This window comes from Clostridium sp. 19966 (genome assembly GCF_032335695.1).
Classification (GTDB): domain Bacteria; phylum Bacillota; class Clostridia; order Clostridiales; family Clostridiaceae; genus JACTOJ01.
Genome location: NZ_JACTOJ010000018.1, coordinates 57672 through 109933 on the forward strand (window position 1 = coordinate 57672; position 52262 = coordinate 109933).

Sequence of the window (52262 nt, forward strand, 5' to 3'; positions counted from 1 at the left end):
AAGCTTACTATGTCTTTCTCATCCTTCATTACATAAATTGAATTTCTAGGCTCAAAGCCAAAGCTTTTTAAAACCATTTGGCTGTTTTCTTCTTTTATGATATCCCTTATAAGTATTCCTTTTTCAGTGTTGCTCTCTGTTTTTTCTAAAGGATTTATTTCAATTTCTCCGTAACCATACTTAATCACAGCAGTAACATTTTTGTTGTCTCTATCAAGATAAGTTCTTATTAGAAGCGGTTCCTCATAAAAACTTTTTTTAACTGCATCATCTATATTAATCTCTTTGCTTACCTTTTTTAACACTGGCAATATATATGAGGCCACCTTTTCACTGTCCTGTTTTCTAAATAACATTTTATTTTTTTCTCTGGCATATAACATATCATATAATGGTACATATACAGCAATCTGATCTTTAGGAGGCAAATATATCTTTCCCTCATACCAGAATATCTTACTAGCACCGTCAAGTGGAACAGGAAGCTCATCGTTTTGTGTAAGCTCTATTTCATCATTAACCAGTTCCATATTGAACTTTAGAGGCATCTCTCCCATAACGATTTCTACATTCTCAAATTCTTTTTCGTCCAAGATAAAATTTATTGCTCTTTCCTTAATGAGCTTAAAAAATCTATACATTAGTTTATCAGCAAAATACATGGATTTTCCACTGAATATGGAACTTCCGCTTTTATTATAATAAAAATTATATGAATTATACTTTTCCTCGTCCACTTCCATGACTTCTGTCATCATATCTATAAGCTTTTCATCTACAGCATTAAACTTGTATATTGAAGGGTCAAAGGTAAAGCTTTTTCCAAACTCTAAAACATTTTCCTCATTTACAGCTTTAATAAAGCTCTTAATACTCTTAACCACATACTTCTTATCAAGACCAACTTTCATCTCCAGATGTGACCTATTAGAGGTGGTTTCGCTGAAAAATTTCAATTCCAAATTAAGTTCTCTTTTAAAATCTTCATTAGCTTCAGAATTTGATTTGATTTTATTAATTAAATCTTCTATGTCCGAACTGTCTTCCTCAGAATATATTCTTGGCTGATATTCCTTTATATACTTTAAAAGAGTAGCTATTATATGCTTACAAGGTACAGCGTCTTCCATGTTCTCATAGGCTGGACAGCTGCAATATCCTTTAATGGAATTAGTAGTATTGTTCCACTGCAAGTTTACATCATAGCTGTTAAACCCATTTGAAGAAATTACCCTTGTGAATATAGAAAGTGCTTTTTCATTCTTATCATTAATTTCATCTATTTTAAGATCCTCTACATAACCTTCTTTGTAGTACTGTTTCCCTTTTCTGAAAGTAAAGTCATCAACTATCTCTTTTAAATTTTCCTCTTTTATTCTCAAAATTAACTTCCTCCAAAGCTCACTTATGTAAATTAAAAACATATTTACCTATGATTTTTTACATAATATCAAATTTATATACTGAAACTTAAATTAAATCTGCATTTTTAAATTATAGCTTCAAATAGATATCTTTCATTTTAATTATATCACTTTTAATTTCATCCCTTAGCTTAACAGGTTCCAATAATTCTGCATTGCATCCAAACTGCATTATCCATCGCTTTAATCCAACAGAATATTTAGCCGTAAATTTAGCTATTATATCTCCGCTCTCATCTATCATAAGTTCCACATCACGTCCTAATTCGTCCACTATAGAATCTAAGAGACCTCTATTCATTTTCAGCACTACTGTGCATTCTTCTCCAGCATACATTCTAAAGCTTTTTTTAGAATAGATGGCTCCATCAAAACCATCTTTAAATTCTTCTAAGCCTTCCAAAACTACTCTATCATCTTCTAATATTTCAATATTTCGTATTTTGTCCATCCTATAGTGAGATGCTTTAGTGTAATTATCGTGAACTGCCACAAGATAATAACACTCTTGCTTTAAAATCATAGCCACGGGACTTACAATATATAATTTATTCTTGTTGTTTTCATCTGCTCTAGGCAAAAGTTCCTTCCACATATTGTAATGGCAATAGTTAAAGCTTATTTTTTTGTTTTCTATAATGGCGTGATTTATCTTATCTACAGTATAAAATATCTGATTATTATTGGATTTCACTCTATTATCTATATAAAGCTGCTTATACAGTCTATCATACACATAATTGCTATTGAGCTGTTTCAGCTTTTCTATTATTTCGTTAGTTTTCTTGTGGGTTATAAATTTGCAGGAAACTATAAGATCCATAAGTATTCTTATCTCGTGCTCTTCCAAATTTGAGGATCTTAGATAATAGCCTTCTCCATTCTCCTCGTAATCACTTATATCAAAGTTCAACTCTTTCAAAGTGTTTATATATTCATATATAGCTCTTCTATCCGTATTGGTGCCTGTAACTTGCCTAAGTCTAGCTATAAGCTGAGTAGAAGTTAAAATATGATTTTCATCAGTTTCATTTTTTAATATTTCTAGAAATTTATAAAATTTATAATGATTATTCATATTTATACTCCTGCTCACTCATGATTTTATTGTTACTAAACTCTTCTATATTTCCATTCGCCCTTATTCATTCTAACCAGATACATTATAGACCTGGAGCTGAAATCAAAGAATATTCCTATCATAACCGCCAGCATTCCTATATGAAATAGTGAATTGAAGCCATAGGACATCAAAACTCTGCAGCTCCAAAGCCCTACTATTGAAGTTGTCATTACATACATTATATCACCTGCAGCCTTTAATGTTGCAGAACATAAATTAAGAATTGCAAGCATTGGCTCCAATATTCCGAAGGTTCTTATAAGTCCTACTGATTCTTTTATAACCATGCTATCGCTAGAATAAACTGAAGCTAAATTTTTTGCAAATATTATCATCAATATTCCTATTACAAAAGCTACTATCATAGTTATCTTAAGACTTTCATAGGCGTACTTTTCCGCCTTCTTATAATCCTTTTGACCAAGACTTTGTCCAACTAAGGTTGTATTAGCTATTGCAAAGCCGAATATAGGAAAAAACGCTAGGGAATTTACGTTAATACCTACTTGATAAGAGGCCATAGCTATAGTTCCCATGGCAGTAATTATGATTTGAAGCACTAAAAATCCACCCTGCATAACTGCCTGCTCTATAAATCCAGGTACTCCTATATTGATTATTCTTTTCATAAGGTTAAGATGAATCTTATAATCATCCTTAAGGCCAAGTCCAAGCTTCAAGTTTTTACCATTGTAAAGTACTAAAAGTCTCATGGTTACTGCCACCACACGCGTAACAGTAACAGCCAGGGCTGATCCTACAACTCCCATTGCAGGTATATGTAACGGAGAAAATCCAAATACAAGCAAAGTATTCAATATTATATTCAAAACATTGGCTATGCCTGTTATTACCATAGGTGTTTTAGTATCCCCTGCTCCTCTCATTGCACCAGAAATTATTATATCAAGCACAAAAAACGGCAAATTAAATACTATTATATTGAAGTAATTTAGTCCTACATTAAATACCTTTTCTTCAGCTCCGCCAAAAAATACCTTTAATATAGAAAAAGAAAATATTTTTCCAAAGGCAGTAAGCAGTATACCAACTACTAAAGCCATATACATAGATTGCACTAAAGCTTTTTTTGCGCCAGCCTTGTCCTTTTCTCCTGTGAGTCTAGCTATTATTACTGTTGTACCGATAGAAAGACCTGAAAAAACCGTCTGCAAAAATCCTACCAGCATGTTTACCATACCTACTGCCGCCACAGCATCGGTACCTATTCTTCCCATAAATATGGTTGATACCATACCAACCATCATTTCAAGAATTTGTTCCATTATAGAAGGCCAAGCAAGCTTTATTACCTCTCTATCAGCTTTCTTATCAAATTTTAAGTTTAATTTTTTCATATGTTCTCCTTAGGCTAAAAATTTTTCAGATTATTAGATATGCTTACGTCTTCTAGGTCAACTATTCTCTTTAGACCGATCTTATTAATGTCCTTGTTCACTACTCTATATATGTTATCATAATTTTTACTATCCTTCAAAAATATAAGCCTAATTTTATGTTAATATTTATTTCACAAAGCTATACCAAAAGAAATTAAGCCAAGAAATTTTTCAAGATTTCTTGGCTCCTTACTATAATTCACTTTTTATATAAGCTTTCATTGATACTAATATAAAATCACATATGTCCTACTGATTTCTTAAGTTTTTCTCCGCTGTCTTCTTTAAAAGCACTTACCACTTTACTTTCCTGCTCTTTTCTATAGTTGACTGTGTTATCCACTATATATAAAGGTCTGTTCTTGCTTTCGTCAAAAATTCTTCCCACATATTGACCCAGCATTCCGATGGCACAAAATATAAGTCCGAACATTATTAAATTTACATCTAGAATCAAATTTAAACTAAGGAAGTTTGTTCCTTTAACTATATCTTCTATTGCCGCTATAACAAATAAAACAAATCCTATGAAAGAAACTAGGGCTCCAACATATCCGGAAATTGTTAAAGGCTTATAGGAAAATGAGGTTATACCATCTAAAGCAAGCTTCATCATTTTTTTAAGAGGATATTTCGTCTCTCCAGCAAATCTTTCTTGTCTTACAAACTCTACGTAAGTTTGTTTAAATCCAAGCCAGCTTACTAGCCCTCTTATAAATCTATTTTTTTCTGGTAATGCAATTAATGCGTTGCATACCTTTCTATCGATTAATCTGAAATCTCCTGTATCCACTGGAATATCAACGCTAGTCATACTTCTTAACAATCTGTAAAAGGCTGAGGCGCTGAATTTCTTGAAGAAGGTTTCCCCTTCTCTCTTCTTTCTTTTACCATATACAACCTCATAGCCTTCTTTCCATTTTTCAATCATCTTTAACATAACCTCTGGCGGATCCTGAAGGTCCGCATCTATTACTATCACAGCATCTCCAGCTGCTTCATCCATTCCTGCGCTTATAGCAGCCTGATGTCCAAAGTTTCTTGAGAAATTTATTAATTTTATATTACTATCCTTTTTACAGATATCTTCTGTTTTTTCTCTAGTTTTATCTCTGCTTCCATCGTTAACAAATATGATTTCATAGCTTTCACTGGTTGAATCCATAACCTGCTTCAATCTTCTATAGCTTTCATCTATCACCATTTCTTCATTATATAAGGGTACTACAATGGAATAAATAATGTTACCCATAAACATCGCCACCTCGCTCTAAAATTTTATATCTTTACTTATGTTAATAAAGATTATATCAATGGATTGTTGTATTATTATCAAAGAAATATGTGAAGACTATGTGACATTATTTAAAATTTTATTTTTAATAAATTTGTCCATTGCAATTTTGATAAGATATATGAAACTTAACACATTTAATAATGAAAGTGTAATTACCATAAATGTATTTGTCATATAATTATTGCCTTTAAATTGTTCAAATAACACAATATGAGTATTTAAATAAACTATTATGCTGAAAATTACTGATAGAGCCAAAATCCTTTTGTCCTTTGAATATACATACGCAAACACTGCCAAAATTGGAGCCGCGAACATGTATCTTTCATGCATTCCCACGGAAAAATTAAATACACCTACAGTTTGCACGAGAGCTGCTATGAAAATTGCCGATTTATCTTTGCTTTTAATATAGATAATTCCAGATAAAAGCGTAACAAGTACAATAAACAGCATTCCCCAAGTGTGATAGCTGTATATAAATAAAGTTTGACTATCCTTAACATGGTTAGCTCCAATCAATGTATAAAAGTTAAATGCATTATTAGAGGCGTAAGGATACTCCCCTACTTCTTTTATATATAGGTTAAAAATCCAGGTAAATCCCTTGCTCACTGAAAAAGGCAATAATATAATAATCGCTGTTAATATTCCTGCTGCAGCCGATTGAATAAAGCTCTTTAAACTTCTTTTCTTTATTAAAACAAATAATAGCAGGGGAAGGAATATTATTCCTTGAGGCTTCATTAGGACCGATATGGCAAAGAAAATAGCCGCCTTTGCTAATTTATCCTCAGATACATAGTACATTGCTAAAATTATAAATAGTGCAAACAGAGAGTCTGCCTGACCCCAAATTGTAGAATTTATCAAAACTGCTGGGTTGAAGGCATAAAAAGCTGCTAACAACAAGCTGTTTTCAATAGATAGATGCTTCTTTCCTACTTTATATATAAAATATGCAGATAATACATCAGCAGCTATTGAAGGAAGCTTAAGTAAAAGAGGGTAGTAGGTGCTTAACGTTGACACAGAAGCTATTTTTCCGACTACAAACAATACATATAAATAAACTGGTGGATAATCTACTGAAGAATTTCCATCGTACACTTTTAATAGGTTGTTGGCGGCTGAAGCTGCCCAATTCTGATATATCTTTATATCAAATGGATGCCCATCAATTAAAAGTCCTGAGTAAATTCTAAGCAAAAGTCCTATTATGATTAATCCTGCTATAATTATTCCTTTGCTCTCATTGCTTATTTTTGTCTTTTTATATCTTATTAGTAAAAATACCGCTATGAATATGATAAAGAAAATTATAGAATATGCTATAAATATAGGAGAATATTTTGTACTTGAGCTTGAAGATGAACCTTGCTGCATTCCAAAGCCATTTGGTCTTTCATTATCTTTTCTCTGTCCATCTTTATTCTGCGGAGCACTAAAATTATCGCTGCCCTGATTAAAATTCGGTGCTTGCTGATTAGGGGAATTTTGTCCCTGCATATTACTAGGCTGATTAGAATCCGAATTATTAGGTCCACCTCCTGCAGGCATCTGTCCATTAAATTGTGTTCCAATCCTATTGTTTCCTGAAGTGTTTGAACCTTTATAAATAATTATTGAATAAGTACTTAGTACAGTTAAAATAAATATCATAATTGATATGCTTATTTTAACCGCATGCTTTTTTATAAATCCCATTTTTTTCACCTGCCTACGTTATTTATATTAATTAATTATAGACAGAAAATTTTGCAATATTATCAAATCAATATGTGAAGTTTGTGTGAAATATCTTTTAATATAATCACATAAATTTCACATGAATTTTTGATATTTGTTCTACAAATTTTGTCTATACTTTGTATATGATGATTAACGCAATAATTAACATAAATATTTAAAGGATGTGAGCATAAAATGAAAAAAATTAAACTTACCAAAGAGAATATAGCCCTTACATTAATTGTTATACTCTCCGAAATATTAAGCTTTGTTAATTTATCAATAGAAGGATACGGAAATTCATACTACGCCGCGGCAGTAAAAAGTATGACTATGAGCCTTAAGAATTTTTTCTTTGTAGCTTTTGACCCATCAGGCTTTGTAACCATAGACAAGCCTCCTTTGGGATTTTGGCTCCAGGCAATATCTGCAAAAATCTTTGGCTACAGCGGAGTTAGCATACTTTTACCTTCAGCTATAGCTAGTGTTATTTCAGTAATACTTATTCATAGAATCGTAAAACGTTCCTTTGGAACTGTGGCTGGACTTATTTCTGCTCTATTTCTTGCAATAACACCAGTTTTTGTAGCTGTCAGCAGAAATAATACAATAGACAATATACTTATCTTATTCTTACTTCTTGCATTATGGGCTCTTTCAATTGCCGCAGAAAAAGGCAAATTTAAATACTTAATTATAGCTATGGTTATGATTGGACTTGGCTTCAATGTAAAGATGCTTGAAGCTTACTTAGTTGTACCAGCAGTGTATGTTACTTACCTATTTGCTACTACAGTTCCTATAAAGAAGAGAATAGTTCATTTAATTGTAGGTACTATAGTTCTTGTAGCAGTTTCACTTTCCTGGGCATTAGCAGTTGACGCTGTACCTGCTTCTAGCAGACCCTATGTAGACAGCAGTACTAATAATACAGTAATGGAACTTATTTTTGGACACAATGGAATAGAAAGAATTTCTCTTGGCAGCAGTTCCTCTGATAAGGGACAAGGTGGTGGACCTGGGGGACAGAAGGGCAGTGCACCTAGTGGTCAGCAAGATGGACAAATGGGAACTCCTCCTAGCTTCAACAATAGCAGCAACGAAAACACTACCGGTAATGCCCCTTCTGGATTTGGAGGCAGTCAGCAAGGCAGAGGAGATGGAGGTTTTGGAGGACCCGGCGGACAACAGGGCGGCGGTTTTGGTGGACAGCAAGGCGGCGGACCTGGTGGAAATAATTCTTCTCAACTTCAGGGTTCTTTCGGCGGGCAAGTAAAATCAAGTATCACAAGATTATTTTCAAAGAATATACTCTCTGATCAGATAGTTTGGTTTATCCCTCTAGCTGCAATAGGTTTTATAGCTGCAGCTATAAAGGAAAAATTAACCTTTAGACTGAATACCTCAAAGAAACAAGCACTAGCACTTTGGTTTTTATGGTTCTTCCCTGAATTTATATACTTTAGCTTTAATACAGGAACCTTCCACCCATACTACCTTACAATGTTAGCTCCTCCAGTAGCAGCTTTAGCTGGAATAGGTATATCTTCAATGTGGGAGCTCTACAAAGAAGGCGGCTGGAAAGCATGGTTCTTACCTGGAGCCTTACTTGTAAATGGTGCTGTTCACATATCGATGCTTTGTTACTTTATAAGTTACTCAAATATTACTAAGGTTTTGATTGTTCTAGTAGCAATTTTAAGCATACTGTCTTCTTTAGTGCTTGCATTCTTAAATCTTAATAATAAACTAGCTGAAAATAATGTTAATATAAAAAGAACTCTTGTAGCTTTGGCTTTAGTAGGATTGATTTTAACTCCGCTTGTAGGTTCATCTACAGTATTAACCACTAAGGTTAATAACTCCTTTCCAGCAGCTGGATTAGAGCTTTTATCTAGCAACAGCTCAGATAAGGTCGGTGCTCCAAGTGGCTCCAATACTAAAAATGCCGGTGGGGAAGGTACGAATGCTAATTCAAAGCTTATACAATTTCTAGAGAAAAATAAAACTACTGAAAAATATTTATTAGTAGTTCAGAATTCCAACTCTGCTTCAGATATAATTATTAATACTGGCGAATCTGTAATGTCTCTAGGCGGATTCTTAGGCAGCGATCAAATTGTAACTTTAGACCAATTTAAAACAATGGTGAAAAATGGTGAAATCAGATATGTTATGACTGGCGGCATGGGCGGCGGCGGAAACTCCAGCAGCGAAATAATGAATTGGGTTGAACAAAACGGAACTCTTGTGGATTCAAGCGATACTTCAAGCAGCAATTCAACTACTACTTCAGCTACTGATTCAACTAAAAAAACTAGTACTTCATCAAGCTCAAATTCTAACCGAGGCTTCGGCGGCGGAGGTCAATCAGAACAATTATATGATTTGAAAGCATATACTGACAGTCAGAAATAATAAAAGGAGTGTGGCAACAGTCACACTCCTTTTATTATTTCCATTTATATTTTACCTCAAAAATAGACTATGCAATAAACATATAGTTCACTGCACAGTCTATTAAAATGTATCGTCAGGTTATTTATTGAACTTAAATATGAAACTTACACCCTTTTCTCTATTTATTGATTGTATATTTCCTTTATGAAAATCCACAATCTTCTTAGATATTGCAAGTCCTAGTCCAAAGTTTCCAGTCTTATCTTTGTAGAAGTTATCAAAAATATGAGCTAAGTTTTCCTTTTTTATATGAGGTCCGTCATTATATACATCGAGTATTATATGTTTATCATCTTCTTTTAAGGTTACCTGCATTTCTTTTTCTGCATATCTCAATCCATTTTCAATTATATTTTCTATGGCTACTTTTAATTTTTCTTCATTTGCTATTAGATTAATTCCCTCTAAATTTAACTTCCATTCAATATTGCTGTTTATCATTTCAAATCTATTTATTATATTCAATACCAAATCTCTTAAATTTATCTCTTTATTTTTATCATTGTTTTCCATTACATAATCTAAAGTGTTAAGATACAGTAATTGTTTAATCTTTTTTTCTAGGCTTATAGCTTCATTCTTTATTATTTCTGCTGTTTTTTCTACAGAATCTATATATATGCCATCTATTATTGCTTCTGCATGGCTCATTATAACCATTACCGGCGTTTTTAAATCATGGGATATGCTCTGAAGAAAGTTTTTTTCTTCTTCATCAGCTCGTTTTAATTCCTTTTGCATTCTATTCATTGCATCTGCAAGCCTTTTTATTTCATCATCACTTTTTATTGATACATCTTCTCCCCAATTCTTATGAGCTATGCGTTCTGTATATTCTTCTAATTTTTTAAGAGGTTTTGATATATATGAAGCAATAAGTTTGGAGGTAAAGAAACCTATCACTATAAAAACTAATCCTACTATTATAACAATATTTAATAATCCGTTGTCTCTAATGCTAGGCATGTAGGTTATTAAATATTCTCTGCCTCCATTAGTAGTCTGTACCGAGCTTATTATAAATAAAAATCTTCTATTCTGATAAGTTTCTTTAAATTGCTGTTCATTAATGTTATTGCCCTTAATGAAAGTAATCATCCATTCTTGTGCTGACTTATCTGGATCCGAAACAGGTTTACTCATTCCATCTGGAGGGCCAGGCATATTTTCAGGTTTATTAATCTCGTCATTTAAGACTTTGCTTCCATCTGATTTTATTGTATAGGTAAAATGCTTGCTTCCTTTTAAATTCTGCATCTCATTAAACCGCGTCGGCATGGAATTATCACTACTTTTCAGCTGTATATCGTGCAACACCTTTAAATCTTTCATTTCTGAAGTTTCTTGCACTCTTTTAAATGCAAAGAAATAAAAAAGTGATATGCTGCATATTATTAATAAAATTGTTAGAGTAAAGGTCATCCATATTCTCATGGTGAGAGATTTAAATCTAAATTTTCTCATGATTTTACCACTAGCCTATAGCCATACCCATATACAGTTTCTATATTTATTAATTCCATTTTCTTTCTAAGCCTTCTTATGGTATCATCTACCACCCTGTCTGATCCAAAATAATCTTCTCCCCAAACACTTATTAGTATCTGTTCCCTGGAGATTAAATTATCCTTATTCTCCATAAAATAATATAGAAGTTCAAATTCCTTATTTGTAAGCTGTATTTCTACTTCATTTAAATACACTCTCCTCTGCTTTTTTATGATAGCGTATCCTGATATATTAATGTTTTCTTCCTGATTATTTCTTTTCTCATCACCATAAATTCTTTCCAAAAGCTTTCCTACCCTTATAATAAGCTCTCTCGGTAAGAACGGTTTAGAAAGATAATCGTCACTCCCAAGTTCTAAACCTACCACTCTGTCAAGTTCTTCATTTCTCGCAGACATAAATATTACAGGAGTATTCTTGTTATAATTTTTTATAGCCTTTATAATTTCGTAGCCGTCTGTATCAGGAAGCATTATGTCCAATATCCACAAATCCGGTAAATCTTTTATTCGTTCCAAAGCGGATTTCCCATCAGAGAAAGTTGTTACTTCATACCCTTCCTTTTCCAAATATTTTTCTAGCAGTATATTTAAACTTCTTTCATCTTCCACTAAATATATCTTTGCTGGCAATCTAATCACCTCGTATTTTAATTTAAAATAGAAATTTATATAATTTCCCTAAATACTATGCTACCATAGAATTTTCAAAAAAATTTCTATACATTATGTGAAAATTATGTGTTTATAAATTCACCTCTCTAGTTATAATATCGGCTATCATTACTTGGTTATTTACTATATGAGCTAATGTCACACAAAATAGTAGATACAAATTGCTTATTTACCTGATTTTTAATTATGAAGTAATGTTACAAAATATAGTAGATGATTTTTTATTTATATTTGTGTTTAAAAATTGTTATAATGTCAATAATTTAAAAAGAACATTAGTTCGTACGTGCTACAAAATTATGATTGGAGATTATAACTATGGACATATTAAAACCATATCAAGAGAGAAACAATTCATTAGATTCCTTAACAAATCATGTTACAAGCGTTTCTTCAAATAAGAATGCATACCTTTCTAATGATCAGCTACTAAGTACTTTTAAATGTATTGAAAATACCTGCAATATGATATCTTTTTGTCCTCATTGCTCATCATCACATATTGTTAAAAACGGTAAAAATAGATTAAAAAAACAGAGATATAAATGTAAAAATTGTGAGAAAATATTTTGCTCTTCCACCTTTTCACCATTATATCACAGTAAAAAATCATTAAATTATTGGATAAAATACTTGGAATGTATGTCCAACAATTTGTCAGTAAGAAGTAGTGCTGAAAAGACAGGTGTTCACAGAAATACCGCTTTCTACTGGCGACATAAGATTTTGCATTCTCTTAAATCTACCCTTCCAAACAAATTGAGTGGAATAATTGAAATAGATGAGACTCATTTCAATCAAAATAATAAAGATAGAAGCATTAATTACAGTTTAATAAATGTTCTGTCTAATGAGGAAATTAAAATTAAGGTTTGTGTAATATCTTGTGCAGATAGATATGGAAACATATTTTCTAAAACAGCTTGTCTAAATTATGCAAATTATTCGGTTGTAGATGCTGTCATCGCTTCTAAAATTCCAAACAACTCCATACTATGCACAAAAAACCATTATAAATATGAAAGTTTTGCTAGAAAACACAAGCTAGAAATACATAAGATTTCTAGCAATTCTTTCAATAGTGCTTCAATTTTTAATTTATCAAGAGTGAGATATTTTCATAAATCATTACACAGTTTGATTTCTAAGTTCAGGGGAGTAGCTACAAAATATATGGATTTATATATTTGCTGGAACAAGTGGAATACCCTCAATTCAAATGTGCCATTACTTCAAATTATAGAAAACTCTTTACTTGATATTATTAGTTTCGGAAAAAATTTAAGAATAAAAGATTTTAAATTTATAAACAGCTTAACATTTAACTGAAGTAGGAATTTAATAAAAGTACCCTAGGCTTAAAATTTTATATTTATTTAACTGATTTTTTAAAATTAAAAATTATACTTACATATCTCATCAGTTATTTTATCTACTACATTTTGTGACATAAGCATATATGCCTCCATCAGTATACAATTAGGCTATGATCTACAAGCTTGCCTTCTTTATATATGAATTTGGCTGAAAAAAACTTATATTTTAGCATCCAATCCATAAATAATTTATCCCCTTCCCATAAGTTAAGACTGAATATCTCATCATTGTTTATCCATTCTAATTCACCTTCATCCGATGTATCAAAAATATTGCCTTCAAACTCAGATGTTGTAAATAAGAATACGTACCAATCTTCATCATTTTTAAAGCCTGGAAAAGTAATAATTCCTTTTAAGCTAGGATTTTTTATAGTAAGCCCGCATTCTTCTTTGACTTCCCTTATAATGCATTCTTCAGGAGTTTCACCAGCTTCCATTTTGCCGCCTAGTCCCACCCACTTGCCTTCATGGATGTCGTTTTCCTTTTTTATTCTATGTAACATTAAAGTTTTATTATTTTTCGTTATATAGCAGGATGTAGCTAATTTCATTTTATCACCTCTCAGCTTTATGATAATTCATACTTATAAAATATTCAACCATGCAAAAAGACACTCTCCAATCATATTAGAGAATGTCTTTTTGCTATTATTATATTTATCCCATTACTACCTTTACAGCATGTTCTTTACCATCATTAAATACTGGTAAAATATTGCCTTCTATCTTCTTTCCATCAACATTTATCTCAGCAATACCTTTTTGAACATGTTTTGGGTTGCTAATTTCTATATTATAGTCTGCATTTCTATACTTTCTCTTCACAGTAAATCCATCCCAAGCAGCAGGAATACATGGATCTACCATAAGTCCATCAAAATCTGGTCTTATACCTAATATCCACTGCGATATTGTGAAGAAAGTCCATGCAGCAGTACCTGTAAGCCATGAGTTTTTAGCTTCGCCGTGACGAACTGCATCCTTACCAGCAACCATCTGAGAATATACATATGGCTCTGTTCTGTGGATTTCGCTTATATCTTCTAGGTATGCAGGAGTTATCTTTCTGTAAACCTCAAATGCTCTGTCTCCTCTTCCTATAACAGTTTCAGCTATAGCTATCCAAGGATTGTTGTGACAGAATATACCTGAATTTTCCTTGTATCCTGGTGGATAAGAAGAAATTTCTCCAAGGTTTATATAGTATTTTGAATATGGAGGATTCTGAAGAACTATTCCATATTTGGTATCAAGTCTTTCCTTAACTGAATTAAGAGCCTTTTCTGCTAAACCTTCTTCTACACCTATGCCCGCCATTACGCAGAAGCCCTGTGATTCTATGAAAATCTGTCCTTCTTCACATTCCTTGCTTCCAACTTTATTGCTGTAAGCATCGTAAGCTCTAAGGAACCATTCTCCATCGTATCCGTGCTCAATAACAGTTTTTCTCATAGTTTCTACATGAGCCTGAGCTTCTTCAGCTTCCTCAGCTAAACCTCTCTTCTTACAAAGTTCAATATAGTCTTTTCCTATGAATACGAACATACCTGCAATAAGAATTGATTCAGCTACTCCGCCCTCTATGTTTTCGCAAGTTTGGAAAGACTCACCTGGTTCCTTTGAGAAACAGTTAAGGTTTAAGCAGTCGTTCCAGTCAGCTCTTCCTATTAATGGTAATCCGTGAGGTCCTAGATTATTAATTACATGATAGAAGGATCTCTTTAAATGCTCGAAGAGAGAAGCCTTGTTAGTTTCGCTGTTATCAAAAGGAACTTCCTCATCAAGTATTGAATAGTCTCCTGTTTCCTTTATATACGCTGAAGTACCAAGTATTAGCCAAAGTGGATCATCATTGAAACCGCCTCCGATTTCATTGTTTCCTTTCTTTGTTAGTGGCTGATACTGATGATAAGCTCCTCCGTCCTCAAACTGAGTTGAAGCTATATCTATAATTCTTTCTTTTGCTCTTTCAGGTATCTGATGTACAAAGCCTAAAAGGTCTTGGTTTGAGTCTCTGAAGCCCATACCTCTGCCTATTCCAGATTCAAAGTAAGAAGCACTTCTTGACATATTGAAGGTAACCATACACTGATATGGATTCCATATGTTAACCATTCTATCAAGCTTTTCTTCGCTGCTCTTTAAGCTGTATATGGATAATAAAGAATCCCAATACTTCTTAAGCTCCTCAAAAGCTGCATTCACTTGTTCAGTTGTAGATAAGCTTCTTATCATAGCTTTAGCTTTAGTTTTGTTTATGACACTTGGAGCTTCCCATTTTTCTTCTTCTTCATTTTCCACATATCCAAGAATGAATATGAATTCTTTCTCCTCGCCTGCTTTTAAATCAACATTTATGCAGTGAGAAGCAATTGGTGACCAACCGCTAGCTACAGAATTGCTAGATTCTCCAGCCTCAACAACTTGAGGACAATCAAAATTATTATAAAGCCCTAGGAAAGATTCTCTGTCAGTATCAAAACCATCTATCTCAGTATTTACAGAATAGAAAGCATAGTGATTTCTTCTTTCTCTATACTCAGTTTTATGATAAATAACAGAACCCTGAACTTCCACTTCACCTGTGCTGAAATTTCTCTGGAAGTTTGACATATCATCTTGAGCATTCCATAAACAGAATTCAACAAAAGAAAATAATTTTATGCTCTTATCCCCATCTGTAGTATTCTTCAAGGTAACCTTATGAACTTCTCCATTGAAATGAAGAGGCACAAATAAGAGTTCATTTGCAACTATTCCATTTCTTTCTCCAGTTATTGAAGTATAGCCTATACCATGTCTGCATTCATAGAAATCCAAATCCTTCTTAACTGGCATCCAACCTGGGCTCCAAAAATCATTGTCATCATAAATGTAAAAATATCTTCCGCCATTATCTACTGGTACATTATTATATCTATAACGAGTTAATCTTCTAAGCTTTGCATCCTTGTAGAAGCAATATCCGCCAGAAGTATTAGAAACTAATGAAAAAAAGTCCTCAGTACCTAAATAGTTTATCCATGGATATGGAGTTTTAGGATTAGTTATAACATATTCTTTATTAAGATCATCAAAATGTCCGAATTTCATTTTATACCTCCTAATTAATTAAAAATCTGTATTGAACACGTGTTTATTATGTTTAAAAATAAACCAAAATGGTTTATTTTTTTCTAGGAATTGTGGTTGTATCTCTCAAGCAAAGCTCAGTAGGCATAAAATATGGTTTGGATTCATCTAAAGTCTTATTTTCAATACTTTCAATTATAGTATTTACTGATACTGCCGCCATATCATACACAGGAACTCTTATGGTAGTAAGAGCAGGCCTTATCTGAGAAACTATAGGAACATCATCAAAGCCAATTATAGATATATCTTCTGGCACTCTTATTCCCTCTTCTTGAAAAGCTTCCATGGCAGCCAGTGCCATATCATCATTACAAGAAAAAAATGCCGTAGGAAGTTCTCCTCGCTTTAATAGTTTCTTAACTTCCTCATAGGTCTTAGCTTTAATAAATTCACCATTAATAACAAATTCATTTTTTACTCCTAGCATGCTGCTCTTCATTATGTCATTAAAAGCTTTAAGTCTCATCCTTCCTGAAAAGGTGTTTGTCCTACCTGCGATTATTCCTATATCTTTATGCCCAAGTGATATAAGATAATTTAAAGCACTCCTTGTCCCTTCATAATCGGAACTATTTATTACAGAAATATTATTATGATCCTTATTCGCTTCACCTATTACATTTAGGTCATAATCAATAAGCACAATTGGATAGCTGCATTTATCAAGTCTTGCTGCTAAAAAAGTATTGTCTTCTGTTCCGATTATTATAGCTCCATCTATCCTTTTCTGAGAAAAAGTTCTTTGGATTTTATCATAGTCCTCTTCCTTATATATAGTATGGCTAAGAACATAGTAATCTTTGGTATTAGCCTCATCGATGACAGCATCTACAAAAGGAGCAAAATAATTGTTTTGATATATTCTCCTTGGATTTTTGTTGTCACATATACTTACTATAAAAAGTCCTATGGTATTAGTCTGCTTGCCAGCCAACACTCGTGCTGAATTGTTAGGCTCATAGTTATATTCTTTTATAGCTTTTAAAACTTTTTCTCTGGTTTTTTCAGGAACATTGGGATAATTATTTATTACCCTAGAAACAGTACTTCTAGATACACCAACTATTTTTGCAATTTCTTCACTATTCATATCAACCTCTCCATAAACGCGTGTTTATATATTTATAATATACCATATCTTTAAATTTGTAAATGTATTCATGAATATTTTTTTATACTAATTTTTTTTATTTTTGTATTTACATTTTATGGACAAAGTAGTATAGTAAAGGAGTAAATTTACGTTTTATAATGCAATCGGTTGCACATCTTCTTGGTAATTGACTTCCTCGTCAATATAATATTAAAGGAGTGCATAGTATGAATCGGTTTAAAAAGTTTAGTAAACAATTTATTACATCAACATTGGTGCTATCTCTAATCCTATCCTCTGCATATTTCTTGCCTGCAAGTGCCCACAGAGCTTACGCTAATGTTATTGCTACTTCATCCACAGCCTCAACTTCACTTAATGACACAGATTTTGATTCTGATGTGATTTACGAAATAGTGACAGACAGATTTTACGACGGAGATGCCACCAATAATCCAACTGGAGCACTATATGACTCCACTCACACAAGTTTGAAAAAATACTTTGGTGGTGATTGGCAGGGTATTACTGACAAAATAAATGACGGTTATTTTACCAATATGGGAATTACAGCCTTATGGATATCCCAGCCAGTAGAAAATATATACACAGTATTTTCTGATGGAAGCACCTCCTATCATGGTTATTATGCTCGTGACTACAAAAAAACCAACCCATTTTTCGGTAGCTTTTCTGATTTCCAAAACTTAATTAACACTGCTCATGCTCACAATATGAAAGTTATCGTAGACTTCGCCGCAAACCATACTTCGCCATCTTCTTCTACAGATGCCAGCTACGCAGAGAATGGCAACTTATATGATAACGGTACTTTGCTTGGAGGATACGCAAACGATACCAATGGTTATTTCAATCATTATGGTGGTACAGATTTTTCAACATTAGAAAACTGCATATACAAAAATCTTTACGATCTATCAGATTTAAACCAGCAAAACAGCACTATAGACAAGTACCTAAAGGATGCTATAAATTTGTGGATAGATAAAGGCATAGATGGTATAAGACTTGATGCCGTAAAACATATGCCCTTTGGCTGGCAAAAGAATTTCATGAATTCTATAAATAATCATAAGGAAGTTTTCACCTTTGGGGAATGGTTCCTTGGAACAAACGAAACAGACTCTAATAATTCATATTACGCCAATGAAAGCGGAGCAAGTTTACTGGATTTTAGATTCGCTCAAAAAACTAGACAAGTATTTAGAGACGGCGGAGACACTATGAAAGGTCTGGATTCCATGATAAGCTCTACAGCTGCAGATTATAATTTCAACAACGACCTAGTTACCTTTATAGATAATCACGATATGGATCGTTTCTACAAGGCAGGTACAAGCACTAGAAATACAGAGGAAGCATTAGCCTTCACCTTAACTTCAAGGGGAGTTCCTGCAATTTACTACGGAACTGAACAATATATGACTGGAAATGGTGACCCTAACAATAGAGCTATGATGACTGGCTTTAATACTAATACTACAGCGTATAAAGAAGTAAAAGCTTTAGCTGATCTTCGTAAGTCAAATCCTGCTATAGAGTACGGAAGCACTACCCAAAAATGGCTAAACGATGATGTTTATATCTATGAAAGAAAGTTTGGTAATAATACAGCATTGGTTGCTATAAATCGTAATCAGAGCAGCAGCTACAATATAAGCGGATTATACACTTCACTTCCTAACGGAACTTACACAGATGTACTTGGTGGATTATTAAACGGAAACAGCATCAGTGTAAATAGCACTGCTGTTTCAAACTTTACTCTTGGTGCTGGAGCTGTTGCTGTTTGGCAGTACACCGCAAATACAACTACTCCAACCATAGGACATGTAGGCCCAAACACTCTTCAGCCTGGTAAAAATGTAACTATAGATGGAAGCGGCTTTGGCACTAGCACTGGCACAGTTAAATTCGGTACTACAAATGCCACCATAGTTTCCTGGAGCGATTCTCAGATAGTGGCTACAGTTCCACAAGTTAGCTCAGGAAAATATGATGTTAAAGTTACTACTTCAGGTGGAGTAACCAGCAATACTTTCAGCAACTTTAATGTTCTTACCTCAAATCAGGTTTCTGTAAGATTCGTAGTAAATAATGCTACTACAAATCTAGGACAAAATGTTTATCTAGTTGGAAGCGTAGGAGAGCTTGGAAACTGGGACGCTAAAAAAGCTATAGGCTCCATGTTTAATACAGTAGTTTATCAGTATCCGACTTGGTATTACGATGTCAGCGTACCTGCTGGTACACAAATACAGTTTAAATTTGTTAAAAGTGATGGAACAACAGTAACCTGGGAAGGTGGAAGCAACCATACTTACACTACTCCTACCTCGGGTACAGCTACTGTCAATGTTAACTGGCAGCAATAAAATTTAGATTAATAAAAAGTTCTCCCCTAAGCAGAGGTTCTCTTCTGCTTAGGGGGATTTCATTATTTCTCAGCTATGTCAAGAAGCTTATGACAGACGAAATCAATATATACCTTGTCTTATCTACATATTTTCTATAAGCTTTTTAGTTTTATCCAGCATTCTAAGTATGGATTTACTATTAGCATAACTCTTCACTTCATCTAGTTTTATCCACTTTACATCCTTTGATTCTTCACTGACTTGTATTTTTTCATCAGAATCTGCTGTAAACATGAATCTAATATCATAATGAAAGTGCTCTTTCTCCGCTTTTCTTGCAGGTATACAATGCACATCTACGTCAAAAATTTCTTCAGATAAAAATTCTATGCTTTTAAGTCCAGATTCCTCTAATGCCTCTCTAAAGGCCCCCTCCAGCACACTCTCATTTTCCTCTGTGTGCCCTCCAAGCTGAAGCCACTTATCAAGCTTCCTGTGGTGAGTCATAAGAACCATGCTTTTATCCTTGTTTACAACCCAAGCTGAAGCAGTGATATGTCCATCTTTGTTTTCTTTTCCAAAAATAACACCATTTTTATTTATAAAATCTACTATTTTATTTATATATTCTTTTTCTTCCAAATAATCCGTTTCATATTTTTCAATTAAGCTTAAAAGTTCTTCTTTATACATATTTTAATCATTCCTTTGATTACGTCTTACTCTTACCTAATTTAAATAATTGTTAATTCGTGAATGTTAATTAAAATAGGCACAAGTTGTAGATATTTTACCATAAAATATTTTTTTACGATATACCAACCTTTTTGTTTTCATTACTACTTATAATATAAGTATAGAATTTTTAATAACGGGTGAAATGTATGGATATTGAACTTTACGCAAAAAAAATCTTTGGCTTTTCCTTATCAAAAACCAATAATATACAGGATGCTGAAGATTTATCTCAGGAAATACTTATGAATCTTCATAATTCTTCTGAAAAAATACATAAGGTAGAAAATGCAGATGCTTATGTTTATAAAATTTGTGCCTATACCTGGTCTAATTTTTATAGGAAGCAAAAAAGGCATTGGAGAAATATTCCCTTAGACATCACTGTAAATTTAAAATCAGAAAGTCAAATAGATGCCCTGCTGGAACAGAATGAGAAGAACAGATTACTGCTTCTTATAAGAAAAGAATTGGCTTATATGAATAAGCTGTATAGAGAAATTTTAATTAAGAATTACTTTGAAAATAAAACAATAAAGGATATCTCAAAAGAATTATCTATTCCAGAAGGCACTATAAAGTGGTATATGCACGATGCAAAGGCTAAATTAAAAGCATCTACGGTAAAAGAAAGGAATATTGAAGCTATGAATAATACAATGCAAAGTTATAGACCAATAAAATTAGATATTGGTTACAGCGGCTCTCCTGGAGCAACCGTAGAACCTAATTCTTATTTTAAAAGTCTTTTATACCAAAATATTGCCTATGCGGCTTATAAAAAGCCTCTCAGCTCAGAGGAAATATCCCGCAAATTAGAAGTCGCCTGCTGCTTTGTAGAAGAAGCCTTGGATGAATTATGCAAAGCTGATTTAATGCTAAATAAGAATAATAAATATCAAGCACAATTTTATATAGCTGAAGCAGAGGATAATGCATATATCTCCGATTTTATTATTGAAAAATCAGAAATTATAGCCCCAGTTATGTATAAAATCTTTGAGGACACTATTGAAAGCATACGAACCATTGGATTTATCGGCAGCGATTTAAATTTCAGCATTTTATTGTGGTCCCTTTACCCCTATTATCTTCTGGATTTTCTTATGAAAACTCAGGATTATATTGAATTCAGCGCTTCACCTGTGCCAGAGCACATTGACGGCGGAAAATACGTTGTGTCTGGAACAGCAATGAGGGATAACGAAATAAAGTACAGCTCTGGAAAATATGAAAATATATATCCTCGTTTAGAATCTAAAGGCATAAAAACCAGAGAAACTGATTCAAATATTTTCTCCTTCCAAATAGATTCCTATTTTTCTGGACTTCAATGGAGGGAATTTAATGGACCAGACCTAGACAAATTATGGCATATAGCTTCTATATCTAAAAACAATATTGAGCCTAATGAGTTTGAAAAATTAATCATAGCTGAATATATAGACTCTGGCTATCTCTATATGGATAATAAACAAATTAAATTCAGCTTTCCTCTTATGACTAAAGAAGAAAAAGAAGCTGTAGATAAAATCATAAATGATGCTGCCGCTTATACTGATATCATAAAAATGCTAGAGGGTACAGTCACTCATTGCTATGCTCTCTTAAAAAAAGGTGCCAACTCAGCTATACCTGATGAACATTTAAAGCTTAGAGCCTGTGGCACATCCTATGGAATTATACTTAGTACCTTAGAATATGTTGAAAGAAACAATATTATCAGGATTCCTTCGGAGAAAGAAAAATTAGCTCTTTCCACTATGATTTGGCACAGTTAAACTTTTTAGAAAGGATTGAATTTCATGTTTAAAAAAATAATTAATTTCAGTAAGCTTACTATCAAATCTTCACCTCTTTATTTTTCTCTTAATATGATTTTTGTTTTTATAATTGCACTTGGATGGCTTGTAGCAAACTATTCTGGAAAGCTTATGGTAAACTCAATAATAGCCGCTCAGAGCAGCAAAAATTTTAATTTCAGTGTAATATTTCCTCCTATTATTTTCTTTTTAGCTATAACAGTGAGCGGCAACTATTTTAACTTTCAAGATATGATGGTTACCATGTATACCAGAAAGGCTAAGAAGTTTTTCTCTAAATTATTTTTATACAAAAGCTATAGCACAAAGCAAGATAAATTTTATGACAGCAATTTTTATAATCAATATGAATTTGTAAAAAGCAATATAGCCAGTACCACAGATATTACAGTGTCAATTTTTAATAATCTGGCATTATCACTTTTTAATGTCTTGCTTTCTACCTCTGCAATTTTATTCTTTGATCCTATTATATTGATATTTATTTTAGCATTGTCCATAGGACTCACTTTTCTAAATAAATATATTGTAAAAAAGAAGGTAGAGATTAATAAAAAGTATGTAAAATATGAGAGAAAAGCTAATTATTACAGCGAGCTGCTTTCAGGAAGAAAGCATGCAAAAGAGCTCAGGATTTTCAACGTGAGAGCATTTTTTCTAAGAAACTGGGAAGAAAGCTACAGAAAATATACCTTAGCTAAATTTAACTTTGATATGAAGTCCACAATTCTAAGTAATATAGTTGGTTTTCTTCAGATGATTATGGTAAAAGGAATCAATTTATACTTTATATATAAAGTGTTTTTGGGGACGATGAATGCAGGGGACTGCGTATTCTTAATAGCAGTTTCCTCAAACATAACAAGGAATATTTCTAGTACCATCAATATTTTAACCAGCGATATAAACGAAAAATATAAATACGTGGATAAATTTGATGATTTCACTAAAGATGTTGATAAAAATGAAGCAGATAACAACAGCAAAAATGGAGACTTCTCTCTTAAATATGGTGATTTTAAAGAGTTGAAACTTTCAAAGGTATGCTTTAAATATCCCCATAGCGAAGGAAATATTCTAAAAAATATAGATTTTACTTTAAAAAAGGGCGAAATCGTCAGCATACTAGGCTATAACGGCAGCGGTAAAACCACCTTTTCAAAGGTTATGTGCGGACTTTTGGAAAATTACTCAGGAAATATAACATTAAATGGAGAAGATATAAAGAAGCTCCCTCCTGAGGACTTATACAAATACTTTGGCATAGGCTTTCAGGAATACGCCAAGTACAGCGTAAGTCTTAAAGAAAATGTAGCACTTGGTATGATTGAAAAATTTGAAGACGAAAAGGAAATCAAAAAAGCTATGGAAAAAGGCCATTTAGAAAACATAATAGCCCGACTTCCACAAGGTGAAAACACCATACTTGGCAAAGAATATGATAAAAATGGACAAGACCTCAGCGGCGGTCAATGGCAACGAATAACTCTCTCCAGAGCTTATATGGGGAATCCAGAAATACTAATATTGGATGAACCTACTGCCTCCATTGATCCACTGGAGGAAATGAGAATGCTTAATCAGTTCAAGGAAATAATAAAAGGAAAAACTGCCCTTATGATCTCCCACAGAATAGGCTTTGCAAGACTTAGCGATAGAATTTGCATTATGGAAAATGGTAGAATCGTTGAGGAAGGAAGCCATGAAGAGCTTCTAAAGCTTAAAGGCAGGTACTATGAGCTATTCACCTCCCAAAAGGATTTGTACAAGGAAGGAGCTGTAAGTTAATGAAAGAGAAAAATAAGAGATACACCTTATCCACCCTATGGAATTTAAATAAATATGTTTACAAATGCAGTCCATATAAATATATTTTTTATCTATTAATAAATGCTATTGCAGTAATTGAAATTGTAGTTACTCTCAAGGCCACAGAGTTCTCCACTAACGCTGCCTACAGACTTTTTACCAAGACCTCTCAAGGCTTTAATTACGAGGCAAAAATCTTTATTCTATATGCTGCAGCTCTGCTTCTGCTATATGTGATTTCCGTTATAGGTCAGTTGGTGCTAAAAAGCATCTCCTTAGATATATCCTATAACTTTCAAAAGGATATAAATTCAAAACTCAGTACAATAAAGTGGGACTACCATGAGCATCACGAAACTGCGGTGAAGCTTCATGAAGTAAAAACCAAAGCTCTGGATTCTATGCTAAAGCTTTTAAGCAGCAGTATGTTTTATTTCAGCACTACTTTATCAATCTTTGCTTATGGATTTTTCCTCTCACAAATAAACATCTTCGTGGTATTTTTATATCTTGCTCTTATAGTTTTTTCAAGTATGCTGGCGGATAAGGTTTTTGAGGATATAAAAAATATATGGGATGATATTCAGCCTCTGAATCAAAGACAATCCTACTTTTTCGGCATAAGCGGTGATAAAGTTACTCATCAGGAATTCAGATTCAATAGAATGTTTCCCTTCGTGAAAAACAGATGGGAGAAATACTTTGAAGAGGAATACAAGCTTAGAATAAAAATATTTAAAAAATATGAAATAACTCTTCAAACTGCCAGAATAATTTTAAATCTTCCCTATGTGCTCATGCTGATTTTTGTTTCTTATGAAATAGTTATTGGGAAACATGATATAGGATTTCTAACCCTTTGCCAGACTATGTTTAATAATATCGTAAATACCTTTGGCTCCGTTCAATATCAGATCAGCGATGATAAGATAGAAGCAAAATTTGTTAAATCCTTTTTTGACACGCTAAAGCTTAAGGATGAAAAAATAAATGCTGATGGAAAAGCTATTGATGCTGATATCGAATTCAAAAATATTGAATATTCCTATCCCCAAGCTCAGGTTAAATCCTTAAACGGTGTTAATTTAAAAATAAATCCTGGAGAAAAAATTGCTATAGTTGGACATAACGGCAGCGGAAAAACTACTTTTACCAATATTCTAATGGCTCTAACAGATAATTTTAAAGGTGAGATTACAATAGGTAATAAAAAGCTATCGGATATGTCCTCCCTAAGAAGCAGTGTATCCTGCATTCTCCAAGATTTTGCTCAATATGAAATGACCATAAGAGATAATATAGCCTTGGGAAATATAGATCATGAGTTTACAGAGGATGAAATATTAGAGCTTTTAGAAAAGGTAGAGCTTAAAGATTTTGTTTTGTCACTATCTGAAGGCATAAATTCAAGACTTGGTCAGCTGGAAGAAGGAATAGAGCTATCAAAAGGGCAATGGCAAAGGCTGGCAATAGCTCGTCTTCTTGCTAATCCTTCTGCTTCCATATGGATTCTTGATGAACCAACTGCCTATCTTGATCCTTTATCTGAAATAGAAATTTATGATTTAATATATAAACTAGCAGGAAACAGAACAGTATTTTTCATCTCTCACAGGCTTGGCTTTGCTAAAAAAGCTGATAAAATTATAGTATTTGATACAGGAAAGGTTGTTGAAGAAGGTACTCACCATGAGCTCATGATCCTTGACGGTATATACGCTAAAATGTACAAAATTCAAGAAGAGTGGTATGCTGCATAATTAATTAAGGCTATATTTTAAAAGAATGTTGATATAGACTTACGCTTGTTAAGAAACCCTAAGATAATATCAGCATTCTAAAACATAGTCTGCCATACTGAAGAGTTTATTTATTCCTAATGTAAAACTTTGCTAATGCCTTCTCTAACATAGTTAAAAAGCTCAAGTCCTATCTCCACACTTGGTGCCTCCCAAGTAGCCTTATTTCCTGACACTTCACCCTTCCAGCTTATTTCTGGCAACTGAAATTCATATTCTTCCATTAGTTCCATAGAAAAATGGTAAGGTGCTTCTATTTCTACAATCTTCATTTTTTCATAGTCATTAAGAGCTTCTAGTACACCTTCTTTTATTATGGGATAAGTTTCTTCATAAGATGGTTCCCAATTCCTTGATTTATCCTTTACCGGTATACAGGCTACATTATTGCTAAGCTCTCTTGCCTCTTTCATAGAAGCAGTGCAGCCAATATTAGCAATATATTTTGTGCCTTCAAAGCTCAACACTGCTTGAGCTATTTCTGCTATATGCTTTCCATTTAAATATAAGTTTTTTATCGGAGGACTTTGAATTGTATGAGGAAAATATGCATTTTCTTCCCCAAATCTAGCATGCTGCCCAACCGTTATTATTCCGAAAGGTTGCCACACAGCTTGCCCACGTATCCTTCTCCAAAAAAATCTTCTTTCTGGGGTATCAAATATTTTAGCATTACCAGGAAGCTTTTCTAATATTATATTATTTTCAGCCTCTCCAGCAAAATGTCCATCATATATTAAAATTTCATCTATTCCGAAGGAATTGGCAGCTTCGCAAACTGCAAGTACATCTGAAGTCATACACCTTTTACCATAACTTCTCCATTCCTCAGTTCCATGTTTTTTAGCTTCTGAATTATAATCAAATATGCCAGAGGCTCCCTCCATATCACAAACTATTATAAGCTGTTTTTTCATTTAAACTCTCACTCCTTTATATTTTTATAGCCCACAATATAATAATTTATTATTAATCCAAAAGCTTTAGCATTTTTTCAAAATCACTTTTACATCTATGTATAAGAGGAGCTTTGCCTTTTTTTATTTCATCCACAAGCTCATAAGCCGCCTTATAGGCTCTATCAAATTGAGCTTTTGTTATCTTTCCCTCATCTAATGCTTCTTTTAGCTCGTCCTCATCTACTAGATAAAATTCTGAATTGGGCAGAAGTATTACATCTAAATACATATCATCATAAAAGGGCACTCCTGTTTCATCTGTTCCACAGCCTGATATTATATCAAAGTACCATTGCACAATCTCTCCATTATCATTGACAAAGGCTGTCAGAGCATAGTCACAGTTAAAGGGAACATACTGAAGATGGCTATAGCCTTTATCTATGACGCATATGGTTTTTTCTCCATATTTAAAGCTTCTGGAATCTCGAACTTCATTCATTCTAAACAAGGATAGATATCCTTTAAAATCCTCCTCATTAACTTCTATAGCCTTGAAGCTTCTGTCCAAAACTCTGCTTAAATAAGTTCTATCTACAGATTTTCTTTTCATAATACTCCCTCCTATTTTTGTGATGTCATTAAGAATAAGGAATACTTTATCTCTTTTTCACCTATAAGTTTTTTGTCCTCATATATGTCATGCATGTCTATATTTTTAAAACCTATCTTAGCCGCTTTATCGGTAAAATCTTTCTTATTAAAACCATTGTGCCCTACAAAATCTTTTTCCTTACTGTGAAAACTTCCATCTTCCTCATTTAAGTCTACCACGTATAAATATCCGCCTGCATTTAATAATTCATAAAAAACTTTAAAGATTTTCTCCGTATCTACTATGTGATGAAGTACCATAGAGGTATAAATCAAATCATATTTAGGTAAAATTTCTTTCTGAGAAGTTATATCCACGCAATAGGCTTTCATGCTTTTATAATTGTTTTTTTGTATTTTTAATTTAACCTCTTCTATCATTCCAGAAGAAGTATCTATTAAATCTATACTATTAAATTTATCTTTTAGATTGAAACTTATGAGTCCTGTACCGCATCCAAACTCCATAGCATTTAAAATTTTGTCTTTTGGTAAAGCCTTTGCCATCTCCTCTGATATTTTAGCAGCTCTATTTTTTCTTTTATCATTATCCCAATTTTTAGCTTTAACATCAAAATTCATAATTACCTCCAATATTATAATTATAATCCATATTACACCAAAAATATTTTACTATCAATTATATTTTACTTCTACCCCCTAAAAAACATAATAAGCCTTCGTATATTTTAGTAAGTTCGACATATTCAAGGAGGGGGGTATCCGTGAAAAAAATAATCATTATATTATTACTGCTAAGTGTATTTGTATTATCAGCTTGTGAAAACAATTCTCAAAACAAAGCTTCCTTAGCTTCACCTTCAAAAACAAATACAATATCAACTTCAGCTGATAATACATCTTCTAAAATTCAAGGTTCAAAGGTTTCAAATTCCAATGATAATAGTGAAGCTGGAGCTAAGAAAAATTCTTCAGGTACTGATTCTTCGACTGCTTCCAGATCATCATCTTTGAAGGCAGCAGAAAAAGAAAAGATTGATTCAAAGGTATTACCTGCCATAGATTCAATAAATGATACATTGAAAAATCTTCAAGATGTAAAAGATGTAGATTTAAGTTCGCTAAATTAGCGGGAGGATAAATAATGAAAAATAAGACTTTAATAGCATTAGTAATAGCTGGCGTGGTGCTACTTCCTAATGCAGCCTATGCAAAAGATAATAATAAGGTCCAAAACAATAAAGCTCATATTGCTGAAAGTAATAAGGATAAGGATAATAACAATTCAAATGAAGATGAAAATGCTGATGAGTCTTCAGATAGTTCAAATAATAGTGAAATTAGTCAGCCTTCTGAAAATAATATAAAAGGCACCGATAAAAAACAGGCTAATGAAGCAAAAAGAAATGCAAAGTCAGCAGAAATTCAAAGCTTTAAAGCTGAAATTAAATCAAAGCATGCTGCTATAGCTCAGCTAAGAGATGAAATTAAACCTATAAGACAGCAAGTAGAAGTTAAAACTGCTGAATTAACTTCAATAATAAAAGCTATTCAAGCTGGAAAGAAAACTTTACCTGAGGATATGCTTAATAACTTGATAACTTTAACCGATACCTTAAAATCAGATAGTGCTGCATTAAAAAGTACCTCAGAAGTAAATACTGATACAACTTCGGCACAAGATGATGTAAAGAAGCAGAATTTTAATAATGCTCTTGCTTCCATGGACAAAGTTATAGCTAAGTTTCAGCAGAGATTAGCTTCACTAGAGAAGCTAAATTCAGACTTAGATGCTGCTCTTAAAATAGCTGAATCAGCTACAGAAGTAACTGTTCAAAATCCAGCTGCAAATTCTGATAATTCAAATACCTCTACTACAACAACTTCCGATGATTCGATTAGTGATGGTGGCTCCCCCACTGTAGAAGGTAATTGATTATAAATTATATTTAAAAATGAGCCTTGTATAGATTTATTAATCTCAATCTATACAGGCTCATTTTTCTATAAAGTAATCATTGCTTTTTTCCTTTATTCCCCTTATCCTTATCCTTTGAATCATTTTGCTCTTTACTTTTTCCATTATTACTTTTATCGTTTTTATTGTCATTTCCATTATCGTTATCAATCTGAGGCTGGTTTTTATTATTATCGTTTTTTTGCTTATTGCTGCTATTAGAATTTTGATGCTGAGCTGAATTATTCTGTGATGCCTTTTCTGTAGCTTTATTTTGATTAGAATTACTGTTGCCATTAGGAACTTCTTTGGTTTCTAATGGCAGCTCTTGCTTCCTATCATCTTTAGGCTGATTCTCGGGACTAACAATATTTTGAGGTGATACCTTAGTTTCACTGCTTTCTATCTTTTTCTGTGAATTTCCATCATTAATTTCTGCGTTAAGTCCATTAGTTGCTATATATTGTTCAAATTTGGGTAAATTTAGTTTACTATTATCCTTTGAAGATATATTAACCGTTATTATATTTCCTTTAGCCGTGTATTGAGAATTTATAAAATTATCCTTTTTAGCTTGAGTCACAATAAGCTTTAGTGCATCATCAAGGGCTTTATTTTTTATACTTATCTCACTCAGCACTCTTTCTCCATCCTTGTTAAGCCCTTTAAAGCTCACAACTTCCCCCTGCCTATCAGCTTTAAGCTCTATAGAAGGATTTATATTAACTCTTACTACTGCATAAGGTGTATATCTGTTATACATTACACCGGATAAAACTACAAATAGTATTATGGCCGCTGCAATAATACTCCTATAATAAGTATTTCTCTTTATAATTTCCCCCTGAAGTTCTTGTCCCACAAAAGGCTTTTCTCCTTTAATGCCTATCTTATGAAATTCCCCTGTAGGAGACATTACAATTGCTGTGCGCCTTTCTACCTTTACTACCATTCCACTCTTAATCATTTTTGTCACCCGCCTTTATATTAAGGTATGATCTTATATAATTATAATTTTTATTGGAAAGTACAATTATAAGTACTACTATGTATCTTCGCCACTTCTCAACAAATTTTCTATTGGTACCTGTAAGCATAACTATTTGCTTTACTGGCAGCTGCTTTTTTTCTTTCATGTACTGCACTATCTCTTCATACCTTAAACAAAGGCAAGCCAAGTTAAGAAGGGAACTTCTGGTATCTATATGAGAAGGTGATGAGTCTACTAGTTTATCAAAGCTTATTTTATATTCTAAAAGCTCCGCAGAAAGAAGCTTTATTTCCTCTAATCTGTTATCTCTTTCTATGTATTTCTCATATTCATTCATGGAGGTTTTCCATTCAATATATTCCTTGCTGTCTTCATAATTTTCAAAGGTAAGCAAAGGTATATTCTTAGCCTTTCTAAAATGATCTATGAGAGCATTCCTTATGATAACAGCCGCATATCCATAGAAGTTCCCCCTATCTTCATGAAAGTTGTCGCAGGCATTATTAAAAGCTATCATAGCTATGCTTAATTCGTCATCATCGCTGCTTAATTTCCTTTTGCATACATCTTGAGTTGCTTTATATATAAAATTTTTGTTTTCCTCTATGAATTCATTTCGGTTTTTATCATCCGTAAGCTTCATATCCCTATCTCACCCCTGCAAATATTTACGTATGCTGCTTTAATTTTTAGAGGGTACACTTAAAATTACTTTAATAGTTTATCCTAAAAATAACAATTGTATATTATGAAAAAAAAATGCTGGTCTTAACGACCAGCAAAATAATTAAAGAAGGAAATTACAAACTCAAAACTCGGTATAATGAATTTGCTTGCTTATTATTCACATGATTATGGAGCTATTTCTCTATCAGAATCACCAGAAATGCTTCATGAGATTATAATACATTAAATGATATTGAATGTCAATATCATTTATAAAAAATATTTTAATTTTCTATAAATCTATGAGCTGGTTTAAATATTTATATATAGCTTTCTAACAATAAAAGCTATATATAAAACTTAATAAAAAGAGCCTGCAAAGTTTTACTTTGTAAGCTCTCTGATCACATCTCCTATTATAGCTGTGCCTTTTTTAATATCTTCCTCACTGACTCTTGAAAATCCTAATCTTAAGGTATCCCTTCCGCCTTTGTCTATATAGAATATATCTCCTGGCATAAATACCACGCCCTTTTGGTAGCACCTGTTAAGTACTTCTCTGGCATCCACACCTTTAAGCTTTATGAATATATGAAGTCCACCTTCTCCGGTTATATATTCATAAGGTATGTTTTCTTTAACCTGCTGAAGAGTATATTCATATTTTCCTCTATAATACTTTCTTACCTTCTTAACATATCTATTGAAAGAGCCGCTCTTCATATAGTGATAAAATATTCCCTGATCCAAAAATGAGCAGTGAATATTTCTGCTTCTCTTTACGCTTTCTAAGGTATCAATGAGATTTTTGTCAGCTAATATCCACCCCAGTCTAAGCCCAGGAAAAAGTATCTTTGAAAAGCTTCCTATGTATATGACTCCATTGCCTCCGCCAGCTATGGAAGCTATTGGAGCTACCGGAGAGCTGGAATAAAGCAGTTCCTCATTAAAACCATCCTCAATCACTGGCACTGAATATTTCTTTAATATGTTGTATATCTCGTGCCTTCTCTCTCCCTTGGTAACTATTCCTGTAGGATTATGATAGGAAGGAATCACATAAGCCATTTTAGGAGAGCTTTTAATTATAGCCTCCTCCAGCTTATTTACATCCATGCCCTCTTCCTCCATAGGAACTCCTACTATCTTTAATTTATGGGACTTCATGATTTTTATAGCAGTATTATGGGTAGGATTTTCACAAAGCATAACATCCTGAGGCTTTGTCAAGGCACTTAGCACTATATCAAAGCCCTCCGTAAAGCCATTGGTTATGAGAATTTCTTTTCCGTTAGTATCTACGCCTTTTTCCTGCATATATTCCATAAGATATTCTATGAGAGGCTTATATCCTCTTGCATAACCATAATTTAAAAGCTTCTCTCCTTCTAAGGACCAAACATTTAAAAAGGCTCTTTTAAATTCCTCTAAATCAAAGAGCTTAGCTTCGGGAGCTATGCTTTTAAAGGATATCATCCCTTTCTTCCAAGGCTTTTCGGTCTTTACTATATCCAGCTTTTCACAGGTTTTTCCGTATTCATTTACTCTTGAAGCCCAATCTATAGAAAAGTTTTCATTTTCCTTGGCAGTTTCAAGGCATACAAAGGTTCCCTTTCCCTTGGAGCTGCTTATTATTCCTTCGCTCTCCAAGTTTTCATAGGCAGTAACCACGGAATTTCTGCTTACATTAAGCAGATTGCTGACTTCTCTGGTAGAAGGAAGCTTGCTTCCCTTATGAAGCAAGCCTTTTTCAATGTTTTCTTTTATGTGATTTTCTATCTGAATATATATCTTTTCACTATCATTCAAATTAAATGATGAAAAAATCAAGGGCTTTTCTCCTCTCAAAGCTTACTTGCTAAGTGAGTATTGAATTATTTTATCTAAAAGCTCACTATAGCTTATATTAACTCCTCTTGCGCTCTTTGGAAATAGAGAATGTTTAGTCATACCTGGAAGTGTATTTAACTCAAGCACATAAGGAGTTCCTTCATTTACTATGATATCAACTCTTACATAGGCTTTGCAACCAAAAACTCTCCAGCACTTCTCTCCTATAACTCTCATCTTCTCTTCCAAATCCTTTGGAAGCTCAGCTATGATCTCTTCTGCACCGCCGTCACTGTATTTTGACTTATAGTCAAAGAATTTTCCTGAAGCCTTTATGGATAGTATAGGAAGGACTTCTCCATTTAATATTGGCACTGTATATTCTTCACCTGGAAGATATTTTTCCACTAATACTTGATCGTCATATTTTAATGCTTCCTGAATGCTTGTTTTAACTTCCTTTTCATCAGTAGCTAAAAAAGTTCCTATGCTGGAGCCTCCGTTGTTAGGCTTAACCACCACTGGATACCCTAAAGCTTTAAGTTCCTTTTCAGGAAAGCTTTCTCCTTTATATACTATGACCTCCGGAGCTACATTTATGCCTTCCCCTCTCATAACTCTCTTTGCCTGCTTCTTGTCCATGCAAAGGGCACTAGTAAGTACACCGCAGCCTGAGTATGGCATTCCTACACTTTCAAGCAAGGCCTGAACACTTCCATCTTCTCCAAAAGCTCCATGAAAGGCTAAGAAAGCAAAATCCATTCCTTCCACTTTTTCCATAACTTCTTTTTTTGAATTTATAACTATAGGATAAACCTCATATTTGCTCTTATCTAAATTTTCAACTATCTCCTGACCAGAAAGCAATGATATTTCTCTTTCAGAGGAAATACCGCCCATTAAAACTCCTACTTTCATAAAAACCCTCCTAAAATATGCTCATAAATTTTTTATTTCATATCTTTTTTCATGCTATAATTATATAAATTTTTCGTAAAATAATTAAGAACCACAAAGACTTCAATTTTAGAGTCCTGTGGTTCAATAATTCGTGACTATTTAATTTTAATGCTGCAATTATAATAATATCCTTTAGGCACTTTTTCTTGAGCTTTGCTGTCTGTAAAAAATTCTAAAGCTTTACCTTCCTTTTCAGCCGCTAAATATAAGTGATATAAGGCTATTCCCATGTCTAATTTATTCATGTTTCCAAGCATAAAACCTGTAATAAGCTTTGGCTTAACGCAATAAGCATGAATTAAAGCCCCATCGCCAGTAAAATACCAAGGCTGGCTGTTTACTGCAGAAGGTGCAAGCCTTACAGCTTCAAAAATATTATTCATTTCCTTTATAGAGGTTATTTCCTCCAAGGCTTTTCTTTTGAAATCTGAAGAAGACTTTCTGTGAAGCTCCTCCTGAGGCTTACCAAAGCTCAGCACTATTACAGGCTCAAGCTTAGAAGCTTCTACTAAATTCTTAGTAGGCTTACCTCCTCCAAGCCAGCAGCTGCCAATTCCTTTTGCACTGAAATATAGATTCATCTGCTGGAGCATAAAGCCCATATTGGTCATATATCCTTCCTTAGCCTCTGAAAAAGCCACAATATAATGTGGTGCCTTAGCTGCAAGAAGTCCTTTTATCTCGCTTCCATCCACAATTTTCAATTCCGTTTTTATACCTTCATACAAAGGTTTTAAAGCAGCTAATTCTTGCTTAATTTCCTCCATAACATCCTCTGAAAGTGGTGCCTGCTCATATTTTCTCACTGATTTTCTCTTAAAGATTTCGTTGTAATAATTAATTCTTTCCATCCCCTACACCTCTAATAATTAATGTTTTAAAGCCAAAGACTTCTGATACTCTCCTATTTTACGGATCACTAATCTCTTAGGAAGCCTTACAAAAATCTTGTTAAGCATTCCGGGTACTGCAACATTCTTGTTTTTCATCATAGCTTCATAGGCTTCGGAAGCTACCTTCCAAGGCTGCATGGCACCTTTAGAATCATTTTTCCCAGCTGCCTTTGCAAAATTAGTCTTAACTGCTCCAGGGCATAGAGCTGTAACCTTAATATTGTAAGGTTCAAGCTCTATGGACAAAGCTTCAGAAAATGACAGCACATAGGCCTTGGAAGCATAATACACTGCAGTGTAGGGACCTGGATGAAAGGAGCCTGTGGAAGCAACATTTAGAATTCTTCCACTCTTTGCTCTAACCATATCTCCTGCAAATAATTTAGTAATTTCAGTTAGAGCTGTTATATTTACAGCTATTATTTCCTCATCCTTTTCCTCAGGTATTTCACAAAACTCCCCCACTGCGCCTAGCCCTGCATTATTAACTAATATCTCTACTGCTGCTCCAAGCTTTTTTATTCTGTCATAAACTCTTTTAGCTGCACCTTGCTTAGATAAGTCCTCATCTACTATGTGAGCCTTTATTGAATGTTTATTTTCAAGCTCTTTTGACAGCAATTCAAGCTTATCTTTGCTCCTTGCTACTAGAACTAAGTCATGCCCCTTAGCAGCAAAAACCTTAGCAAGCTCCAAGCCTATTCCACTGGAAGCTCCTGTAATTAAAGTGCTGCTCATTACTTAAACACATCTACTATGCTGTTGAATTTATCTTTACTTTGCTGTATTTTTTCAGCATTTCCAAGTACGCAGATATAACCTTTCTCCATAACTTCCTTAAGAAGCTGTGAAAATGCCTTTATATCTTCTTTTGTGGTTTCTATAACTTCTTCTCTCTCCTTTTGAGTTTCTTCATAAGTTACGCTGCTGAAGTAATTTCCATCGGAATATTCACCCTTGGACTTAGGAGTCAAAGGATAATCTAAGCTGGCTATAGTTCCTATTATATATTTAGTCATCTCATATTCATCGGCTTCAAAGCCCTCTAAGAAATTATAGGTATCCTCATACACCTTCAGGGTTTCAGAAAGATTTGGATCTCTGTAAGAAGAAAAATATACATTACCATTTTGAAGGAAAGAAGCACCACAGCCATAAGCTCCTCCCATTACTCTTACATTGTTCCAGAGATAATTAAGAGAGATTATATTCTTAAGCACCTGAACCTTTCCGCAATATTCATAACCAAGCTTTCTGTAATTAAAGCCAGCAGCCACGTACTGTACCTTGCTTGAGGTTGTAAGTCCTTCATTTTTTTCATTAAGCTGAAGCTTAGGAAGCTCCTCTTTAAATTCACCCTGTGCAAACTTTATTTTTCCTATATTAGAATTTACAGCAGCATATATTTCTTGGTCACCAGTTATGCTTATAACTAAAGCCTCTTTGATGAATATCTTACCTGCTACAGCCTTAAGAGAAGCTTTAATCTCTTCAAATTTAGCTTCAAAATTCTTATCAAGGTCACATATAAAATGATACAGTTCCACTCCTCTTAAATGCTCGCTGTACTTTCCAGCAGGTGAGAAATAAGATAAAAGCCTTCTGGCCGCTACTAAGTTTCCTCTCTGATTTATGCTCATTTCCTGCCTTGATTTTATTTCTTGTATTATTTCCTTAATTCTCTTCTTATTTTCAAAAACACTGTGATACAATATCTGATCTATAAGTTCAAAAGAATCTCCTACTTTATCTAAAAGCACCTTTGTCTTCACTGCGAATTTAGGATAATACTTTTCATCAGTTTTCTTATCTGAAAACACATTATTTTCAAAGCCTATATCACCAGTTTTTATATTGATTTCATTAGAAAGATCTTCATAATTGTATTTTTTAGTATCTATTCTTCCAAGCACATTTTCAAGCAGTGATAAATACTGAATTTTATCAGCCTCTACCTGAGCGGTTGAGAAGTACAAATTAAGGTACGCTATCTTATTAGTAGGTATATCATGGTGAAGTACCTTTACATCCTGTATCTTCTTTTCTGCCAAAGGAAGTCTCTCTGCCTTCTTATCTATATCCTCTAAGGAAAGCATTGGTATCTTTCTCAGATCCTGCTGTGAATCCTCAGTGGATTGTCTTTCCTTTAGACTCTTTGTTCTCTTTATTAAAATATCAATTTCATCACTGCTAAGGGATTTTTTAAAGCTGTCTAGTTTTTCCTTAAGCTTTGAGTTAGCCTCATCTGCTGCTGTCTTTGAAGGCTTTACTATAACCAGGCTTTGGTGATCACTATTTAGGAAGTATTTTTCTATAAGCTTCTCAAAATAATCCTCTGTCAAAGCTTTCTTTATGTTCTTAAGGCTTTCTTCAAATTTAAGATGCTTTGTTGGAACATCATCGTACAGCCAGCTATCCATTGATTTTATGCTGTATACAAGTCCCTTAGGCATGCTCTGATAATCCGCTTCTCTAAGCTTAAATTCCGCCACATTTATAGCAGCTTCTATGAGCTTCTTATCAATACCTTTATCTGCAAGGCTTTTAAGGGTATCAAAAACCACCTTTTTAAACTCTTCCTTCTTATCTTCGTTGGAATTTTTAGCAATGACGCTGAAATAAGTCTGAAGAATGCTGTTGTCATACATTCCAAAAGCGTCCTTGCATATGCCTGAATCTAAGAGAGCTTTTTTAAGAGGGGCAGCTGAGCTTTCAAGAAGAATATACTCAAGAATCTCAAGAGAAAGATATTCTTCAGCATCAGTAGCCTTTGAAGCTGCAAAATTAAGGCTTAAATAAGTCTTATCCGCCTCTTCTTCATTAGGGAGAATAGGATACTCTTCAACTATCTCCACATTTCCTATAGGCTTTTGAGCCTCTATGTGGGAATCCACCTCTATTTTTTCATACTTGCTTAAATATTCTCTATCTAAATACTGTAATTTTTCTTTTAAATCCATATTTCCATACAGATATATGTAGCTGTTAGCAGGGCTATAATACTTTCTGTGATTTTCAATAAAATTCTCATAGGTTAAATCAGGTATATATTCTGGATCTCCGCCGGATTCAAAGCCATAAGGAGTATCTGGGAAAAGAGAATTCTGTATCTTTCTCATGAGTATTCCCTCTGGTGATGAAAAAGCTCCCTTCATCTCATTGTAAACTACTCCCTTGTAGCTTATATCTTCTCCAGGACTGTTTATCTCGTGATGCCAGCCTTCCTGCTCCAGTATTTCTCTATGCTTATATATATTGGGTTTAAAAACTGCATCCATGTAAACATCTATAAGATTGGCAAAATCCTTATGATTCTTGCTGGCTACTGGATACATGGTCTTGTCACTAAAGGTAAAGGCATTAAGAAAGGTATTTAAGGAACCTTTTAAAAGCTCCACGAATGGCTCTTTTACAGGATATTTTTCGGAGCCGCAAAGCACTGAATGCTCAAGTATATGAAATACTCCAGTGCTGTCCTTTGGCGGTGTTCTAAAACCTATGGAAAACACCTTGTTATCATCTTCATTTTGTAAATATAAAAGCTTTGCTCCGCTTTTAACATGTTCAAACGTAAAGGCTTTAGAATTTATTTCTTTTAGCTCTTCTTCATTTATAAACTTAAAGCCGCTGTAAATATTATCTTTTTCAAATTCATTCATCAATATCACCTCTATTTATAATTTATACCACTTATTATTTGAAAATAACCTGATATTTATTATTATATCAAATAACTTTAGAAAAAGAAGGAAGTTTTAAATGCCAGCAAAATATAAATTATATTTTTTATCGAAACAATAGGGACTAAAGTCCCTATAAAAAGAGACTTTTAGAATCTATGTGCTCCCCCCTAATAAAGCTATAATTAAGCTATAAAAGATCACTAGAGCAAAAGGAGGAGTCAAAATGGTTAAGCATTACTCTAAGATTTTTACCGTAGTTTTATTTATAACTCTCATATTTCCTTCATTACTTGTAAAAAAAGTCTATGCCTATAGCAACATTTCTTATTACAGCAATGTAAAAGTTGGACTTGTAAGCATGTCCGCTGCAAACATGAGTATTACCTTAAACGGTAATTACGCCATAAACGGACAAGCTTATTTATCTGGAACAACACTAAATTTGAGCATTAGCGGCAATAATATTCTGTTAAATGGAACAGCTCAAAGCCAAATTGCTTTGACTCCCAGCAGCGGTGAAAACCTTATAGCCATAACTTCTGGTACAGCTACAAACAAATACATGGGAGCTTTCCTATTCAAAATGTACAATAATAAAATTCTACCCATAAATTCTATAGACATGGAAAATTACTTGAAAGGGGTAGTAGGCTATGAAATGTCTGATTCCTTCACTTTGGAGGCATTAAAAGCTCAGGCTGTAGCCGCAAGAAATTATGCCTTGTCTAGAATTGGCTATGAAGCAGCAAAGGGTTATGATTTTGATGATACCCCCCTCTATCAGGTATACAAAGGCTTTAACTCAGCTTATGTAAATACTATAAATGCAGTAAATCAAACAGCTGGACAAGTTCTTCTATATAATGACAAGCTAGTAGAAGCTTTATATTCTGCTTGGCACGGCGGTATATCTGAAAACAGTGAAAATGTTTGGGGAAACTACGTTCCATATTTAAGATCAGTACAAGATTCCTATGAAAGCGATGCATGGCCAAATGGCAATAGAATATTAACTAATGCACAAATTCAAAGCACATTAATAGCAAAAGGCTACTTAGCCTCAACAGATACCTTGGTTAAATTAGATTTAACTTCCATCACAAGATTTGCCAGCGGAAGAGTAGCAAACATAAATATTATTTACAAAGCTTCAACAGGCACGCAATACACAAAGTCCGTAACAAAAGACAGCACTAGAACTTTTCTAGCTCTGCCCAGCAATCTTTACACCGTAACCTACGATTCAGCTGCCGGAGCATACACCTTCTCTGGTAAAGGAAATGGACATGGTCTTGGAATGAGTCAGATAGGCGCTAAAAACAGAGCTGCAGCTGGACAAACCTTCGACACAATCCTAAAGTTCTATTATCAAGGAACCTATTTGCAAAGCCTTACTGAAAAGGCAGCCTTAGCTTCCTTTACAGAAAACAGCAGCACTATACTGCTAGGCAATAAGCTCAGTGTTAATTCTACTGCTTCAGGCGGCAGCGGACAGAATTATCTTTTCAAATATGTGATTAAGAATTCTGGAAATGTGGTATATACAAGAGCTTTCAGCACAGCTTCTAATCTAGACTATATTCCAACAGCTGCTGGAAGCTATACTATAGATGCCTACGTAAAAGATCAGTATTCCCTGCTGGACTATGATGATACTAAACAGCTTTCAGCAAAAGTTTATAGCGATCAAATCACCAATGTGACTGCTGCCAGTTCCTTTTATGAAGGAAAAACCGTAAGCTTTAACACAAATGCTACAGGCTTCAGCAATGCAAGCGGAAACTATAAGTATGAGGTCTACTACAACGGAAGCCTGCTGACTTACAATAGCTTTAATGCCTCTCAGTCCTTCAGCTTCACTCCAAATACTGCTGGCACTTACAGCATAAAGGTTTATATTAAGGATGCATTAAGCACAAAAGCATATGACAATGTAAAAGCCTTCGATATAACTATAAATAAGAAGCCTCTATATATCTCTACTTTACCATTAAAATACGGCATGAATAATAAAGATGTGGCTTCACTTCAAAGTGCTCTTGCTCAATTAGGCTATAGCATAAAGGACGCTTCTGGAAACTTCGGCACCAGCACTAAAAATGCAGTAATCTCCTTCCAAGGAAGCAAAAGCCTTACTAAAGACGGTATAGTAGGAAATATGACCTACTCAGCTTTAAATGAGGCACTTATTGCAAAGGCAGGAACAAAGACTATAACTTACTAAACCAAATAAATTCTATTAAAAATAACCCCTTATAGTCCTTGCGTAAGTTCTATAAGGGGCTGTTTATAGAAAATTTTAAAAACACTCTTGCTTTTATACACATACTACCATATAATATAAAAAACATATTATATGGCAATTTGATGAACTAGAAAAGTAGTATCTGTCACTTATTGCAGCGATTTGGGATAGAGTGTGAGCCCGATAGTAATACGGATATGAAAAGAGCTAGGGAGAACTTACCCCGAAGTAACAGTAGGGATAGCGCATGTCTGCGATAAAGATTTGAGTGAGCATTATTTTTTTAATTCATGCTAATTAGGGTGGTACCACGGCAACTCCGTCTCTTTCTTGAGACAGGAGTTTTTTTATTTGCTGCAGCAAATAAGCTAAATAATTAATAATTTGGCTATGTTTTAAAAGACTGTTGATAAAGGCGTTTTTCGTCTAGCATGGTTTCTAAAACTTAAACGATAATATCAACATTTTAAAACATAGCCTACCGAACTGAAGGAAGTTTTAACTCAGTGTAAAAATCAACACTGAGTTAAAACAGAGCCAATAATTTAGAAAGGATGAAACATATGCTGAAATATCAAGAAAAAATTAAAGCTTTATTAGATCGAAGCTTTGGCTTAAAAAATGTTATATTAACTATTCCTCCCGATTCTAAATTAGGAGATATTGCACTGCCCTGTTTTGCATTTGCAAAGCAACTAAGAAAAAGTCCCATAGAAATTGCAAATGAAATTAGAAGTCAGCTTCAATTAGCAGACTTTATTGAAAAGATTGAAGTTAATGGAGGCTATCTAAACTTCTTTATTAATCGAACTATATTTATAAAAGATATTTTAACAGAAATAAAAGATAAAAAAGATAGTTACGGTTCTTCTTTCGCGGGCAAAGGTAAAAAAGCTTTGGTAGAACATACCAGCATAAATCCAAATGCTTCTCCCCATGTAGGAAGAGCCAGAAATGCATTAATCGGAGATGTTATAGTTCGATTATTAAGCTTTCAAGGCTATGAAGTTAACACCCATTATTTCGTTAATGACATCGGCAAGCAAATCGCAATGCTTCTGCTTGGAGTTAAAGATAAAAAAGATATAGCTTTCAATGACTTACTTGACATCTATGTAAACATTAATAAGCAGGTAGAAGAGAATCCTGAACTGGAAAAAGAAATCTTTTCTCTCTTGCATAAGCTTGAAAATGGAGATATAGAAGTTAAAGATAAATTCAGAAACATTGTTGATATCTGTATAAAAGGTCAAACTAAAATTTTAGGAGAGCTTGGGATAAAATACGATACTTTTAAATTTGAGTCCGATTATATTTGGAGCAATAGGGTTGAAGAAATATTACAGCTGCTTAAGGATACAAATAAATTGGAGGAGGCTTCAGATGGAAGGCTAATCCTTAATCAAGAAGAATATAAGCTTCCGATGAAAGCACCTTATTTAGTGCTAACCAGAAAAGATAAAACCTCCTTATATCCGCTGAGAGATATTGCCTATACCATAGATAAAGCAGAAACCAATTCAGATAAAAATATTGTTGTACTTGGTGAAGATCAGAAACTATATTTTCAACAGGTGAAAGCCGCTTTAGAGGTGCTTGGCTATAAATCTCCTGAGCCTGTCCACTATTCCTTTGTTTTACTATCTGATGGAAAGATGGCTACAAGAAAAGGAAATGTAGTGCTGCTTGAGGATTTTATGAAGGAAGCCTTGCTAAAAGCTACAAAAAATATGGAGAAACGCTATGAAAGCTTCAGTGAAGAAACCTCAAAAGCTATTGCTTACGGAGCAGTAAAATATGCATTTTTAAAAATTGCTAATGATAAAAATGTAACCTTTTATTGGGATTCTGCCTTAAGCTTTGAAGGTGATTCAGGCCCATATTTGCAATATAGCTATGCCCGTATTAATTCTATTTTGAAAAAGCATGGCAAGCCTTTACCAAAGGAGGCTGACTTTTCATTACTAAAAGAAGCTATAGAATTTGATTTAGTTAAGGATTTATCTAATTTAAGGATTGTAATAGACAGAGCCTTGCAGGAGGCAAGTCCTAATATAATTGCAAATTACGTGTATGGAATAGCCAAGAAATTCTCCTTGTTTTATCATGAATGCCCAGTAATAAATGCAAATAATGAAGAACTAAAAGAGGCCCGACTGCTTCTAATTGATGCTATACGTCAGGTAATTAAAATTTGCTTAGAGCTGCTTGGCATTGATACCGTTGAATATATGTAATTCAAGCTTTCTAAAGTAAAGCATGCAAATTACATTGCAACATTTACCAATTTTATGAAATTCAAAGTTTTATAGTTGTACTACTCAGTACAATAACTTAATTCATGCTTTGCCCTCATTTACAATATTATACTTATAATATAAATAATGCTATATTGTACTTGTGAGTACAAAAATATTTAAATGAGGTGCTTTATCATGAAAAATTCTATTAAAAAGTTTTTACTTTTAACCCTATCCTTTATAGTATTTCTGTTTCCGCTTTCCATTAGATCCTTTGCTGTAACTGCGTCTTCTATGACTCCTAGCACAAGTTCATCCTCCACCTTAAATAACAATTATCCTATTGTAATGGTCCATGGCCTATTTGGCTGGGGGAATGATGAGCTATTTGGAATAAACTATTGGGGCGGAGAAAATAGTATAAGAGATATGCTGATTCAAAAAGGCTACAAGGTTTTTACGCCTACTATTGGCTCTATATCTAGCAACTGGGACAGAGCCTGTGAATTATATGCCTATCTGAAGGGCGGCACAGTAGACTATGGCGAAGAGCATTCGAAAAAAGATGGACATTCACGTTATGGAAGAACTTATCCTGGAGTTTATCCTGAATTAGGAACTATGGGCGCAAATGGATTAAAAAAAATACATCTAATAGGTCACAGCATGGGCGGAGAAACAATTAGAGTATTTGCTCAATTATTAGAAAATGGTGACCCTGATGAAATAAAAAGCAATACTACTGACATAAGTCCATTATTCGCAGGAAATCACCATTGGATTGACAGCATTACTACAATAGCTACTCCTCATGATGGTAGTCAAGAGGATGAAAAACAAGACAATCTAGAACCCCTATTTCATGACTTTTTCGCTGCTATGGCAGGCAGTACTGGTGTAATTAATTCTACTAACCCTTGTTTTGATTTTAGAATGGATCAATGGGGATTAAAGAAGCAGCCCGATGAGTCCTTTGATAGTTATGCTCACAGAGTGTTTAGCAGTAACCTTTGGAAGGAAACTAAAGATTTAAGCATATGGGACTTATCTCAGGAAGGTGCCAGAGAATTGAACAGTTGGGTTAAGGCGCAAAAGGATATTTATTATTTTTCTATTTCTTGTGTAGACACTCATAAGAGTTTACTAACAGAGCATCAGCTCCCTAATGCTAACATGAATCCTCTGCTAATAAACAGTTCTATCTATATGGGGCAATACACAAATTACACGGAAGGCAAAGTCCAAGTGGACAGCAGCTGGTGGAGAAATGATGGTATAGTCAGTGTTAGATCCGCTATAGCACCTCATGAAGGGTCTACGGATACAATTGTAAACTATGACCCAAACAGCCTTCCTTCAAGAGGCGTGTGGAATTACATGGGCGAAATAAATAATGTAGATCATATTGAAGTCGTGTTACAACATAATCCTGTTTATCAAAAATATCTTCAGAACAAGTTTATAGATCTAGCAAAAATGTTAAATGAACTTCCAATGTAAGGAGTAATAGAAATACTTAAACTTCTTTTTTTCTTCTATTAACCCTCTTTACGTATCTTTGTAAAGCAAAGACTCCATCGTGAGGTTCACCACTATAATTTGCTGACATGCTACCGCAATTTGAAATGCGAGTAATACCCGCTGCATAAAATATTTGAGACAGCTCATCAGACTCATCTTCCCTGCAGCTTAAGGCAACAGTTTGAAGATGACCCTTATGCAGTCTTAGCATGTTCAGCAACTTTTTTCTTTGGCTCTGTTTTAAATCAGCGTTGATTTTTACACTGATTTAAAACTTCCTTCAGTTCGGAAAACTGTGTTTTAAAATGTTGATATTATCGTTTGAGTTCTAGAAACTCTTAGGGATTGCGACTTATAATTGGCGTAATTTTGCCCAGGACGGGCAAAGCAATTTTAGTGCCATGGATGGCGCAATAAAATTGGTAGCCAATTATAACAAAGCAGCCCTTAGAGTTACTTACATGGATTCTGAAAGAAACCATGCTAGACGAAAAACGCCTTTATCAACATCCTTTTAAAACATAGCTTTTTCTTTTCATAGGCATCACCCAAATATTGCGAAAAAGGGGCGATGCCTTCAATTCAGCATTATAATCTATCATAACACCATATTTCTTTTTATCGTCGGTTATAAGCTTTTTTTCTCCTAAAAGTTCTTCTGCTGCAACAAGCTCATGAATCCAAGTGATCTGAGCTTGCACATCAATGGGCCAGACCTCCGAAGGATATTTCATTGCTTTAACAGCCACTTTTGTTCCAAGCCTGACAGACTCCTTGTCAAAAAATATCTGACTCTTTTGTCCCTGGGTTCCGGAGGAGGTGGCATGGATTTCGATCTGAGACCTATCAACACTGAGCACTTCATGATGTTTAAAAAATTCAGCAGTGATTGGAGGTATTTTTTCACAATCCTCTATAGTCTTAATTTCTTCAGCCCTAAAGCCCTTTGCCTTTAATAATTTCCTATAGAAATCACAATTATTGCTATGATGCTGAATAGATTCCCTCATTGCTTCTACAAAAAGCTCTTCGCTGCCTGCTTGATCATAGATTTTTTTATAAGAAAATAATTTTTCTCTGGCTGTGTCCACTGATTACACTCCTTTTTGGCATATGAATAGTTTCTTATTTTACATATTTTTATTTTATCCTATTTTTCAATATTTTAACATCAAAATATTGCAGCTGTTTAAAGCCTTATTTGCTAAAAATAATCACCAAATAATTTACATCCTGCTATAAATTACTTGGTGATATACTAAAGATTACCTAAACAGAGTTACAAAAACCAAGGTAATTGTGCTTATTAATTTTATCAGAACATGCAAGGAGGGCCCCGCAGTATCTTTAAATGGATCACCTACAGTATCTCCAACAACAGCTGCTTTGTGAGCTTCAGATTTCTTACCGCCAAGACTTCCGAGTTCAATACACTTTTTAGCATTATCCCAAGCCCCACCGCTATTGTTTAAGAAAAGTGCCATTATAACACCTGCAATTGTTGTAACCATCAAAAATCCACCAGCGGCTTCCTTACCAAGCAAAATACCAACTAAAACAGGTACTGTTATAACTAATACACCTGGAAATATCATCTCTTTAAGAGCTCCTTTGGTAACTATGTCAACACAGGTCGCATAATCTGGTTTTGCTTTCCCCTCCATTATGCCTGGAATCTCTTTAAACTGTCTTCTTACTTCCATAATAATATATTGTGCCGCTCTTCCCACAGCTCTTATGGCTGCAGAGCTAAATATAAATACTAGCATGACACCAATAAATCCAGCTACAAAGACCTCTGGCTTGCCAATATCTATGCTAAACCAGGAGGTTAAAGGTTTACCTAAGATCTTTTTTACCTCATCCAGATATGCAGAAAACAATAAGAAGGTAGCAAGAGCCGCTGAACCCACCGCATAACCTTTGGTTAATGCTTTAGTAGTATTTCCACAGGCATCTAATCTATCTGTTACTATTCTGACTGACTCTGGCGCATCAGACATCTCTACTATACCTCCAGCATTATCTGTAATTGGACCAAAGGTATCCATGGCTAAAACATAAGTACAAGTAGCAAGCATACCCATGGTTGCTATTGCAGTTCCGTACAATCCAGAATTTGATATACCTCCCATAGCTATGCTTCCAAGCTTATATGAAATTAATATTGCCAGAGAAATAAATATTACTGGAAGCGCTGTTGATTCCATTCCCATTGATATGCCGGTTATTATATTGGTACCTGCACCAGTCTCAGAAGCTTTGGCTATAGATTTAACTGGTCTGTAATTTGAATCAGTATAATAATTTGTTAGTAAAACGAATATATGACCTAGCACTACTCCAGTAACTGCACAGCCATATAAAAGAAGAAAATTTACAGCTTGCCCACTCAGCATAACCTTAACGTTTACAAACAAGAATATAAGCACAAATATAGTTGTAATTCCATATCCTTTGTTTAATTCCTTCATTGGATCTGCCTTTTCATCTCTGATCTTTACAGACATTATCCCTATTATAGATGCTATAATTCCAAGGGATCTAGCTACTAAAGGAAATAATATACCCTTGATTCCGAAAACCGGATACAATGCCACTCCAAGTATCATAGCTCCTATATTTTCTGCAGCTGTAGATTCAAATAAATCTGCTCCTCTGCCTGCACAATCTCCTACATTATCACCTACAAGATCTGCAATTACTGCTGGATTTCTAGGATCGTCCTCTGGTATGCCAGCCTCAACTTTGCCAACTAAATCTGCACCTACATCCGCAGCCTTCGTATATATTCCTCCTCCAAGCTGTGCAAAAAGTGCCACAAAGGATGCTCCAAAGCCAAAGCCAACAATTAAGGAAGGAGCCTCCTTAATAAGCTGCTCATCGCCTGAAGCTCCCCCAAAAATAAGAAATAGAGTTGTTACACCAAAAAGAGATAATGCCGTAACTGCAAGTCCAGTAATAGCACCACCTCTAAAAGAAGTTTTAACAGCTCTATCCATACCATGTTTTGCTCCTTCAGCAGTTCGTATATTGCAATTAACCGCCATATACATTCCAAAATAGCCTGAAATTCCTGAGCACAAAGCTCCTGTTAGAAATGAAACGCCTATGCAAAGTGCAGTCCGAGCTCCATTAAAAATGTTAGAGATAATTATTAAAACAAGAACAATTACCCCAATAATGGAAATGGTTTTATATTGACGCTTTAAAAATGCCATGGCTCCCTCTTTTATAGCCTCAGATATCTCCTGCATTTTTAAATTTCCCTTATCCTGCTTAAAAATATAGTTAGCAAGGTAAAAGATAGATAGTAACGACACCAAAACAATGCCATAAATTAAAATGAAATACACTACCATTGAAAACATCTCCTTTAAAAGCTATGAGAATCCTTTTAATAAAAATCAGTTTTCCTCCCATTTGTAAATATATGTTTTGCAAGGAATTGTATGCTTGTTTTTTCAACTTGGTGAATTTCAAATTTATGAATAAGTAAAAAATAATGAAGCTTTTTACATAATGTAATGACTAAATACAAAGGTGTAACTAGTTATATTCTTATCTAGTTATGGCGATATAAAGAAAAGTTGACTGCTTCCTGTTATGCCCGTTACTCTTATACAAATCTCACCTTGTTTACACTTTCTTAGCATAAGAAATAAAAGTATATACATTAACCATTACAAATTCTTGACCTCCCCAGTGCTCTTTCTGAACCATATAATCTTCTTTTACAAATCCATTATTTAATAACACCTGTGAGGAATGTACATTCTTGCTGAATTTTTTATAAATTTATAATTTAAAGAAATCGGCTCATAAAGAGACGATTTCCTCAATAACTATTAATTTTTACATCTTACTTCTTAATTGAATAGAATAAATAATCTTTTTGCCACAGCCCCCTTTTATTATTTTATATTAAATTGATATCCACCAACACACTCCAAATTTATCAATAACAGTGGCACAACATTTGCTCCACGGAACTTCATGAATGGGATTAATAATAACACCGCCATTACTCAAAATATTAAAGGCATTATAAACGGATTCTTCGCTTCCCATCTCAAAAACATTAAAAGTCATTGTTTCCCATTTCATTTTGTGAACTATGTTTATGTCACAAGGGTTTGCTGCTTCGCTTAATGCTAAAAAACCTTCACCATTTACGGATAATTCACAGTGTACATAAGCAGTTGCGGTATCATTTTTTGCTTCAAATGTAATCTCTGCGCCAAAAGCTTTGCAATACATTTCTGCCGCTTCAAAACTACTTTTCACATAAACCTGAGTATAATTTTTCATATTTACCTCCTGCATAAAATATAAATAATCTGCGTTACTCTTTTTCAAGAAGGAATTTGCCCTCTAAAGAATTATACTTCTTTATTTCTTTTAACACTACTTCATAATTCAATTTATTACAATATATTCCAATGATTTTTTCACTAAATATTCCTCATATGAACCATATCTGCCAGCGTAAGTTTTTGATATTCCATATTCCTCTCTGAGAAAATTCGGTCCGTTTAACGCAGCTATTTATACAATTACTATACACTTTGTCCAAAATTTCTCTATTCTTGCCGTAAAATTCTATAAATGCTGAATCTGTACACAATACGACCATTTCACAATTGCTTACTTCAATATCTAAACCGATTACGTTTTTCTCTCCCTTTCACTAAACCGGTTGCACTAAAAAATCATACCAAGACATGTATATTGATAACTTATAACTTGCTTCATATTAATACTATGGAATTGGTACACGATCTCTTGGCGGAAACACTATGCATAACAATATTTTTTATTTAAAATCTGATGTAGGATATTCTATTTCATTCTTCATCTTTTCTAGAAAATGTCGGCAGGCTTCATCTTCGTTTTCAAAAATTTTATCTCCTTGCTTATTTCCTTTTTCATCGAAATAAAAATATTCCCATTTATGATACACTTGGTTTAATATATAAGTATCTGTTGCCAAATTCCCATTGATAGAATAGCATCTTTTTTTCATTCCCATATTATCTAATTCTTTTTGTAACTGTGTTATATTCATATTTTATCACCCTTTTATAATAGATTCTTCACTCCTACAGTATCCTTAATGCTTCCATCTATAGATATGCTTGCCCCCATGTATCGTAAGTATAACTTACAACCTGCGCTCCTGTATTATCAAAGAATCCTATGATGTCACTTTGTCCATTTTCTATATAGTAGCATTCTACACCATTTAGATTCATGTACACAAGCTTTCCCAAGTTGTCATGTATATGAGCGATATTTCAAAACTTATTGGTGATAGAATTAGATTCTTTAGGCAAGATAGAGGGTATAGTCAAGAGCAGCTTGCTTTAAAAGCTAATCTCAACGTTTCTTTCTTAGGACAAGTTGAGCGTGGGATAAAAAATAGTAACTATTCAATATTCACTAGGTAGCAGCATTATTGAATAGTTACCACATTAATGACTCTTTATCTCCTTTTTTAGTTCCAATATTTCATCCTCATTTAATCCTGTTATTTCGCTAATAAATGAAACATCTGCACCTTTAAGCAATGCATTTTTAGCAATTTCCTTATTTCTTTCTGTTTTACCTTCTTCTCTTGCACCCTCAATCATACTTTTCTCATCCAGTATCTTCTTCATTCTAAGCTCTGCAAGCCTCACCGTTTCCGGATCTCTGCTTAGCATATCTAGAACCGTTATTGCCTTCTTTATTTCTGGTTCTCCCATTTCTACCACCTCCATTACTTCTTTTCTAGGTTCGGTTAAAAATGCAAGCCATTTATTTAAGCTGCTATTTAGCTCTGGTTTTTCGTCTAAATACTTTGGAAGCTCCACAAAATGTATCTCTAGCAAGTCTGTCAGCCTAAGCTTTTCATCGTCCTCATACAAATGGTACACGGAATGATATTTCTTTATATCTATATAGTTAAAATTAAGTATATTTATCGTTATGGTCTTATTTAGATTTTTATAGTTTTCCCCTTTTTTTATCTGATTAGAATACAATCTAGACCAGTAAAATAAAGTCCTGTTTATCATATTATATCTGTTTATTAGCTGAATTTCTACATTTATATGAATTCCTTTTTCAGTTATTACTCTTACATCTAATATGCCTATTTTATCGTCTACCGCTTATATATCTGATAGCTTTGTGTCCACATATTCTATATGCTCTATTTTTTCTTTTTCTGTTCTCTCAAGCAACGCATTTAAAAAGCTTTTTAGGATATCTTCATTTTCTGGGCTTCCGAATATCTTTTGAAATACTACATCATTTTTAGGGTCAAGAAGCATTTTATCATATTCTAAATCCATTCTATCACTCCTTCATCTGTAATATTTCACATAAACTATTAGTTTTATGCTATAAACAATAATTTAATTTGCTTTATCACTTTTTAGGACAAGTTGAGCGTGGTATAAAAAAGCCTACTATAGACACTTTAGAGAAAATAGTTAATTCCTTAGAAATAACCTTTCAAGAACTGTTTGATTTTGAAAATAGAATTGATAAAAGAGAAAAGTCTACTGTAATTGATAAGCTTACTTTTGAATTGAATACACGCTCTGAGGAAGAACAGGCAATCATTTATGACTTGGTAAAACAAATCCTTAAATTTAGGGATAAAAATAGTAACTATTCAATATTCACTAGCTAGCAGCATTATTGAATAGTTACCACAATCTATTATATATATTTTAGCATTAATAGTGTCTTTAGCTGTTATTATAAATTCTTCTTTAAACTCTGGTTTTTCTTGAAAATGTATAATCTTTTGCTTTTTAACTCCATCTTGAGTAATCTCACATAATTCAAATACTTGTAAATAGTCTTTTTCTTTCACCTCCATAATTTCTATTGTATACCATAGAAAATTTTGTAGGAACTCTGGAATTGCTTCTGTAATGCCCTTTGTCACATATTTAATACCTTTAAACATAAATATTATCCACCTTTCAAAGTATGGGAAACGCCCATATTTTTTTATTTATTTTAGTTTATATAGCACCCTTTTCTTTTAAGCTGATATATCTGTGTATCTAAGGAGCATACTATAAGCTGTTCCCTGTCAGAGTCTTCTAAAAATTCCTTCACAAGCTCATATGCATCATTAGGTGAGTTTACCCTTCGGTTTCGATAAAGCATGCTTGATTCCTTATTCATTTTTATCGATACTATATCAACTCTTTTGCTTCTTAGATTTTTAGAAGTATTAATGATTCTATGTTCCTTATAATCACTATCTTTACACTCTTTTTTACTGCTATAATCGTATTTAATCATTTCTATTCCTCTTTATTTTCATTTTCTATTTTGTACAGTTTTTCTTATTTATTTTAATTAAATTAAATCCATATGAAAATCCCGCCACAAAACATGTGATGGGACAAACCGTTCTTATTAAGTTTTATCTATTTGATTTATTAAAAAGTAAATATTCGTTTTAATAAATAATCATTTATTTTTTAGTCTAAGCAAAACTTTCTTCATTACTGGAACTACTACAACCATAAGCGCAACTCCTATCATCATTAAAATAAGATTATCTAAATACATACCGATAAAGCTTATAATTAATGGAGTTCCCAATATTAATAATCCCAATGCAGCCAAGAAATACTTTAAAAATATTAATGCAGTTATAAGTATTAACAATATAATTATTAATGCACCAACCATAATAGTACTAGCATTTACACCGTATTTATTTATTAATACTTTATCAACAGCTATTCCTAAAAAAACTCCTATTATACTTACTATCCTTAATATCTTTTCCATTGTTTACCTCCCATAATACCAATCTTTTATTGCAGATGCTGTTCTAGCTATAAGAACTTTACACCTTCAGAATACGAATCATAACCACCGGCTTAGCCGGTGGTTTGCTCAGCCCTATAAGGGCCTATTACTGGCTGGGCTGAAAGCCCTCTGAATCAGTCTGCCAATCGCATATTTTCCCATGCAG

The 52262-nt window shown here is 33.6% G+C and carries 44 protein-coding genes, 1 pseudogene and 1 other annotated feature (1 of these 46 only partly in view); of the genes and pseudogenes, 13 read left to right on the plus strand and 32 right to left on the minus strand.

What is annotated here, in order from left to right; genetic code table 11:
* The 5 genes from IAI10_RS17130 to IAI10_RS17150 all read right to left on the minus strand — a co-directional run.
* Nucleotides 1-1382, minus strand: partial view of an SNF2 helicase associated domain-containing protein gene (locus IAI10_RS17130; RefSeq protein WP_315674525.1) — the 5' portion only. It extends 1870 nt beyond the left edge of the window; only the first 1382 of its 3252 coding nucleotides appear in the window; the start codon lies at nt 1380-1382; its stop codon lies off the left edge, out of view.
* Between the two features lie 112 nt (nt 1383-1494).
* Entirely contained in the window at nt 1495-2502 is a 1008-nt protein-coding gene (locus IAI10_RS17135) for a WYL domain-containing protein (RefSeq protein ID WP_315674526.1), read from the minus strand.
* Between the two features lie 35 nt (nt 2503-2537).
* Nucleotides 2538-3905 (minus strand): MATE family efflux transporter, encoded by a 1368-nt coding sequence (locus tag IAI10_RS17140; protein WP_315674527.1) that lies wholly within the window; start codon nt 3903-3905, stop codon nt 2538-2540.
* Nucleotides 3906-4185: 280 nt separating this feature from the next.
* A complete protein-coding gene (locus IAI10_RS17145; protein ID WP_315674528.1) occupies nt 4186-5199 on the minus strand; it encodes a glycosyltransferase family 2 protein in 1014 nt (337 codons plus the stop codon).
* Between the two features lie 99 nt (nt 5200-5298).
* Nucleotides 5299-6951 carry a hypothetical protein gene (locus IAI10_RS17150; protein ID WP_315674529.1) on the minus strand — a complete coding sequence of 551 codons (1653 nt, stop codon included), beginning with the start codon at nt 6949-6951 and terminating at the stop codon, nt 5299-5301.
* Between the two features lie 219 nt (nt 6952-7170).
* Here IAI10_RS17150 and IAI10_RS17155 point away from each other — a divergent pair, with 219 nt between their 5' ends.
* Nucleotides 7171-9393 carry a glycosyltransferase family 39 protein gene (locus tag IAI10_RS17155; protein ID WP_315674530.1) on the plus strand — a complete coding sequence of 741 codons (2223 nt, stop codon included), beginning with the start codon at nt 7171-7173 and terminating at the stop codon, nt 9391-9393.
* 120 nt (nt 9394-9513) lie between these two features.
* On the opposite strand, the gene IAI10_RS17160 is transcribed toward IAI10_RS17155, so the two are convergent.
* A complete protein-coding gene (locus IAI10_RS17160) occupies nt 9514-10899 on the minus strand; it encodes a HAMP domain-containing sensor histidine kinase (protein ID WP_315674531.1) in 1386 nt (461 codons plus the stop codon).
* Entirely contained in the window at nt 10896-11576 is a 681-nt protein-coding gene (locus IAI10_RS17165; RefSeq protein ID WP_315674532.1) for a response regulator transcription factor, read from the minus strand. The genes IAI10_RS17160 and IAI10_RS17165 overlap by 4 nt, the downstream gene beginning before the upstream one ends.
* Before the next feature lie 360 nt (nt 11577-11936).
* Here IAI10_RS17165 and IAI10_RS17170 point away from each other — a divergent pair, with 360 nt between their 5' ends.
* Nucleotides 11937-12947, plus strand: coding sequence for an IS1595 family transposase (locus IAI10_RS17170; protein ID WP_315674533.1), 1011 nt, complete (start codon nt 11937-11939; stop codon nt 12945-12947).
* A gap of 139 nt (nt 12948-13086) precedes the next feature.
* Here the strand turns inward: IAI10_RS17170 and IAI10_RS17175 are convergent, their stop codons facing one another.
* The 3 genes from IAI10_RS17175 to IAI10_RS17185 all read right to left on the minus strand — a co-directional run bounded on the left by IAI10_RS17175 (nt 13087) and on the right by IAI10_RS17185 (nt 17222).
* A complete protein-coding gene (locus tag IAI10_RS17175; RefSeq protein WP_315674534.1) occupies nt 13087-13548 on the minus strand; it encodes an 8-oxo-dGTP diphosphatase in 462 nt (153 codons plus the stop codon).
* Nucleotides 13549-13654: 106 nt separating this feature from the next.
* Nucleotides 13655-16090 carry a GH36-type glycosyl hydrolase domain-containing protein gene (locus IAI10_RS17180; protein ID WP_315674535.1) on the minus strand — a complete coding sequence of 812 codons (2436 nt, stop codon included), beginning with the start codon at nt 16088-16090 and terminating at the stop codon, nt 13655-13657.
* 73 nt (nt 16091-16163) lie between these two features.
* Entirely contained in the window at nt 16164-17222 is a 1059-nt protein-coding gene (locus IAI10_RS17185) for a LacI family DNA-binding transcriptional regulator (protein WP_315674536.1), read from the minus strand.
* Nucleotides 17223-17452: 230 nt separating this feature from the next.
* Here IAI10_RS17185 and IAI10_RS17190 point away from each other — a divergent pair, with 230 nt between their 5' ends.
* A complete protein-coding gene (locus IAI10_RS17190; protein WP_315674537.1) occupies nt 17453-19621 on the plus strand; it encodes an alpha-amylase family glycosyl hydrolase in 2169 nt (722 codons plus the stop codon).
* Between the two features lie 123 nt (nt 19622-19744).
* Here IAI10_RS17190 and IAI10_RS17195 read toward each other — a convergent pair whose 3' ends face one another.
* Entirely contained in the window at nt 19745-20296 is a 552-nt protein-coding gene (locus tag IAI10_RS17195) for an NUDIX hydrolase (protein ID WP_315674538.1), read from the minus strand.
* Between the two features lie 191 nt (nt 20297-20487).
* Between IAI10_RS17195 and IAI10_RS17200 the strand changes: the two genes are divergently transcribed.
* From IAI10_RS17200 to IAI10_RS17210, 3 genes are read left to right on the plus strand one after another with little or no spacing between them, the layout of a single operon-like run.
* Complete coding sequence (locus IAI10_RS17200; RefSeq protein WP_315674539.1) at nt 20488-22119, plus strand: RNA polymerase sigma factor; 1632 nt, start codon at nt 20488-20490, stop codon at nt 22117-22119.
* Between the two features lie 24 nt (nt 22120-22143).
* On the plus strand, nt 22144-23949 hold the full coding sequence (locus IAI10_RS17205) for an ABC transporter ATP-binding protein (RefSeq protein WP_315674540.1): 1806 nt from the start codon (nt 22144-22146) through the stop codon (nt 23947-23949).
* Complete coding sequence (locus tag IAI10_RS17210; protein WP_315674541.1) at nt 23949-25730, plus strand: ABC transporter ATP-binding protein; 1782 nt, start codon at nt 23949-23951, stop codon at nt 25728-25730. Before IAI10_RS17205 ends, IAI10_RS17210 begins: the two co-directional genes overlap by 1 nt.
* A 116-nt stretch (nt 25731-25846) precedes the next feature.
* Here the strand turns inward: IAI10_RS17210 and IAI10_RS17215 are convergent, their stop codons facing one another.
* Genes IAI10_RS17215 through IAI10_RS17225 form a run of 3 tightly spaced genes read right to left on the minus strand, consistent with a single transcriptional unit; the run spans nt 25847 to nt 27904 of the window.
* On the minus strand, nt 25847-26686 hold the full coding sequence (locus IAI10_RS17215) for a M55 family metallopeptidase (RefSeq protein ID WP_315674542.1): 840 nt from the start codon (nt 26684-26686) through the stop codon (nt 25847-25849).
* Between the two features lie 52 nt (nt 26687-26738).
* A complete protein-coding gene (locus tag IAI10_RS17220) occupies nt 26739-27281 on the minus strand; it encodes a DUF402 domain-containing protein (RefSeq protein ID WP_315674543.1) in 543 nt (180 codons plus the stop codon).
* 11 nt (nt 27282-27292) lie between these two features.
* On the minus strand, nt 27293-27904 hold the full coding sequence (locus IAI10_RS17225; RefSeq protein WP_315674544.1) for a class I SAM-dependent methyltransferase: 612 nt from the start codon (nt 27902-27904) through the stop codon (nt 27293-27295).
* A gap of 143 nt (nt 27905-28047) precedes the next feature.
* Between IAI10_RS17225 and IAI10_RS17230 the strand changes: the two genes are divergently transcribed.
* Both IAI10_RS17230 and IAI10_RS17235 read left to right on the plus strand, forming a co-directional pair.
* Nucleotides 28048-28413 (plus strand): hypothetical protein, encoded by a 366-nt coding sequence (locus IAI10_RS17230; protein WP_315674545.1) that lies wholly within the window; start codon nt 28048-28050, stop codon nt 28411-28413.
* Nucleotides 28414-28427: 14 nt separating this feature from the next.
* Complete coding sequence (locus tag IAI10_RS17235; protein ID WP_315674546.1) at nt 28428-29219, plus strand: hypothetical protein; 792 nt, start codon at nt 28428-28430, stop codon at nt 29217-29219.
* A 79-nt stretch (nt 29220-29298) separates the two neighbouring features.
* Here IAI10_RS17235 and IAI10_RS17240 read toward each other — a convergent pair whose 3' ends face one another.
* The 7 genes from IAI10_RS17240 to IAI10_RS17270 form a co-directional block, all read right to left on the minus strand.
* Complete coding sequence (locus tag IAI10_RS17240) at nt 29299-30207, minus strand: anti-sigma factor domain-containing protein (RefSeq protein ID WP_315674547.1); 909 nt, start codon at nt 30205-30207, stop codon at nt 29299-29301.
* Complete coding sequence (locus tag IAI10_RS17245; RefSeq protein WP_315674548.1) at nt 30200-30874, minus strand: sigma factor; 675 nt, start codon at nt 30872-30874, stop codon at nt 30200-30202. The genes IAI10_RS17240 and IAI10_RS17245 overlap by 8 nt, the downstream gene beginning before the upstream one ends.
* Nucleotides 30875-31281: 407 nt before the next feature.
* On the minus strand, nt 31282-32727 hold the full coding sequence (locus tag IAI10_RS17250) for a PLP-dependent aminotransferase family protein (RefSeq protein WP_315674549.1): 1446 nt from the start codon (nt 32725-32727) through the stop codon (nt 31282-31284).
* A gap of 21 nt (nt 32728-32748) precedes the next feature.
* Nucleotides 32749-33645: a D-alanine--D-alanine ligase gene (locus tag IAI10_RS17255; protein ID WP_315674550.1), complete on the minus strand. Its 897-nt coding sequence runs from the start codon at nt 33643-33645 to the stop codon at nt 32749-32751.
* Between the two features lie 137 nt (nt 33646-33782).
* The gene (locus IAI10_RS17260; protein ID WP_315674551.1) at nt 33783-34538 is read right to left on the minus strand and encodes a nitroreductase family protein; all 756 of its coding nucleotides are present in this window, start codon (nt 34536-34538) and stop codon (nt 33783-33785) included.
* 18 nt (nt 34539-34556) lie between these two features.
* Nucleotides 34557-35318: an SDR family oxidoreductase gene (locus IAI10_RS17265; protein ID WP_315674552.1), complete on the minus strand. Its 762-nt coding sequence runs from the start codon at nt 35316-35318 to the stop codon at nt 34557-34559.
* Entirely contained in the window at nt 35318-38239 is a 2922-nt protein-coding gene (locus tag IAI10_RS17270; protein WP_315674553.1) for an insulinase family protein, read from the minus strand. The genes IAI10_RS17265 and IAI10_RS17270 overlap by 1 nt, the downstream gene beginning before the upstream one ends.
* A 247-nt stretch (nt 38240-38486) precedes the next feature.
* On the opposite strand from IAI10_RS17270, the gene IAI10_RS17275 reads away from it, so the two are divergent.
* The 3 genes from IAI10_RS17275 to IAI10_RS17285 all read left to right on the plus strand — a co-directional run bounded on the left by IAI10_RS17275 (nt 38487) and on the right by IAI10_RS17285 (nt 44248).
* Entirely contained in the window at nt 38487-40487 is a 2001-nt protein-coding gene (locus IAI10_RS17275) for a SpoIID/LytB domain-containing protein (protein WP_315674554.1), read from the plus strand.
* A 134-nt stretch (nt 40488-40621) separates the two neighbouring features.
* Nucleotides 40622-40838: a binding site (T-box leader), on the plus strand.
* A 233-nt stretch (nt 40839-41071) separates the two neighbouring features.
* A complete protein-coding gene (gene argS / locus IAI10_RS17280; RefSeq protein WP_315674555.1) occupies nt 41072-42745 on the plus strand; it encodes an arginine--tRNA ligase in 1674 nt (557 codons plus the stop codon).
* 198 nt (nt 42746-42943) lie between these two features.
* The gene (locus IAI10_RS17285; RefSeq protein WP_315674556.1) at nt 42944-44248 is read left to right on the plus strand and encodes a lipase; all 1305 of its coding nucleotides are present in this window, start codon (nt 42944-42946) and stop codon (nt 44246-44248) included.
* Between the two features lie 16 nt (nt 44249-44264).
* Here IAI10_RS17285 and IAI10_RS17290 read toward each other — a convergent pair whose 3' ends face one another.
* The 7 genes from IAI10_RS17290 to IAI10_RS17315 all read right to left on the minus strand — a co-directional run bounded on the left by IAI10_RS17290 (nt 44265) and on the right by IAI10_RS17315 (nt 49524).
* Complete coding sequence (locus IAI10_RS17290; RefSeq protein WP_315674557.1) at nt 44265-44489, minus strand: acyl-CoA reductase; 225 nt, start codon at nt 44487-44489, stop codon at nt 44265-44267.
* 283 nt (nt 44490-44772) lie between these two features.
* Nucleotides 44773-45360 carry a hypothetical protein gene (locus IAI10_RS17295; protein WP_315674558.1) on the minus strand — a complete coding sequence of 196 codons (588 nt, stop codon included), beginning with the start codon at nt 45358-45360 and terminating at the stop codon, nt 44773-44775.
* 174 nt (nt 45361-45534) lie between these two features.
* Entirely contained in the window at nt 45535-47631 is a 2097-nt protein-coding gene (locus tag IAI10_RS17300; protein WP_315674559.1) for a sodium-translocating pyrophosphatase, read from the minus strand.
* A gap of 562 nt (nt 47632-48193) precedes the next feature.
* On the minus strand, nt 48194-48580 hold the full coding sequence (locus IAI10_RS17305; RefSeq protein ID WP_315674560.1) for a hypothetical protein: 387 nt from the start codon (nt 48578-48580) through the stop codon (nt 48194-48196).
* Between the two features lie 154 nt (nt 48581-48734).
* Nucleotides 48735-48938 (minus strand): DUF2691 family protein, encoded by a 204-nt coding sequence (locus tag IAI10_RS24695; protein ID WP_396334406.1) that lies wholly within the window; start codon nt 48936-48938, stop codon nt 48735-48737.
* 147 nt (nt 48939-49085) lie between these two features.
* Complete coding sequence (locus IAI10_RS17310) at nt 49086-49337, minus strand: hypothetical protein (protein ID WP_315674561.1); 252 nt, start codon at nt 49335-49337, stop codon at nt 49086-49088.
* A gap of 58 nt (nt 49338-49395) precedes the next feature.
* Complete coding sequence (locus IAI10_RS17315) at nt 49396-49524, minus strand: hypothetical protein (protein WP_315674562.1); 129 nt, start codon at nt 49522-49524, stop codon at nt 49396-49398.
* Nucleotides 49525-49554: 30 nt separating this feature from the next.
* Here IAI10_RS17315 and IAI10_RS17320 point away from each other — a divergent pair, with 30 nt between their 5' ends.
* Nucleotides 49555-49719, plus strand: a complete 165-nt coding sequence (locus tag IAI10_RS17320) for a helix-turn-helix domain-containing protein (protein ID WP_315674563.1) — start codon at nt 49555-49557, stop codon at nt 49717-49719.
* Nucleotides 49720-49743: 24 nt separating this feature from the next.
* Here the strand turns inward: IAI10_RS17320 and IAI10_RS17325 are convergent.
* A pseudogene (locus tag IAI10_RS17325) lies at nt 49744-50607 on the minus strand (Rpn family recombination-promoting nuclease/putative transposase).
* Nucleotides 50608-50675: 68 nt separating this feature from the next.
* Here IAI10_RS17325 and IAI10_RS17330 point away from each other — a divergent pair.
* Entirely contained in the window at nt 50676-50951 is a 276-nt protein-coding gene (locus IAI10_RS17330; RefSeq protein WP_315674564.1) for a hypothetical protein, read from the plus strand.
* On the opposite strand, the gene IAI10_RS17335 is transcribed toward IAI10_RS17330, so the two are convergent.
* The 3 genes from IAI10_RS17335 to IAI10_RS17345 all read right to left on the minus strand — a co-directional run bounded on the left by IAI10_RS17335 (nt 50934) and on the right by IAI10_RS17345 (nt 52075).
* Nucleotides 50934-51233, minus strand: a complete 300-nt coding sequence (locus tag IAI10_RS17335) for a DUF960 family protein (protein ID WP_315674565.1) — start codon at nt 51231-51233, stop codon at nt 50934-50936. The two genes, IAI10_RS17330 and IAI10_RS17335, sit on opposite strands and share 18 nt — an antisense overlap.
* 53 nt (nt 51234-51286) lie before the next feature.
* Complete coding sequence (locus IAI10_RS17340; protein ID WP_315674566.1) at nt 51287-51577, minus strand: hypothetical protein; 291 nt, start codon at nt 51575-51577, stop codon at nt 51287-51289.
* A 171-nt stretch (nt 51578-51748) separates the two neighbouring features.
* Nucleotides 51749-52075, minus strand: coding sequence for a hypothetical protein (locus IAI10_RS17345; protein ID WP_315674567.1), 327 nt, complete (start codon nt 52073-52075; stop codon nt 51749-51751).
* Nucleotides 52076-52262 lie beyond the last annotated feature (187 nt).

Excerpts from the sequence above, each read along its gene's own strand:
- IAI10_RS17345 (WP_315674567.1), bottom strand. The coding sequence starts at position 52,075 with ATGGAAAAGATATTAAGGATAGTAAGTATAATAGGAGTTTTTTTAGGA.
- IAI10_RS17285 (WP_315674556.1), top strand. The coding sequence starts at position 42,944 with ATGAAAAATTCTATTAAAAAGTTTTTACTTTTAACCCTATCCTTTATA.
- IAI10_RS17270 (WP_315674553.1), bottom strand. The coding sequence starts at position 38,239 with ATGAATGAATTTGAAAAAGATAATATTTACAGCGGCTTTAAGTTTATA.
- IAI10_RS17315 (WP_315674562.1), bottom strand. The coding sequence starts at position 49,524 with ATGAATCTAAATGGTGTAGAATGCTACTATATAGAAAATGGACAAAGT.
- IAI10_RS17155 (WP_315674530.1), top strand. The coding sequence starts at position 7,171 with ATGAAAAAAATTAAACTTACCAAAGAGAATATAGCCCTTACATTAATT.
- IAI10_RS17180 (WP_315674535.1), bottom strand. The coding sequence starts at position 16,090 with ATGAAATTCGGACATTTTGATGATCTTAATAAAGAATATGTTATAACT.
- IAI10_RS17235 (WP_315674546.1), top strand. The coding sequence starts at position 28,428 with ATGAAAAATAAGACTTTAATAGCATTAGTAATAGCTGGCGTGGTGCTA.
- IAI10_RS17150 (WP_315674529.1), bottom strand. The coding sequence starts at position 6,951 with ATGGGATTTATAAAAAAGCATGCGGTTAAAATAAGCATATCAATTATG.
- IAI10_RS17160 (WP_315674531.1), bottom strand. The coding sequence starts at position 10,899 with ATGAGAAAATTTAGATTTAAATCTCTCACCATGAGAATATGGATGACC.
- IAI10_RS17245 (WP_315674548.1), bottom strand. The coding sequence starts at position 30,874 with ATGAAGCTTACGGATGATAAAAACCGAAATGAATTCATAGAGGAAAAC.
- IAI10_RS17210 (WP_315674541.1), top strand. The coding sequence starts at position 23,949 with ATGAAAGAGAAAAATAAGAGATACACCTTATCCACCCTATGGAATTTA.
- IAI10_RS17140 (WP_315674527.1), bottom strand. The coding sequence starts at position 3,905 with ATGAAAAAATTAAACTTAAAATTTGATAAGAAAGCTGATAGAGAGGTA.
- IAI10_RS17275 (WP_315674554.1), top strand. The coding sequence starts at position 38,487 with ATGGTTAAGCATTACTCTAAGATTTTTACCGTAGTTTTATTTATAACT.
- IAI10_RS17205 (WP_315674540.1), top strand. The coding sequence starts at position 22,144 with ATGTTTAAAAAAATAATTAATTTCAGTAAGCTTACTATCAAATCTTCA.
- IAI10_RS17240 (WP_315674547.1), bottom strand. The coding sequence starts at position 30,207 with ATGATTAAGAGTGGAATGGTAGTAAAGGTAGAAAGGCGCACAGCAATT.
- IAI10_RS17255 (WP_315674550.1), bottom strand. The coding sequence starts at position 33,645 with ATGAAAGTAGGAGTTTTAATGGGCGGTATTTCCTCTGAAAGAGAAATA.
- IAI10_RS17305 (WP_315674560.1), bottom strand. The coding sequence starts at position 48,580 with ATGAAAAATTATACTCAGGTTTATGTGAAAAGTAGTTTTGAAGCGGCA.
- IAI10_RS17225 (WP_315674544.1), bottom strand. The coding sequence starts at position 27,904 with ATGAATTTTGATGTTAAAGCTAAAAATTGGGATAATGATAAAAGAAAA.
- IAI10_RS17300 (WP_315674559.1), bottom strand. The coding sequence starts at position 47,631 with ATGGTAGTGTATTTCATTTTAATTTATGGCATTGTTTTGGTGTCGTTA.
- IAI10_RS17220 (WP_315674543.1), bottom strand. The coding sequence starts at position 27,281 with ATGAAAAGAAAATCTGTAGATAGAACTTATTTAAGCAGAGTTTTGGAC.
- IAI10_RS17190 (WP_315674537.1), top strand. The coding sequence starts at position 17,453 with ATGAATCGGTTTAAAAAGTTTAGTAAACAATTTATTACATCAACATTG.
- IAI10_RS17340 (WP_315674566.1), bottom strand. The coding sequence starts at position 51,577 with ATGATTAAATACGATTATAGCAGTAAAAAAGAGTGTAAAGATAGTGAT.
- IAI10_RS17335 (WP_315674565.1), bottom strand. The coding sequence starts at position 51,233 with ATGTTTAAAGGTATTAAATATGTGACAAAGGGCATTACAGAAGCAATT.
- IAI10_RS17175 (WP_315674534.1), bottom strand. The coding sequence starts at position 13,548 with ATGAAATTAGCTACATCCTGCTATATAACGAAAAATAATAAAACTTTA.
- IAI10_RS17320 (WP_315674563.1), top strand. The coding sequence starts at position 49,555 with ATGAGCGATATTTCAAAACTTATTGGTGATAGAATTAGATTCTTTAGG.
- IAI10_RS17215 (WP_315674542.1), bottom strand. The coding sequence starts at position 26,686 with ATGAAAAAACAGCTTATAATAGTTTGTGATATGGAGGGAGCCTCTGGC.
- IAI10_RS17265 (WP_315674552.1), bottom strand. The coding sequence starts at position 35,318 with ATGAGCAGCACTTTAATTACAGGAGCTTCCAGTGGAATAGGCTTGGAG.
- IAI10_RS17145 (WP_315674528.1), bottom strand. The coding sequence starts at position 5,199 with ATGGGTAACATTATTTATTCCATTGTAGTACCCTTATATAATGAAGAA.
- IAI10_RS17260 (WP_315674551.1), bottom strand. The coding sequence starts at position 34,538 with ATGGAAAGAATTAATTATTACAACGAAATCTTTAAGAGAAAATCAGTG.
- IAI10_RS17200 (WP_315674539.1), top strand. The coding sequence starts at position 20,488 with ATGGATATTGAACTTTACGCAAAAAAAATCTTTGGCTTTTCCTTATCA.
- IAI10_RS17135 (WP_315674526.1), bottom strand. The coding sequence starts at position 2,502 with ATGAATAATCATTATAAATTTTATAAATTTCTAGAAATATTAAAAAAT.
- IAI10_RS17170 (WP_315674533.1), top strand. The coding sequence starts at position 11,937 with ATGGACATATTAAAACCATATCAAGAGAGAAACAATTCATTAGATTCC.
- IAI10_RS17195 (WP_315674538.1), bottom strand. The coding sequence starts at position 20,296 with ATGTATAAAGAAGAACTTTTAAGCTTAATTGAAAAATATGAAACGGAT.
- argS (WP_315674555.1), top strand. The coding sequence starts at position 41,072 with ATGCTGAAATATCAAGAAAAAATTAAAGCTTTATTAGATCGAAGCTTT.
- IAI10_RS17185 (WP_315674536.1), bottom strand. The coding sequence starts at position 17,222 with ATGAATAGTGAAGAAATTGCAAAAATAGTTGGTGTATCTAGAAGTACT.
- IAI10_RS17310 (WP_315674561.1), bottom strand. The coding sequence starts at position 49,337 with ATGAATATAACACAGTTACAAAAAGAATTAGATAATATGGGAATGAAA.